A 57090-nucleotide genomic window follows, 5' to 3' on the forward strand; every position below is an offset into this window, starting at 1 on the left:
GAGAATATCCGCACGCGATAGTCGGCGGCCGGATCGGACGGTGGTAACAGGAAGGTGGTTTCGGCCAGGTTTGTCCACTTCGCAAAGCGCTGCATTTGATCGGTGTCCAGCGCCTGAGCGTCATGGACTACCGCGAGCGGATTACCGCGATACGGGGTTGGCGAGAAAACATCTACTTCACTGTAATTTCGTGCGATCACTCCTCTAACCTAGCAGTTTGCCAAGTCCGGCTCGGACCTGCGCTGCAGTTACGAGGCCGAATCTGGCTATGCCGCCGAGGTGCTTTCCGGGATTGGCTCGTTCCGGGTGCCAGGACTGGTATCGCGGGGGAGAACTTGGTCGGCGCCGGCCCGCTACGCAGCGGATCGACCTTCGGGGTGGAACCCATGAGGCGCATCTGGATGCTTTCAATGAATGGATCCAGATGTTGCGCAGTTGGCTGCGTTGAATCGCCTCCGCATAAGAACACCACGCATATGAGAGCATGAGCTCATGCCTAGCTCAGTGCAGTTGATCCGCGCCGCAGCATTATCCAATGTGGCTGAATACGCCTATGCGTCAACGGCGCCCAAGGACGCTCGGCTGATTTTCCTTGCCGGATCGTGTCCACTCGACGAAGCGGGTCGTGTCGTGGGGCGAGGTGATTATGCTGCCCAGGCGCTGGCCTGTGTTGAGAACCTGCGGCTTGCTCTCGCCGCAGCCGACGCGAAGCTAGAAGATGTGCTCAGTACGCGGGTACTGGTGGCGTCTGCGGACCGGGCCGATTTGGTGACGGCGTGGAACGTCGTGCGGGATACCTTCGGCGCACACGACGTGCCTAGTACGTTATTAGGCGTCACGGTGCTTGGCTACGAGCACCAGCTGGTAGAGATCGAAGCGGTCGCTGCCGTCATTGACTGAAGGTTCGCGAGCATTCCGGCTTGCAGCGGCCGGATCCTGTCTGCCGCGGTGGGACTCGGTGACATTGCCGTAGTGCACTGAGCGGAGTGCCCACGCACGGGCAGGCCCGAGGAATGCCGGGACCCGCCCGTTGCGTGAGCGGATAACACCTACAGTTTCTCGGTGAAGAACGGCACGACCCGCTGCAGAGCCTGACCGGCCCCGTTCTCCTGGTCGTACAGCTCGTAGTGTGACACGCCTTCTAAGACGATGAGTTCCTTATCCTGTGAGGCGGCCTTCTCGTAAATGGTGTGACCATCCTTGTAGGCGCCAAACGCTCCTTGCTTGTCACCGACGATCACCAAAAGTGGCTGGTCGAGTAATTCATCGGCGAGGTGGAAGGCGTCCCAACCCATAGCGGAGGAGGCGTGGCTGAGCAGCATGGTCGTGCAACCGTGTGCACTTTGTCCGCGCTCGGTGCGGTAGTAATCGTAGGCCTCAACAATGTCGATGTCTCCGATGGTTGCTGCCGCCTCGGCGGTGTCGGGCAGGAAGTTGGTGACCGGTGCTTCGGTACCGCGAACGCTGGCGGTGCGGAGTTCAGCGAAACCGGTCAGTGCCTGCAGAACGCCGCCATTGAAGGCCGCGGTTTCGCGTTGCATCCGACCGAAATTCACTCCGGTGATCGACACGACCGCCTTGAACCGCTTTTCTGTGAGCGCTGCGTTGAGCGTATAACCGCCACCACCGCAAATGCCCAGCACGCCGATGCGCTCAACGTCGACATAGGGCAGGGTAACTAGGTAGTCAACGACGCGGCGGAAGTCTTCGACGCGCTGTGCTGGGTCTTCAAGGAAGCGAGGGGTTCCGCCGCTGGCGCCTTGGAAGCTGGCGTCGAAGGCGATCGCAACGAACCCCGCATCGGCCAACGCTTGGGCGTAGATGTTCCCGGAGGTCTGTTCTTTGCAACTACCGATGGGGTGCGCAACGACGATGCTTGGGTAGCTGTTATCGGTCGTAAAATCTGCTGGGAGGTAGATATCTGCGGCGATATCCCAGTACATGTCCGCATTGCGGAAGGTAACGTGCTCGATGGTTGTGGTAGCCATGATGCTCCTTGTGGCAGTCGGTGTTTTTTTCCTCTACCAGTCTGTTCAGTCAGGCCGTGTTCAAACAGATCAAGCTTCAACCTAGGAACGATTTGTCCTAGGTTAGAGTCCTTACTCGAGCCCTAGGATGAGAACTATGGCCACCAATTCACAGCTCAAGGTACTCGGCGATTTTCTCAAAGCCCGGCGCAGTGAAGTGCCTCCGGAGAACATCCCAGAACAGTTGGTCAGCTATGCGACGCGTCGACGCGTTAAAGGACTACGACGGGAGGAAGTCGCCCAATTAGTTGCGGTAAGCCCCGATTACTATGCCCGCGTGGAGCAGGGAAGGCTTGCACCCTCGGAGCAGGTCCTGCAGGCACTGGGCCGAGTCTTTTCCCTCAGCGCAGAACAGCGAGCCTACGCCGAGGATCTGCTCTACCGTGCCCGCGGCTACGTAGAACCGGCTCCGGGCGTTGAACGGACAAACCAGCGGCTGCAACTGCTACTGGAGCAGCTCAATGATCTACCTGCATTGGTGCTCGGCCCGCGACTGGAGGTCTTGGCCTGGAATGATTTGGCGTCGGCGTTGATTATCGATTTCTCCTCGTTGCCGGCCAGCGACCGGAATTACGCGGTCATCACGTTGACCTATTCACATATGCGGGACTTCTACGAAGATTGGGATTCGGTGGCGCGAACATGTGTAGGTTTACTGCGTCGTGAGGCGGCCAGTAACCCGGATGATCCGCAACTAGCGGTGCTTGTAGGGCGGCTCTCGATTGCCAGCGAGGACTTTCGCCGTTGGTGGGCTGAACACCGCGTGTCCGATCAAGACTTCGGAGCCAAATACATAAATCATCCGCAACTCGGACGGATCTTGTTGAACTGGGACGCCTTTAGTTACTCGGGATCGGGTCGTCAACAACTCATTCTTTGGTCGGCGGACAAGGGGTCGGCCGACGCCGAGGCATTGAAAGAACTAGCAAGAGGCGTGAGTTCGTGAATGACTATCGCGCGGATAGACGCCAGCGCGGTTAGTGACGGGTGAGGTAATCTACGAGCAAATCTATGCCAATGTTTTGCACACGACATTCAAGAACAATGGGCTTGCGGAGAGATTCGCTTAGCCGATACGAGGACTGGCCGAAAACTGTGTACATACTGCAAATCTTGTGTGTCTGCGCATGCGAAGGCGATTTGGTGCCAGGCTAGTCCTCAGACTTCGGCCCTTTGAGATGTTCTCAGCGGCGAATTAAGTGTGCGGTACGGCAGCGGAGCTGAGTATGGCCTTCTAGACAAATCTAACGAACAAACCAATCGCGCCGAGTGCCCAAAAAGCAAGCCAAACGTATCCAATGATCAGTCCTGCTAGGGCCATTCCGTACCCAAGTTCGCCGGTGCGTTTAATTTGGTTCAGGGCAATGTGGCCAAAAATGATTCCGAATAAACCGGTGAGGATTCCTAAGACGAGCGCTAGAACCGCGAATACGTTAGTACTTGGCGGGGCGCTCTGTTGATACAAGGGTTGCCCGTTCATGGTGTACCCAACTTGCGTGCCCGGACCCTGAGTTCCGTTGGGCACGACGGATGAAGCGTTCTGCTGCGTGGCCTTTGAACTGCTGGATAGCGCCACCACAATCACGACCACCACTGCAACTACGGCTACAACTGTCAGTAGCATGACTATGTGCCATCCCTGTAGTCCACCCATAGTTGAACCTCAATTTCTTTTTGACCGTTGGTGCCGGAAAATTGCGTTGAATATCGCCTTGGGCATGAGTGTACCGGTAAGTCCAGATGATGGGAATTCTGGTTAGGACTCATGTGATTTGCACTCTTCGACCGATCACGCCAAGCCTTAGTGCCAGATACTCTCGTCCGGGCGGACCAGGGTTTTTTCTGGAGTTGGGTTGGTTTTGCGCTTCAGGCGAGCTCTTACCCGGCGCCGACGAGTCTGCCGAGCTATCCTCTGCCCTGAGGGGCCTTGTTCATATGGTTATGCAGTCCGCCGGTGCGCGCCTAGCCAGTGCTTCCGGGCTCACCGGCTCACAGTATTGAGGTGAGGGTGCCTCCATCGGCTCGGAGGGTTGCACCGTTGGTCGCCGAAGCTCGCGGACTGCATATGAAGGTCACTAGATCTGCGATTTCCTGTGGTTCGATGAATCGCTCAAGAAGCGTGGTGGTGTTTTGCGCAATGACGGACTGTTTGATCTCTTCGGTGGGTACTTGCTGTGCCGTAGCCATCGCGGAGACTGCCGAGGCGACGCCCTCGGAATAGGTTGGTCCACCAAGAACCGTATTGACGGTCACCTCGGTGCCGCGGGTGAGTTTGGCTAGCCCATTACTCAGGGCCAGCATGGCGGATTTGGTCGTTCCGTAATGGATCATGTCGGCCGGAATGTTGACCGCGGACTCGCTGCTAATGAAAATTACGCGCCCCCATCCGCGAGTCACCATGCCGGGTAGCAGGTGCCGTGCGAGTCGGACGCCGCTCATGAGATTGATGTCGAAATACTGTTGCCACTGTGTATCGTTGAGCGTCGTGAAGTCGGCAAGGCCGAACACGCCGACGTTATTGATCAAAATATCGACCTCACCCAGCTCTTCCAAGAGCTTGCTAACCTGCTCGGGCTCCGAAAAATCGGCGGTGATCCCGGAAACTTGGGCACCGGGGCAGTCCTCGCGTAGCTGGTTCACGGCTTCGACGAGTCGTTGTGAGTTGCGACCGTTGAGCACTACGTGAGCTCCCTCGGAAGCCAGAGTGGCCGCGACAGCGTATCCAATGCCCTGGGTCGAGCCGCTGATGAATGCTCGTTTGCCCTCAAGTTGAAGATCCAATTTTGTTTCCCTCCGGCGGGGTCCCCCGTAAGACCTTGTTCGTGTGGATGAGTACCGATCCTAGGTCCCATTCACTTGCTTAAGCAAGTCATATACCTTGCTTAGGAAAGTTAAAAAACCGATCTTTCCAGCTGAATTGATAGTATGGACGCATGAGAACTTCCGCTGACGAAGCTGAATTGAGTGGAGAGAGCCTCGAGATCTGGTCGTCCCTTGCGACCCTCTTGGAGCGGCTACCCGCCGCACTGGACGCCCAATTGCAGGCGGACAGCGGTCTTACGCATTTCGAGTACGGCCTGATGTATGCGCTCCGTGAAGCGCCCGAGTATGCCTTGCGGATGAGTGTGCTGGCGGGTTTTGCCAATTCGACCTTGTCGCGGCTTTCACGGGGGATCGGCCGGTTGGAAAAGAACCAGTGGGTCTACCGGCATCCCGATCCGAGCGATGGGCGCTACACCTTGGCGATCTTGACCGAGGAGGGCGCTGCAAAGGTAGATCAGGCGCGACCCGGGCACGAAGCACTGGTGCAGCGGGTGGTCTTTGGGGCGTTGACCAAGGCGCAAGCGCGACAACTGTCGATTATCAGCGAGCGCATTTGCGCCTCGATCAGCGCTGTTCCGGCGTGGAAACCGTCCGCACGCAGGTCATCGTCGAGCGATAAGTAGGCGTTAGCGCGAGGCAGCGTGAGTAGGTGTTGAAGCCGGCCTGCGCGCTAAAACGTGAAGACTTTGATCTTCTTAGTGGGTGTCCAAGCTAGCGTGTACTCTTGCTCGGCCCCCGGTTCTCGAGAAGCGATCATGGTGCGCTGAGTTAGATCGTGTTCTTTGCCGAAGGCACGGAGCGCCCTCACTCCGAGCTTGCAGTCCACCACGCGGCAAAAAAGATTGATGCGAGTACCTTCGAGCCCTGTTTCTGCCGGAGGGGTCCCACCGATGTCGTAGCCGTCGTAATGACCTAGCCCTAGGCGCCCCACCAGTTCGTTGAGGTGATCGGCGCCGTCGCTGAGCACCCAGTCTTCGAGTGGATCGTTCGGTTCGGTCCAGAGATGAAGGGCCACCCAGCCCAGCTCGTCGTCGGCCAGCTCGCGGTACCCATCGGCTGTGGCCTGCTCGAGGAAGGCGCTCATTTGTTCGGTGGCCGTGGGATTGTTGGGCCACGTCGGGCCCTTGACGCCTCGAACCTTCTCGCGCCCCTTAGCGCCGACCTTACCTTCATGGGTGATGAACAGGGTTTTATGGCGCCACGCCTCGCGGTAGTGCAGAGCGCCTTGCTCATCTCGACGATAGGTTTTGCGCATTTGCATGCCGTGATCCTTCCGTATCGCTTGGCCTACGTTAGGCTCTGGGCTGAGACTAGCAGGAAGACGATATCAATTCTGTACTGTGGCTTTGCGAGGGTGCCATTGATCCCTGAGGCCCACATAAATCCAAAGTAGTTCCCGGTAACAAGGAGCTAGCAAAGGACTGAAGCTGTCGTTCGTCGAATTGGGCAGCATCAAAACGACACACGACGAGTAAGTTACTCACGAGGAGCTCACTTGAAATTACAGTATTCTGGAAAAGCATAATATTGCCATAATGTTTAGCAGGCGCATTTGGTAGCGCGTGTGCGCGTATCGGGTAGGGCAAATGTACAGACTAGATAGCACACTATCCAAGCTTTGAGGGGAAGATAGTCCTGACGCCCACGACACTAAAGTCGTGGCTGTCGAAAAGAATCGTCCGCCATCGCTGGCAACCAAAAAATCACGCTCCTGCTTTTGCAGGGGCGTTCCTGCCGGCAGGTGCAAGCGCTGCTGAACAGTTCACCACGGACCATTCATCATGCCCGCCAAATTATTGACGAGCAAGTACTGACCACACCAACTTAGGTCATAAGCCCTCAGCCGACAAAGACCTGAAACAGTGCTCCCCTGATGGACTCAGGGGTGTGTCCGCGAATTTAGTCCCAATCGATATCCATGCGGTGATCAATTCCCCGTTCGGGTAGTAGAAGTCACCACTGAACCTGGTTTGGGCTAAAACCCGTGTACCGCAGCCACCGGCAGCCCTGATCACTGCCTCGGATGGGTGTTATTCGGTCCGCACGAATGCTACCCTTTCGTTACACAGGTGCTTCCAAATACGACAGCAAAGAAATTATGAGTGTGCCTCAAGATACTCAACAATAAATCATGGCCTTACTTAATGGTGACTATGAAAACAGCAGATTCAAGGTAGAGGTTCAATTAGAATGCGGTAGCCGATTTTCTTATCTGCATCATTTAAGTTTCTAATAATATCTATTATTCTGTTTCTAGTTATAGGTTCACCGTTAAGTTGGATCCAGTGCATGCGGATTCTCCGAAGGGACGCTTCTAGCACCTCACCGACATCGCATGACGAATCAAGGGCTATTCGAACCCCATCCAGTGCTGAAGATAAAAGGTCCAGGCGTGGCCTTAGTTCAGTTAAAAGCCAACAAATCAATATTTGCAGCAAAGCAATCAGTTTTTCCCGTGACTGACCGGAAAATTCCATGATTCCGCGTGCGGCATGAGCTAACACTGTTGAGAAATCATTTTCTAACCCGATATTAATATTATTGGCAAATTCTTTGATGAATAGAAAGACGACTTCGGGCCGAGTCCATGTTGATGCAAGCGACAAATACGAGACTGAGCCGACTGGCTTCCAAGAATCGGCCGCAGCAGCCTTTAACCAGGTTTCTAACGGCGGCTCTAAATCTACATGGTAATTTGAGATCAACAACGCTTCGGCGAATTCAAGTTCGTCAAGCGTAAGTTCCGAAGTGCTATACAAATGACGTAGCAAGTCGACTGTTCCAAAAGTAGGTACATCGAAGTGAGCGGCAAGAGATCTCAACGAAGAGTCGTCGCACCAAAATGCATTATTGTTCGCGATGGCAAAGTCCAATGCACTAAGCCAAGTAAAGGGTGGTAGATCTTTCTCAATTGAGCTAATCTTCGTCCACGATTTTCGGTGCAATCTTTCAAGGATTTTAATTGTTTTGGAGCAGTGATGTATGTATTCTTCCGCTTTTTCATCCGGAATCGAGTGAATGAATATATCGTCTCTCTCTTGATCCCATCCTAGGGACATGGTGGAACGTCGATTGAAAGAAACTTGCGCGTCGACAGCATCCTTGTAGATCGCGGTAGTGGTTTTTAGTACGGAAAACTTACCAAAAAGCTTATCTTGCAAGTCTCCCGGGAGTAGCGCAAGAGTGACCGCGCTAGTCGCATCGAGTACGACATGCTTGTTGAGTGTAGCGGAGGCTTGAGCGGATGCATCAACTGTTTGAGAGGAGCGGAAACTAAAGACGCGTCCTGCTCCTCTGACAATGCAAGCTTCCACGTAACTTTTACCATACATCAGAGTCAAAAAGCCTAACGGAAGTTCCCCCTTAGAAACGAGATCTTCTTTTTCGAGAGACTCTTTATGAGGGCGAGTGGAGCGAACGAGGTCTCTAACGTCTTTCAGGAACTCTTCTGATGAATCAAAAGTAAAAGACTTAATTACTCCATTATTGGGAAAGCTCTTGGTGTATGAAGCAAAGGTTGACTGTAATCGATCAATGTCTTCTTTGGGTGCTTTATGTGCAGATAGCACTGTGTTAGCAAGAAGTATTCCAACTAGCTCTGAATCATATTCACGTTCCTCGATCAATCTCAGAACACTACTTACGAGAGTTGGTCGCTGATCAAAGCGCGTTGATAGAATTATCCAAAGTTTGGCATCGTAGTGACTGCGCGGGTCCGTTGGAGTTCCGTCAGCATTCAGAATATTCCAAGCTTGTTGATAGAGACCTTCGCGCGCTAATCTATGCACCAATGTCCAGCGCGCGTCAAGGTCGCTAGGGTTGTTAGTGACCATGCGGCGTGCGACCCCGAGAGACTCCTCCGGGAGGTCCAAATGTTCCAGCGACTCAAATTGGATAAACATGGCCTGCTGTTCGCCCGATGAGTTTGGAACACTCATGTTTACCGCCTCCCGAGCAAGCGCTTCGGATTGCTTGTAGTCGCCTAGGCGCAGGAATAATTTGGCCGATTTAATCATTAGTTGAGGCGACTGCCATTTAGCGGCGGCAGCTTCAAGTAGTTGCGCAGCTTGAAGAGGTTCATCATGCTTTTCAATCTGTTCTGCTAGGTGAAAGTCCAAAAATTCGGATTTTCCTAAATTTGCGCGTAGTTCAGCAACTTCCACGACTGGACTCGACATTATATTCTGCAATTCTCGGAATTGCCGGATAGCCTCTGGAAATTTTTTACCCAGATCACCAAGGTCTGGGAGGTTCGCTCCTGTCGAGCTGAGGGCACTTATTGCTCTCAGACCGTCGAAGTCAGTTTTTGCGGATTTGAAGGCTTCGTACCACTGCTCATTCGCTGTTTCGATTTGGTCGTCAGAGAATCGCTTCCAGCCTTCGATGTAATGAACTGCAAAGTTATTATTTGCTTGTAGGGCAATAGTTTTTGCTTCTTTCCAGTCGCCCTTACTTGCCGATATTAACGAAGCCTCAAGTTGAATACGAAGGTCTTTCGACTCTCTGTAACTAGCGTCACCATCGGGAGCTACGTTGGCAATGCGCCACGCCCTGTCGCTGTCATTGCACAGCATGTACGCATGAATGGCTTCAAGTGAACTTTCGGCACTATCTCCTAGCCAAGACCTTCTGCGGTTCCTTGACAAAATTGCTAATTCGCCTGCTTGCAGAAGATCGTTGGAACGATTCTCGGACTTCGTTTGCATGCTTCGCCAGATCAACGTCCTAACTGCGGTTAGGATCAATGAATCAGCGTCCATGTCCTGCGAAATCGCCTCGTTAAGCAGCGACACAGATGAGTTTACGTCTCCCATGGAGGTGAGGCACTTGGCTATGAGTACGGTCTTTAGGGCGTAATCATTCGCCGATTCAGTCTCCCATTTATCGAGAATACCTTTCGCTTGAGTCACATCGTCTTCAATAATCTTCAACAGAGCGATGGGAAGCGCATGCTTCACCTGAATATTTGGAAATCTATCTTTCAGGGTCACATATGAATCGATGCTGAGAGGCTCTAAAAGGAGCATGGCGCGGCCGAGCCAGTAGTCCGATTTCACCACTCCTGAGTTAGCTGCTTGAGTGAGAAAGTTTATGGCGGCCCCGGGAGCGCCGTAGTCCTCGGCTAGAAGTGCAAACCATGTCCAAGCAACAGCAGGCCCATCGGTCAGTTGTTTCGGAGGGTTCAGCCCCCAGTCTTCGAGAACGCTGCGTCGATCGGTTTGCTCGGTTAAAGCCAAAACCAGTTCGCCTAGTTTCGGCCACTGCGATAGTAGATTCTTTCCATCTTCTCTACGCCATGGATGCAAGCTTTGTAGAGCTTTGTCGATGTGGGTAGTCGATTGAATTTCCTTGAGAATCTCTACTTTGGAATTTGTGATTTCGTTGCGTGTTTCCTGAGATTCATTGGAATAAGTATTTTTCAGCCATTCGTTCCCTACAAGGATCCCTTCCTTTAGTGGCAGTTCGCGTTGGTAGGCCTGGAAAGTGTAGAAGAGAACAGACTTCGCGCTCTCTTTTCTGTTACTCGGGGTCTGTTTCTCTACAATGACCGCAAGGCTTTCGATGGCAGACTCAATTGCAACGCTCGCGCCAGCGAACAGTTGATCCTGAACGTCGTCCCTTCGTAGCCATTTACGTAGAGCGCGCGCGCTTATCTTTATGCCGGCATCATTGCTCGCTTCACTAACAGACTTGGCTATTCGAGCGACGCTTCTTTTGCTGGCTAGTTTGTCTTTTGCTGCATTCGATAGTCTGCCGAGTATTTGCTCAGAGATGATCGAAAGTGCGGCCGAACTTATTGGATCCATTGGTTCCTCATGGCGCAGAGAGAATTTTTAAAATTTACGCTGAGTGAAAGGTGCTTTTATTCTGCGCTGTATAGCCTTTGTGATACAGACTGTTGAAGTGCCACTCTTCGAAGTCGTGTGCTTTAGCCATCGCCAGCATGGTTACTACTTTGCCGAATTGCGCGCAGTTTTGGTTGCATTGGGGTAATCGCGTGTTCATTTATTGCAGCCCTAACGCTACCGTTAGCTGGCGAGGAACTCGCTGGCACGCAGCTTAAAGTCGCGGCTGGTGATGGCGTTGGCGTGATTGCGTCCGGCCAACCAGGCCACGGCCGACTCGGTGCCCGCGGTGGTCAGAAGTCGACGCAATTGCGGCATGGTGGTGGCCAGGTCGTCCTGATCGCCGGCCACGAGCAGGGTCGGGGCGGTCGGCACCTTGGCTGCGGGGTTGTAGGGTTCGGTCTTGATGGCCTCGATGAGGCGGAAGAGTGCGGCAAAATCGGTGTCGGGTTCGGCCTGAGCAATCTGCATCACCTTGGCCGTATAGTCATCGGCGATCGCCTCGCCGTTCTCGAGGAAGGCCCGTGCCTGATCTAGTGCAAAAGCGGCCAAGGGGTCGATGCTGGACGGGCCGCCCATGATTAGTCGGCGAACCAGCTGCGGGTGGTAGGCGGCGAATTCCCAGCCCAGGCGCGAACCCAAGGAGTAGCCCAAAACGTCGACGCTGCCGCAGTCGAGCGACTCAACGGCTGCAGTTAACGCGGCGCGAATGGCGCTCGGCGCCCAGCTTCCGGGGTTGGTGCGCGGTTCGCTGCCATGGCCAGGCAGGTCGACCAGGGCGACATTGCGCCCCTCGCCGGTGAGGTGCTTGATCCAGCCGGAGCGCTCCCAGTTCAGTTCCGCCGATGACGCGAAACCGTGAATGAGCAATGTGGTCGGGGCGTGAGAGCCGTTGTTTGCGGAGATCACCCGAAGATTCAGATCCAAACTCATGAACACGATCATAGGCCAGATGCGTCACATTTATCGGGTCGGGTGGCCCCAAGGGGTAGTTAATGTCAAAATGACTTTAACGCCGGGTGGTGGCCGCCACCCGTGCACGTTATCGACGAACGGCAGCAAAGATGTCAACGAGTCCCGGATGGGCCAACGTGAACGAGCGGCGTAACATGCCGCCCGCACTGGCCGTATCCACCGTCATCCTGGGAATCCGCACGGACCCCGAACGCGGCGGAACCCGGCTGTGGATGCCGCTGGTCAAGCGCATTCGCCAGCCCTATCGTGACCAATGGGCTTTGCCCGGAGGACCGGTCGGTGCCCGCGAATCCCTCGGCGAGGCGGCCGGACGCACCTTGGCCGAAACAACCGGACTGCGCCCGAGCTATCTCGAACAGCTCTACACCTTCGGCGACCCGGACCGTTCACCGACCCAACGACTGGTGACCATCGCTTACTTCGCACTACTGACCGAAGCCCAGGTTGGGGCCACGGTTAGTGACCCGAATGTGGCGTGGTACCCGGCCGACGGAGAGCACAGCCCGCAACTGGCCTTCGATCACCGCAAGATCGTGGACTATGCGCTCTGGCGACTGCGCAACAAAACCGAGTACGGGCAGGTTGCCCACCGGCTACTCGGTGATCGCTTCACCCTGGCGCAGCTGCGGGAAGTCTACGAGGCGGTGCTGGGCCGGAGCCTAGATCCGGCGAACTTCCGCCGCCAATTGAAGAACACCAGTTCCATCGAGGCCACCGACGAATTCCTCGCCGGAGGCAAACACCGACCCCCACGGCTGTACCGCTACATCGGCCACGGCCCCGACCCTCTAGAAGTGGACCGAACCTCATGAGCACCACGAATCTTTCCACCACCATCACCCGGCTGACCCTCACCGCACCGGGATCCACCTGTTCCTCCTCGCTGTCCAAGAACCCGTGGGACGCCACCGCCGGCTACGGTCCGGGAGCCTCGCAACAGGATGTGGTGCCCGCCGACTTCCCGGTCCAGGGCCGACTGCCCGAGCAGTACCTACAGGCCACCGAGGAGGAGCTGGACCAGCGCATCCGCGCAGCCCGCGAAACGCTCGGGGAACGTGCGGTCATCCTCGGCCACTTCTACCAGCGTGACGAGGTGGTGAAGTACGCCGACTTCGTGGGCGACAGCTTCCAGCTGGCCAACGCCGCGCTGACCCGCGACAAGGCCGAACACATCGTCTTCTGCGGCGTACACTTCATGGCCGAAACCGCCGACATCCTCTCCACCGACGAACAGTCGGTGATCCTGCCGAACCTCGCCGCGGGATGCTCCATGGCCGATATGGCCGATGAAGCCAGCGTGCAACGCTGCTGGGATGAGCTCATGGATCTGTACAAAGATGAAGAAGACGACGGCCGCGCCCCGGTAATCCCGGTGACCTACATGAACTGCTCGGCCGCGCTCAAGGCGTTCGTGGGTCGTAACGGTGGTCTGGTCTGCACCTCCTCCAACGCCAAAACCGTGCTCGAATGGGCCTTCCAGCGAGGCCGCCGGGTCTTGTTCTTCCCGGACCAGCACCTGGGACGTAACACGGCCAAGGCCATGGGTGTTCCGCTGGAGCAGATGCCCATGTGGACTCCGCGCAAGGCGCTGGGCGGCAACGACGAAGCCACCTTGCGTCAGGCCCAGGTCATTCTGTGGCACGGCTTCTGCTCCGTGCACAAGCGCTTCACCGTGAACCAGATCGAGCAGGCCCGCGCCGAATACCCCGGCGTGCGCGTGATCGTGCACCCCGAATGCCCCATGGAGGTTGTGGACGCCGCCGATGAGGCCGGGTCCACCGACTACATCCGCAAGGCCATCGAGGGGGCCACCGAACCCACCGTGTTCGCCATCGGCACCGAGATCAACATGGTGAACAGGCTCGCCGCCGAGCACCCGCAGCACACCATTTTCTGCCTGGACCCGGTGATCTGCCCCTGCTCGACGATGTACCGCATCCACCCGGGCTACCTCGCCTGGGTGCTTGAAGAACTGGTCGCCGGTCGTGTGGTCAACCAGATCACCGTCGATGCCACCACGGCCGCCGATGCGAAGGTGGCTCTCGAGCGCATGCTGGCCGCCAAGCCATGAGCACCCAACCCATCGGGCGGCGTCTGCTGATCGTTGGCTCCGGGGTGAGCGGCCTCTTTGCCGCACTGCAGGCCGTGGCGCTGGGCACCGAGGTCACCCTCGTGACCAAGGATGCGCTGGGCACCTCCAATTCGGCGCTGGCCCAGGGTGGCCTGAGCGCTGTCACCGCCCAAGGCAAGGCCGCCGGTGACAGCGTGCAGGAGCATGTGCACGACACCCTGAGCGCCGGAGCCGGGCACTGTGCCCCCGCGCCGGTGCAGCTGATGTGCGAGTTGGGGGACGAGATTGTCGCCCGGCTCGAAGCCTACGGGGTGCGTTTCGACCGGAACGCCGATGCAACCTTGCAGTTGGGTCTGGAAGCGGCGCACAGCCGAGCGCGAATCGTGCACGTGGGTGGAGATGCCACCGGCGCCGGGCTGGTCCGTGCGCTCGCCGACGCCTGCCGGGCACTGTCGGTCGCCGGGCGGTTGCGGTTGCTTGAACACACCCTGGCTACCGATGTGTTGCTGGATCAGGGGCGTGTGCATGCGGTGCGCGTCCATAACGCCGGGCGGGAGAACACGCTCACCTGTGATGCCGTGTTGCTGGCCACCGGGGGACTGGGGCAGCTCTACGCGGCCACGACCAATCCCTCCGGGGCCACCGCCGATGGCATCGGCCTAGCGGCCGCCGCCGGTGCGGTGCTCACCGATATGGAGTTCATCCAATTCCACCCCACCCTCGTGGATCCGCAGTACCATCCCGAGGCCGGGATGATCAGTGAGGCCGTGCGCGGTGAGGGAGCGATCTTGCTCAACGACGCCGGGCAACGGTTCATGGCCGAACACCCGCAGGCGGAACTAGCTCCGCGCGACGTGGTCGCCCGCGCCATCCACGCCGAATACGCCGACGGGCGGCGGGTATTTCTCGATGCCCGCAGCATCGAACGGGAACGCGGGACGGGCTTCCTGGCCCGGCGCTTCCCAACGATCAGCGCGCGGCTGGCGGCCAGCTCACTCGATATGGCCCGAGACCTTATCCCGGTGCGTCCGGCCCAGCACTACGCCATGGGTGGGATCGCCACCGACCGGCAGGGACGTACCACCGTCGCCGGTCTCTACGCCGCCGGGGAATGCGCCAATACCGGCGTGCACGGGGCGAACCGGCTGGCTAGCAACTCGCTGCTCGAGGCACTGGTCTTCGCCGATCGTGCCGTGCGGGCCATGGCCCGGGACAGCGCCGGAACGAGGGCGGACTTCCCAGAACTTGCCGTGACCGAGCTTCCACTGCCCAACGCGCAAGGGCCGCTGACCCTTCCGGACCTGCAGGCTCTGGCCAGCGCCAGATTGGCCGTACGCCGCGACGGACCGGGCTTAACCGCGGCCATCGGGCAACTGCAGGCCGGCAGCCCACTGGCCGGTGACCTGCGCTCGCACTTCGAACTTCGCAACCTGTGGCTCACCGCCCGGATCATCGCCCACGCAGCCGCGCAGCGCACCGGTAACCTCGGCGCGCACTACCGCACCGACGCGGTCGGTGACGGAGGTGCCGGACGGCGAACCGGCTGGATGCTCGCCGGCGCCGAGCGCGCCCAACTACAAAACGACCCGAAAGGAACCTTGGTGTGAGCCCCGCGATCCGCCCCGTCCCCGCTCGAGCCATCGATGCCATCCTCACCCTGGCTTTCGCAGAAGACTGCCCGCGCGGCGACGTGACCGCCGATAGCCTGCTCGATCCCACGGTGCAGGCCACCGCCGAGGTGGTTGCCCGAGAACCAGGCGTGCTCTCCGGAACAACCGTCTTCGCGCGGGCCATGTCGATGATCAACCCGGACATCGACACCACCGTGCTGCTCGAGGACGGCCAATCCTTTGCGGCCGGGCAAAGCGTGCTGCGGGTCAGTGGCCCGGCGGCTGCCATTCTCACGGCCGAACGGGTGGCGCTGAACCTGCTACAGCGCATGAGCGCCATTGCCACCGCCACCGCGCAGCTCGTGCAGGCGGTCGCCCATACGCGGGCGAAGATTGCCGACACCCGGAAAACGACTCCGGGACTACGTGTGCTTGAACGCTACGCGGTGCGCTGCGGTGGGGGAGTCAACCACCGCGACAATCTCTCCGAAGCTTTCATGGCCAAGGACAACCACCTGGCCGTGCTCGGCGGCGGAGAACAGCTCACCGCTGGTCTGCGCCGGGTTCGCGCGAGTATGGGGCACACCACCGCCATGGAAGTGGAGGTCGATCACATCGACCAGATCCCCGCGGTGCTCGAGGCCGGAGTCGATGTGATCATGCTCGATAACTTCACCCCCGAGCAGATCCCCGCCGCCCTCGAATTGATCGATTCACGTGCCGTGGTGGAAGCCAGCGGAAACGTGAATCTGCAAACCGTGGCGGCGCTGGCCGAAACCGGAGTGGATGTCATTTCCTCGGGCGCGATCACCCACTCGGTTCAGGCCATCGACTTCGGGCTGGATATGGTGATCTCATGATCTACATGGATGCGGCCGCCACCGCCCCGCCGCGACAAGAGGTGCTAGACACCATCACCCCGCTGTTGACCGGCGAATTTGGCAACCCGGCCTCGCATCACGAACTAGGGCACTCCGCACGCCGCGCCGTGGACTGGGCCACCGGACAGGTCGCCGGCCTGCTCGGCGTCGCACCCGACGAAGTGCTTTTTACCTCCGGGGGCACCGAATCCGATAACACCGCAATCATTGGTACCGCTCTGGCCAATCCGCGCGGTCGGGTCGTGGTTTCCTCGGCGGTGGAGCATCCGGCGGTTCTCGAATCCTGTAGCTATCTTGTGCGAAACCATGGATTCACCCACCGGGTTATCCCGGTGGACCACCACGGCACGGTTGACCTCGCCGCGGCCGCTGAGCTGATCGATGAAGACGTCGCAGTCGTCTCGGTGATGGCCGTAAACAACGAGGTCGGTACCGTGCAGCCGGTCGCCGAGATTGCCGCCCTGGCACGCGCAGCCGGCGCCGTGATGCACTGCGATGCCGTGCAGGCAGCGGGCTGGATGGATTTGGCCGAACTCTGCGCGCAGGTCGACGCGCTAAGTATCTCCGGGCACAAGATCGGGGCGTTGAAGGGCAGCGGCGTGCTGTACCTGTCGCAGAAAGTCGCCCTCGAACCGTTGCTCCATGGTGGCGGGCAACAACGCGGGTTGCGCTCTGGGACCGAGAATCCCGCGGCCGCGGTAGGCATCGCCCGCGCCTTGGCGCTCTGCGCCGAACAGGGCGGGCAAGGCCGAGGCGACAGCTACGGTCGCTACCTCATCGAGCGAATCTGCACCGAACTTGAGCGTAGCCACCCGGGTTCCGTGCAACTCACCGGGTCTCCCGAACAACGCGTTGGCGGCATCGTCTCGTTCGTTTTCCCGCGTACCGCCGGCGAAACCGTGCTCATCGAACTTGAGCGGCGCGGCGTCCTGTGTTCCTCGGGATCGGCCTGCGCGGCCGGTAGTACCGAGCCTTCGGCCGTGCTCACGGCCATGGGCTACCCTGCAGAACTCGCACACACCGCCGTACGGCTTTCCTTTACCCGTGCGGCCAAGGAAAACGAGATCAGCCAGGTGGCCAGCGCGGTGGTAGCCACCGTGCGCTCGCTGCTGGGCTAAGAATCGCTACCAAGACGCATAAACGACAGAATGCCGCCCAACGCTCACGGCGTTGGGCGGCATTCTGTCTCGTCAGTTACTCAGAAGACCTGGGCTAGCGCGTCTAGCATTTTGGCTTCATCCGGTTGGTCACATCGGTCCAGACCCACCGTCCGTCGTGCCAGATTTCGTCGCGGCGATTCTTGGCATCCCAGCGGGAATACACCAGATGCTCACCGCACTTGATGGTGCCCACGCGCTTATCGCCCGAGGTGCTTGCCCGGTCGAAGGTGGCGCCGGTCTTCTGTGCGTAGCGGTATTGGGTTTTGGGCTTCTTGCGGTTAGTGTCACCGGACCAAACCCAGCGTCCCTGGTACCAGATTTCATCGCGGCGGTTCTTCGCGTCCCAGGTCGCATAGGTGACCTTGTTGCCCACGCGCAGGGTGCCGATACGCTTTGCGCTCGACTTATCGGCGCGGTCGAAGATGGGCGCGGTACGTTGTGCGTAACGGTACTCGGTCTTTGGCTTATTGCGGTTGGTCGCAGAGGTCCACACCCACTTGCCGTTGAGCTTAACCTCATCGCGGCGGTACTTCCCATTCCACCTGCGGTACTCCACCTTGGTGTACTTGCGGATTGTGCCAACACGCTTGTCACCCGAGGTGCTCGCACGGTCATAGACCGCCGCCGTGTACTGCGCATAGCGGTACTGTTTGGCCTTGGACGAGCCGAGCTTCAGGTAACTACCCGAGACCCAACCGCTGCGGTTCCTGTATTCCACGGGATACCAGCCGCTCTTCCGGGCACCCAGCACCTTGACCGTGGATCCCTTGGGAATGGTGAGAATGACGCCATGGGAGGTGCCGATGCCCTTGCGAAGATTCAGGTTGGCGGTGGTGATGGCCGAACCCTTGGGGATCGAGGGGGAATTGGAATTTCCGGATCCCACTCCGTAATAGCTTTCCAGGGACTTGGCCCCGGATGCCTTGTAGCTTTTGGCCATTGAGGTGCCCACGTAGCGGAAATGCCACGGCTCGTAGGCGTAACCCGTCACCTTTTCCTGCCCCTTGCCGTAGCGCAGGATAAATCCGTACTTGTGGGCGTTCTTGGCGACCCAGCGGCCGACCGGAGTGTTTTCAAAACAGCTCTGCAGGCCACAGGCACCATTGTGGTTGCCGACGTCAATCGCCAAACCGGTTTGGTGTTCGCTGGTTCCTGGGCGCGCCGAAATACGTTCGGCATATTTCTGTCCGTAGATTCGGGTGTAGTAATTGAACAGCTCCGCCTGCCGGTTGTAGGACCGGTACCCGGAGACGAGGCGGATCTTCACGCCTGACTTAGCGGCCGCGGACACCATTTTCTTGTAGGCCGTTGCTGCTTCGGGGCGCAGACTGATGTTGGTGCCGCTGACGCGGGTGGTTTTAGGAACGTACCGTTTGGGTGAGAGCGGGTATTGCTTGTTGACGAACACGGTCAGTGAACTGGCCGTGCGGTCAATCTTCCGGGTCGGAACGGCCACGGAATTTGTCGGTTGAACCGACTGGGGCGCTGTGAGGAACCCAGGTACCGAGGTACCTGGCGTCGTTGATATGGCGTTGGCTGGTCCGAGGGGAGCGACGATCAACGTAGTGACCATCGCTGTCCCGGCGGCAACCTTAGCAAGCTTCGGAAGGCGTTTCTCGGGCATGATGACTCCATGGTGGCGAATGTGTGAGCAAATCTATCAGATCGAGCGGATCGTCACATTGCTGTACTCCATACCTCGGAGTAATATCCGCCAAATGGGCTAGCGGCCGCGGGAAATTACGCGGTAACAGTTGACTACCACTGGGTAGCTGTCAGTTGTCATGCCCTAAGGGTTCTTTGATAAGTTAGCGTCCATGCAGATCCGCGACGAAGTCTTTGATGATCGGGCGGCAGTTTTTGCCCTGACCCACGCGGCCTTCGCTGGTACCGACCCGGTGGCCGAGCCGGCCGAGGTGGATCTGTTGCGGAACCTGTTTACCGACCCGGGCTACGATCCGCACTATTCCTTGGTTGCCGTTGACACGCCGGTTGTTATCGGGCACGTGATCGCCACCTGGGGTTCGATCGACGACTCCAAGCCAATCCTCGGGGTCGGGCCAGTGGCGGTCTCGCCGGAGTATCAGCGCAACGGTGTCGGGTCCATGCTGATGCAGACGCTTCACGACCGTGTGCAAGCACAAGGCTTGCCCGGAATCGTGCTCTTGGGCGACCCGAAATATTACGGACGTTTCGGGTATGAGCCGGCCGCAAAGTATGGCATCGTCCCCAGTGATCCGTCGTGGGGCGACTACTTCATGGTGCGGGTCTTTGACGAAGCCACGCTGCCAGCCGGCAACTTCCGTTATGCCGCACCCTTTGCCTGCTAGTACTCCGAAAAATCGCGCCGCTTGAGCTATTTGCCGGGTGAGTAGTTCGGTTCTTCCCAGCCGTTCCGTGCGCACCACGAACCAGATGGTCCCGTGCCCGGCCGTAGGCAGCAATACCGCTGACTCTGCGCACGTATTTACTGGTTCTTCACGGTTGAATTTCTCTCTCGCGCAGACGAGGATCGGGATATGACTTCTTCCGAGCTTCCCGGTGACGGGCAATTGACCGATCTATCGTTCACCGTCAATGGTTTTATCTCGCGCCCACCATCTGAGGTGTTTGAAGCGGTCGCCGACCCGCAGCAACTTTCGGCGTATTTCACCACGGGCGAGGCACACGGCCGCCTTGAAACGGGTGCCGAGGTCAGTTGGGACTTTCACGACTTTCCGGGGCGTTTCGAGGTCCGCGTCGGTGAGGTGGTGGCCGAGCAGAGCATTGAACTGTTCTGGGCTTCCAGTGCGCCATTGGGCGAGGAAGCCGATACTCGAGTGCTGTTCGAGTTTGTGCCGGTCGACGGTGGTGCGCGTACCGAGGTGCGGATCACCGAATCCGCGTGGCCACTGAGCGTCGAAGGATCACGTGCGGCCTTTGGTAATTGCATGGGGTGGACCGGCATGCTGGCCGCAATGAAAATGTGGCTGGAATATGGAATCAACCTGCGCGAAGGGTTCTACAAGTAAGCTCGTTGTCCCGGACCGTATCATCGGGACAACGAGCTTACTTTGACCGCCTAATCTGCGAGCAGGTTACCGCGCAATTTCTGGCAAAGACGCTGCAGTTCGAGGAACTCCGACTCCTCCAGCGCCCGTCCCATGAGTTGGTGCAGGTGTTGCATATGCGACCGACCAATCTTCGCTTGAAGCTCCCGCCCGGCGTCGGTCAGCGATAGCGACTGTGCTCGGTGATCTCCCTCGTCCACCTCGCGTTGCACGAGGCCGCGAGACTCGAGGCGATTGATCATGCGGCTGAGGCTCGGTTGAGAGATCAGCAGGTGCTTATTCAGGTCCACCATGCGGCTGCGGTCTTGCGGGCAGTTGCGCAGATTAAACAGCACGTCATACTCGCGGATGGACAGTTCACCGAACTCTTCCATGGTGCTGATTCGGCGCATTACTTCCACCTGGGCACGGAAGAGAGCCTCCCAGCTTTCGGCCACGGTGCGAATGCCGGCTTGATTCTTAGAGCTTTCGGTCATCGCCTTCGCTCCGTTCTGCGCCCTGAGCGGCGAGCTTGGCGTCCCGCGCCGCGACGAGACCGGCATGAGTCGGAGCCGGGGTTAGGTCTTGCGGGGCGCGTGCTTCCATTTCCTTGCGCAAGGTCGGCAGTACGTGCTCACCAAACATGTCGAGCTGATTCAGGACGGTCTTGAGAGGCAACCCAGCGTGGTCAACCAGGAAGAGCTGTCGCTGGTAGTCACCGAAGTACTCCTGGAACGTCAGGGTCTTCTCGATGACTTCCTGTGGTGAGCCGACGGTGAGCGGAGTCTGGGACGTGAAATCTTCCAGCGACGGGCCGTGCCCATAGACCGGGGCGTTATCGAAGTACGGGCGGAACTCGCGCACCGCGTCTTGAGAATTTTTGGCCATGTAGAACTGGCCTCCCAGACCAACCACTGCCTGGTCGGCTCGACCGTGGCCATAGTGTTCGTAGCGCTCGCGGTAGAGCCCGATGAGCTGCTGATAGTGCTCCTTCGGCCAGAAGATGTTGTTGGCGAAGAATCCGTCGCCGTAGTAGGCGGCGATTTCGGCTACCTGTGGGGTGCGAATTGACCCATGCCATACAAAGGGAGCTACACCATCCAGCGGACGCGGGGTAGAGGTGAAGTTCTGTAGCGGCGTGCGGTAGCGGCCCTCCCAGTTCACAACGTCCTCGTCCCAGAGCTTGCGAAGCAGGCTGTAGTTTTCCACGGTGAGGTTCACCGAATCCTGAATGTTCTTCCCGAACCATGGGTAAACCGGACCGGTGTTGCCACGTCCGAGCACCAAATCCACGCGTCCGTTCGACAGATGCTGGAGCATGGCGAAGTCTTCTGCAATCTTCACCGGATCGTTTGTGGTGATCAGCGTGGTCGCGGTGGACAGGATAATGCGTTCGGTCTGAGCCGCGATAAAGGCCAAGGTGGTGGTTGGCGAGGAAGAGAAAAACGGGCGGTTGTGGTGCTCACCGAGGGCGAAGACGTCCATGCCGATCTCTTCGACCTTCTTGGCGATGGCCACGATTGCGTCGATGCGCTCCTTCTCGGTGGGCACCTTGCCGGTGGTGGGGTCGCGCGTAATATCACTGACGGAAAAGACGCCGAACTGCATGGTGGGCTCCTTCGGGTTGCTGAGGTAGGTGTACCTGCCACCGACCAATTTATATGCGTATGCATGTAATAACAAGCTGAAGCGTCAATTATTCCCGTGATTCATCCGGCGAGTTCCTCGCACCTAGTGATGTCCGCGACGGTATCTCAGCGCTCTGCGGTAAAGCGCTTGGTCACGGACAGGTCCCTGTCGCCAAGCCCTGCGTTGATTACTTCAAGTACTGCCTGTTGCAGGGTCGGCAATAGGGTCGCATTCACCGCGGTGTCCCGGGCGATCTCCTGGGCGGATTGCAGGTCTTTGAGTAAATACTTGATGGCACCGGATGGTGAGTCGTCATTCGTCACCAAGCGCTCCTTGCGGCTATCAAGCAATCTCGACGAGGCGTATCCACCACCCAGCAGATCCCACATGGCAGCTAGGTCAAGGCCAGAGCGCTCGGCCAGGACCGAGGCCTCGCCAAGGGCAAATATGGTTGCGCCAACCACCAACTGGTTGCATGCCTTGGCGACTTGTCCGGATCCTACGCCCCCTAGCCTGACCGGCGTGCCGCATGGTGCTAGAACTTCTGCGGCTCGCGCGCACGAGGGGGCGGTGCCCCCGAGCATGATCGACAGTGCGCCTGCCTCGGCGCCGTCTTCGCCGCCGGATACGGGGGCATCGACAACGTCGACTCGTTCGCCATACCGCTCGTGAAGATCCGCCGCCAGCTGTCGCATGCCAACGGCCGAGCACGTGGATCCTATGATCAGCAGAAGGGCGGGGGACTGGCCTGGGCGATGAGTAAGGCCTGCCAGGAGCCCGTCTGGGCCTTCGAGGTACTCTCGGATCTGCGGCAGGTCGGGCAGCATGAGTAGGATTGCGTCGCAATCCGTTGCCATGTCGTTGGCGTTGCTGTTCCATCTGAATGCCGACGCGGGAGTGTTTGTCCCAGCATTGAGGTCTGCTATGACCTCATGTTTGGGGCGACGAGAGGTGATAGCGACCGAGCCATGGGCTGTTGCCAGGTGTCGCGCCATGGGGCGGCCCATGGCGCCGAGTCCGATGATGCCTACCCGTTGCTCGGGATGGTTCGAGGTGCTGGTCATTGCACTTGCCTCCGGGGCGGTGGTTTCGGGATAAAGCGCAGGACAATATGAAGAACTCTGTTCAATATACTGGCCAAGCCGTTATGCTGTCACTAAACGAAAGGACGTGAGACCAAATGACCTCCACACCACAGCGCCTTCGCGTGGGAATCGCCGTCGACCTGCCGCTGGCCGACGTTCAGCTCCTGCGCGAACTCGAGCCGCGCCTAGAGCTCGTGCACGACCCAGAACTCAATCGACCACAGCGTTGGGATGGTGACTGGGAGGGGGATCCTCGCTTCACTCGAACCTCCGAGCAGAACGCGAAGTTCACGCAGATGCTGCATTCGGTGGACGCCCTGTTCGGTATTCCTGACGTCAATCCGGCACTACTGACCCAAAGCGTGCATGCCAATCAGGATCTGCGCTGGGTGCACACCACGGCGGCTGGCGGCGGCGCCCAGGTCAAGGCGGCGGGACTTTCGGCGACGGAGCTTGAACGAGTGGCCTTTACGACCAGCGCTGGAGTCCATGGTTCGACACTGGCGGAATTTGCTCTCTTTGGGGTGCTGGCCGGAGCGAAAAACTTGCGCAAACTCGAAGCCGACCAGGCTAGGAAAAACTGGCCCAGCGAACGCTGGCGGATGCGTCATCTCGATGAGATGACGGTCTTGGTCGTGGGGCTCGGGGGAATCGGAAGCGCCGTTGTCGAGCGCTTCAAGGCCTGCGGATCCACCGTGTGGGGCACCTCGCGCAGTGGGCGCCCTGTCCCCGGGGTGGATCGGCTGATCGATCCAGAGCACTTGGCGCAAGCAGCTTCGCAGGTTGATGCCATCGTTGCGACGCTGCCAGGAACGGCGAGCACCGAAGGGCTTATCGGAGCGGAGGTCTTCGCATCGGTGCGCCCGGATACCATTCTGGTCAATGTGGGTCGGGGCGCGGTGGTGGATGAGTCGGCGCTACTACCGGCACTTAATGACGGGCGTATTGGATTCGCGGCTCTCGACGTCGTGGCTCAGGAGCCATTGCCTGAGGATAGTCCGTTGTGGCAGCACCCGAACGTGTTAATTAGCCCGCATACGGCCGCGCTCAGTGCGCAAGAAACTAGCCGAATTGCCAGACTGTTCGCTTCGAACGCCACGCGATTGCTTGACGGGAAGCCGTTGCGAAACCGGGTGGATACCGTAGAGTTTTACTGATGAGAAGCGACAATGAAGGCCCAGCTGACGCCGATAATGCTGCCGGTGATCGTGTAACGCGCGATCCCGCGCCTGCGGTTACCCGTGCCATAGCGATCATGGGTCTTTTAGCCGAATCGGAGGGCCGAGCTATTTCATTGAGCGAAATGGCCCGCACCCTTGGCATTGCCAAGTCCTCATGCGCCAATCTCTGCCAAGCCCTCGAAGACGGGGAGATGATCCGGCGTACCAGTGACGGTTTTTCCCTCGGGCGTCGCACGGCAGAGCTTGGCGGGGCCTATGCGCTTCAGTTCAACCAGGTACGCGAATTCTTCGGCCTGATCTCATCATCACCGACCTTACGGGGCGAAGTAGTGCAGATCGCCATGCTCGACCAGACGGACGCCTTGTATCTCGCCCGGCACGAAGGTCGAGCTCCCTATCGGTTCGGAACCCCGTTGGGTTCACGGCTGCCTGCGGTGTTCAGCGCCGCCGGCAATGCGCTGCTGATGTCTCTGTCGGATGACGAGGTGGAGAGCCTGCTTGGTCCGATCCTGCCCTTGCGTAGCGGGGTCGATGGCCTTGAGCTCACCCTGGAGGAAGTTCAGCGCGAATTGCTCCAGGCCCGAGAGCGCGGTTATGCCCTCGATGAGGGGCATTCGACCGTAGGCGTGATCGGCGTCGCCGTGCCCCTGCCGGCATGGTCGCCAGGTGATCCACCGTTGGCGCTAGGAACAGCAATTCCCGCAGATCAAGCCGACCCGGTGCGCATTGCCGCCATTGGCACGGCACTGCGCGAGGTCGCGGCGCGACTTGAAAACCCTTGGCGTGCCCGCACCGCCCGAGATTAGACCGTCCACCCATTCATCCGAAGCTTCTAAGAGCCCGTACCCACTGGGGTACGGGCTCTTCTTGTTGTGCGGTCGGGCGGACGGCGTTGAAAGTTAATCGTTCAGTAGGTTGTACGACGTTCGCTATGCTGGTACATTCGATGCACAGCTAGAAGTGATCTCACTCACTTACTCGTCGAAGGAGACTCGCATGAACGTCATCGCATCCTCATCCCCGGGGTCGGGTGGTTCCGCCACGGACGCGAACTACGCCAAGAACCTACAGCGCGCCACTCTGGCTGCCAGCATCGGCAGCGCATTGGAGTATTTCGACTTTGCGCTCTATGGGCTGGCCACCGCCCTGATCTTCAACGTCCTGTTCTTCCCGCAGGGTGACCCGGCCATGGCCACGGTCGCGGCCTTCGCGACCTTCGGCGTGGGCTTTGTGGCACGTCCCTTTGGTGGATTGTTCTTCGGCATGCTCGGTGACCGGCTCGGGCGCAAGCTCGTGCTGATCGTGACCATCATGCTTATGGGCGGTGCCTCAACGTTGATCGGGGTTCTGCCGACCTACGAGATGGCGGGCATGTGGGCCCCAGTTCTGTTGGTTCTGCTCAGGCTCCTGCAAGGCTTTGGCGCCGGAGCCGAACAGGCCGGAGCCACGGTGCTGATGGCCGAGTACGCACCGCCAGCGCGCCGTGGATTCTTCTCCGCACTTCCGTTTATCGGCATCCAAGCCGGCACCCTGCTGGCCGCCGTGGTCTTCTCGCTCCTGACGCTGCTACCCGAAGAGGCACTCATGTCGTGGGGCTGGCGCGTACCCTTCCTAGCGTCCTTCGCGCTCATCCTCTTGGCAGTATTTATCCGAGCCAAACTCGAAGAAACCCCGACCTTCGTGGAAATGGAAAAACACGAGCAGGTCTCGGAACACCCCATGCGCGAGTTGTTCCGCACCGGATTCCCCGGCGTCCTGGTAGGTATCGGGTTGCGCATGGCCGAAAACGGCGGATCCTACATGTTCCAAGGACTGGCGTTGAGCTTCTTCGTTGCGGTGGTCGGACCAGAAGCGGATAAGGGCCTACTCACCTGGGGTGTGACCATCGGCTCGCTGATCGGTGTCTTCTCGGTACCATTCGCCGGGGCCTTGTCGGACCGTTTCGGTCGTCGCGTGATCTACCGAGTAGGTGCCCTGTTTATGCTGTGCTATTCCGTGCCGGCGTGGTGGGCGCTGACCTTGGGCAGCCACGTGTTGGCCATCGCGGTGATCGCCGTCGGCATCGGCGTGGCCGTGTGCACCATGCTTGGCCCGCAGTGCGCCATGCTGCCCGAGCTGTTCGGTAGTCGACACCGCTACCTCGGTGTGGCCATGGCGCGCGAGATCTCCGCGGTGCTGGCCGGAGGCCTGGCAGGCGTCCTCGGTGCCTATCTGATTGCCGTGACCGATGCGAATTGGCTAGTGCTCGGGCTCTACATGGCTTCCCTGGCCGCCATCACCGTGGCCTCGACATACCTGGTGCCCGAAACCTTGCGTCGGGACCTGACGCGCACCGACGACGCAGTCAAGATTTCAGCGGTGGAAGCCGGGGACGATGTGTGGCTGGCCGGTAGCGTGGGAGCCGGAGCCTCGGCGGTGTCGGCCCGCACCTCCTTTGCGGCCGATGAGTCCGTCACGATTGGAGATCAACATTGAGCACAGCACAAACTAATGCATTCGACCTGACCGGCCAACTGGCTCTGGTGACCGGAAGCTCCCGCGGCATCGGACGGGCCCTAGCCGCCGGGCTTGCGCAGGCCGGAGCCACCGTGGTCGTCCACGGACGGAACCTTGAAGCCGTGAACGCCACGGCCCGGCAGATCGCCGAAGGAAGCGGAGGCGCGGTGCACGCCAGTTCCTTCGACGTAACCGACGAGGCCGCCGTCGATGCGGCCCTTGGGGAAATCGAATCGAGTCTTGGGGTGCCGGACATCCTGGTCAACAATGCGGGAATGCAGTTGCGGGCGCCGCTGGTCGATTTTTCCCTAGCGGACTGGCACACGCTGGTGGACACCAACCTGACCAGCGCCTTCTTGATGGCGCGTCGCGTGGCCCGCGGGATGATCGACCGGGGCAGTGGGCGGATCATCAATATCGGCTCGGTCCAATCCAGCCTGGCGCGGCCCAACATTACCCCGTACGCGGCCACCAAGGGCGGGATCGCAATGCTGACCCGAGGGCTCTGCGCCGAACTGGCACCGCACGGGATCACCGCCAATACGCTGGCGCCCGGGTACTTCAGTACCGAACTCACCGCCGCCCTCGTGGCCGATGAGGAGTTCTCCCAGTGGGTTGCGCAACGCACCCCGGCCGGCCGCTGGGGCCAGGTCGAGGACCTGGTGGGGCCGCTGGTATTCCTCGCCTCGGATGCGGCACGCTTCGTCAATGGCCAGACCCTCTACGTCGATGGCGGGATGACCTCCGTTGTCTGAGCATCCATTAGTCAGCGCCGAGGCCGGCGCCAATCTTGCCGTCGTGGCGCACGCGGCCCGTGACGTTCGCGTCGACGTCCTTCCCGAACCAGATCCCGCGCCCGACGAAGCCGTTATCGAGATTGCCTATGGTGGCATCTGCGGTTCCGACCTGCACTACTGGTTGGAGGGTGCCGCCGGCGCCTCGATCTTGCGTGAACCAATGGTCCTAGGCCATGAGGTCGTGGGCACGGTGCGCACCGCGGCGGCCGACGGTAGTTCGCCCCCGGTGGGCACCGCCGTGGCGGTGCATCCAAATACGCCACACCCGCTCGGCGATATCCGCTGGCCCGCCGACAAACCACATCTGGCTCCCGGCGCCTGTTACCTAGGCTCGGCGGCGCACATGCCGCATACCCAGGGTGCATTTGCCCGCCGTATCGCACTTCCTGCTCGCATGCTCCGAGCCTTGCCTCCGGGGCTGGACCTGCAGACCGCGGCCCTTGCCGAACCGGCCGCCGTGGCCTGGCACGCGCTCGAGCGTGCCGGATCCGTCGAAGGACGCAGTGTCTTGGTGGTTGGCGGGGGACCGATCGGGTTGCTGTGCGTGGCCGTTGCCAAACATCATGGCGCCTCGCGGGTCATCCTCAGTGATCTAGCCGAGGCACCGCGCCGGCGGGCCCAGAAGCTCGGTGCCGACCAGGTGATCGACGCGGCCGATCGAGCGGCACTAGATGCCCTCGATGTCGACGTGGTTCTCGAGGCCTCGGGGACCGTACCGGGTCTGGCATCGGCGATTAACGCAGCCGTGCGCGGTGGCGTGGTGGTGATGGTGGGACTACAGCGGCAAGGTGAAGTCATGGTGCCCATGGCCACGGCGATCAGCCGCGAACTGGATCTGCGAGGCGCACTACGTTTCAACCAGGAGATCGACCAAGTACTACTCGCGCTGGCCGACGGGTCCTTGGATGTGCGGGGGATCGTGACGCACACCGTTGCGGTTACGAACGTACTGCAAGGGTTACGCACCGCTCGCGATAGCGAAGAATCCGGCAAGGTGTTAATCGACTTCCGCACCGGCTAAGCCTGCAGCAGCTAACAACGAACAGTGCCCTCACGATTGTTATCGTGAGGGCACTGTTCGTTGAAGGCGCCAGGGACTACAGGTCCTCGTGCTCCGTGTTCAACGACTTTTCAATTTCCTTGCGCTGACGACGGGTCAACGGAATCTGCCCGGTCATCGGGTCCACGATCACCGGATGCCCATCGACCGTATGGGTGCTTGTCGCGGCAGGCGTCGCCTGGGCGGTGGGCGCGGTGGACTCGGTTGCGGGCGTTGCCTTGGTCGCCGGCGTTCCGGCCGAGTCGGTGATCGCCGTCCCGGTCTCTGCCGCGGACTGCGCCGAGGTCGCCGAATGGTGCGCATTTGCCTCGCGTTTGGCTGCCCGCTTGGTAGCGGTGCGTTCCTTACGCCCCTCGATCAACCGATACAGCACGGGAACGAGAATCAACGTCAGCAGGGTCGACGAGAACAGGCCGCCAATCACCACGATGGCCAGCGGCTGCGAAATAAAGCCACTTTGACCGGTGATCCCCAGACCCATGGGAATGAGCGCGAAAATCGTTGCCGCCGCGGTCATGAGAATTGGCCGCAGACGTTGACGGGCGCCATGCATGATGGCGTCATTCAGGCTCAGGGCCGGCCGTTCGGCGGAGGGCAGCCGGTACTGGTTGATCAGGTCAATCAGCACGATCGCGTTGGTGACCACAATGCCCACCAACATCAGCATGCCGATCAGCGAGGGCAAGCCCAGCGGAGTGCCGGTCAATAGCAATAATCCGATGGCGCCGGTGGCGGCGAAGGGGATCGAGACCAGCAGAATCAGCGGCTGGATCAGCGACTTGAAGGTGGCCACCATGATCACATACACGATGGCAATCGCGGCGAGAAGCGCAAGGAACAGCTGACCGAATGACTCGGCCTGTTCGGTGGCCGCCCCGCCGAGTTCGGCGCTGGCACCCTGCGGCAACTCTAGATCGGCCAGACGCTTGGTGACCTCGGTGGACACCGCGCGTAGCTGGTTCTCCGCCGGAGTCAGCGAGACCGTGGCGATGCGTTCACCATTGGAGGTGCTCACCTGTTGCACCGTGGACTCGCGCTTGATTTCGGCGAGCTCCTTGAGCTTGACCACGCCGGTCGCGGTGGGGATGGACAGTTCGCGCAGGTCCTTCTCGTTGCGCAGCTCCTCGCCTTCGCCTATCTTGACCTGCAAGTCGGTGAAGCCGACCCGCAGCGAACCGGCCGGGATGGGGGAGACCTGCGCGGCGATGATCCCGGAAAGCTGAGATTCGGTCAGCCCGGCCTCGGCGGCCTTCTGCGCATCAATGTCGATGGTGACCTGTTCGCGCTTCGCGCTGAGATTATCCTCCACCTCGGTGACCTGCGGGACGTCACGGAGCTGCTCCCGCACACGCTTTGTGGCATCTGCCAAAACATCCTCGTCCGGGGCGCTGACCTCCACGGTCACGTCATCACCCACCATGGAGTTCGAGGCGCCGACGGTTACCTGCTGATCGGAGGGCAGGCCGAGATCATCGATCGCGGTACGGACGCGGTTTTGCAAGACCACCTGATCCGCCTCCGGATCGGTGATCACGGTGAAGCTGGCCTGATCCGCGCCCGAGGCAAACCTCGAGGATAGCGAGCCGCCGGGTTGACCGACGGTGAGCTGCACATCCTGAACGCCCTCGGTGTCCATGAGCGCTTTTTCAACCTTCTCGGCCTGTTCGACCGTGGTGTTCAGCGAGGTGCCCGAGGGCATGCTCTGTGTGACCCTCATGGAATTCTCGCCGCTATTGCCCAAAAGGTTGGCGTCAAGCAGCGGAGTCATGGCCACGGTCCCGCCTAGGATCAGAACCGAGGCGATTAGCGTGATCACCGGGTGCCGCTGAGTGGAGCGCAATACGGGGGTGTATCCGCGCTGCAGCAAACCGCGTTCCTCGGCGATATGCGCGGTGTGGGTCGTGGCCGATTGTGGGCGGTGCGGGAGGAACCAGTACGCCAGAACCGGCACGATGGACAGCGACACCACCAGTGAGGCCAGCAACGCAATGGTCATGGTCAGCGCGAACGGGCGGAAGAGTTCCCCGGCCAGACCGGAAACCAGAGCCACCGGAAGGAAGACCGCCACGGTGGTCAACGTGGCCGCGGTAATGGCACCGGCAACCTCGCGCACGGCCAGCAAAATGGCCTGCTTCTTGGACTCTCCATAGGACAGGTGACGCTTGATATTTTCAATGACCACAATCGAGTCATCGACCACGCGGCCGATCGAAATGGTCAGCGCCCCCAAGGTGAGCATGTTCAGCGTGTACCCGGAAACGTTCATGCCGATGAAGGTCACCAGCAAGGACAGCGGGATGGAAATGGCGGTGACCAGGGTGGAGCGCAGCGAGAACAAGAAGATCAGGATGACCACGATGGCAAAGCCCAGACCGAGCATGCCTTCCACGGTCAACTGCTCGATGGACTGCTCGATGAAGGGCGCCTGATCGAAAACCGTGGTGATCTTCGCGTTGGAACCGAGCTCCTGCTGCCATTGCCCGATCTGCTCGGCAACCGCGTGCGAGATGCCCACGGTATCGCCATCGGGGGTTTTGGTAACCGACAGCGCCAACGTTTCCACCCCATTGGTTCGGGTGATGCTGGTGGCGGTATCGGCCTTGATGTCGACCTTGGCTAGATCCTTGAGTAACTTCGGGGCCTTGCCCTCGATGGTGACCGGGATCTGCCGGATCTTCTCCAACGAGTCGGGGGCCGAACCGGAGATGACTGGCAGGGAGAGTTTGTCGGCCTCGACGGTGCCCACCGGCAATTGGGCACCGGAGTTTTCGATGGCATCTTTCAGGTCGGCCGCGGTGAGCTGTGCGGCGGCGAGCTTCTGTTGGTCGGGAAGCACGGAGATGAACTGGCTGGTGCCACCGGAGACGTCGGCCTCGCGAACCCCATCGATCTTGTTCAGCTTCGGTACGACGATGCGTTCGACATCGTCGCGCAGCTCCTCCAATTTCTTATCGGAAGACACGGCAAGATACACGATGGGAATATCGGCCACCGAACCGGTGAATGAACTGGGCTCCACGTCCTCGGGCAGTGCGTTCTTGGCATTGGACAGTGCCTTGTCCACCTGGGAGCGTGCCCGGTCCATGTCGGTGCCATAAGCCAAGGTGAGCGAGATCGAGGTGAACCCGGTGCTCGATACCGCGTTGGACGATTCCAACCCCTCCACGGCCTGCAAGGCGCTTTCGAGCGGCTGGGCGACCTGTTGGTCAATCACCTCGGGGCTTGCCCCGGGCTGCGAGGCGACCACGGCGATTTGCGGAAACTCGAGGCTGGGAATGAGTTCCTGTTTGAGTGAACCCATGGATATCACGCCGAAGATTCCGACGAAAACGGTGACTAGGGCGATCAACGCCCTGTTTTTCAGGGACAATACAGCCAAACGTTGCATGTGCAAGAACGTCCTAGATCTCAGGGAAAATAACACAGCTCGTTACCATGCTAGATGTATCTGTCGATGGATATTGCATCGTAAGGATGATCTCAGGAGCATTTGTGGCCACCCGAGCGGGCGTATAAGGATCTCGGCGGCACACGCCGGTCGAGAAACTAAGGATTTTCACAAAGACCGTCGATAACGTAGCTGCGATGAAAAGCACAGCCAGCAACCAGCGCACGGGGAACCCCGCGGCCTCATGGCGCCGCGCCCTGGCACTGTGTTTGCTGAGCCTGTCAGTCATTCTTGGCCTGATGTCCATGCACAGTTTCGCCTCGGCCGAGCCGTTCGGAGAGTCTGCGGCGGCCCACATCAGCCAGCACGAGCAGGGCGCGCATGGAGCGCACGCCTCAGCTCCCGCGCCGGACGCCCCGGCTCCGCAAGCTCCAGAACATTGTTGGGCACAGATCGCCGGCTGTGTACTGCTGCTTGTGGTGGCACTGGTGTTGCTCCGTGGCCCCACGCTGCTCGTGAGGCTACGCCGTCGACTCGTGGCCACGCGGCTACACCGGTTATTGCATACGGCTCGTTTGGCGCTCGAGCCACCCGACCTGAACCGCTTGTGCATTAGCCGAACGTAAACCCCCATCCATTCACCGAAGCTCACGATCTAAGAACACTTATGTCGGCTCCGTGCCGTCGGTGCGGAGCCCGAACGAATGGATGCACAGTTGAAGAACCACAAATTTACCTACCCTGTTCTCGTAGCCGTTGCGGCATTGGCCCTCGCCGGATGCAGCACCGCCGGACCGGGCGGCGCAGAGTCGAACCCTCCCACCGCCTCGGCGAGCACCTCGGCTACGCAGGCTAATGCCGCAGATGCGATGTTTGCCGCTGGGATGGCCGAACACCACCAGCAGGCGCTGGACATGTCGCAGATCGTGTTGCAGGCCGATGGAACCGACGAAAGGGTGCGTGCGCTGGCGGAAAAGATTGCCGCGGCGCAGGGCCCGGAGATCGCTCAGATGAAGCAGTGGATGCAGGACTGGGATCAGGCCATGGAATCCATGGATCATTCGGAGATGGGTCACTCCGGGATGATTCCCGAGCAAGAGATCCAGCGCCTCGCCAAGGCGCAGGGCGATGAGCTCAATAGGCTCTTCCTCGAACAAATGATCCGCCACCATGAAGGGGCGGTGAAGATGGCCCAGAAGGAGCTCGACGAGGGGCAACATGCCGATGCTTTGGCCTTGGCGCAGAAGATCATCGACAGCCAGCAGGGCGAAATCGATGAGATGAAGCAGTTGCTCGAGAGTCTCTAAACAGCCCGCGAGCATAGAGCAAGGCCCCAGGCCAGCTACCCGCTGTGCGGATAGCTGGCCTGGGGCCTTGCTTCTGCCGGGACCTAGCCCAGCTTGAGGCTCTTATTAGTGGCCGCGGTGACCTCGGCCAACAAGGCAGCGTTCTCGTTGAGCTTCACGCCGTAGGACGGGATGATTTCCTTCAGCTTGGCCTCCCAGCCGCCGAACTGCTTGGGGAAGCAACGCGAAAGCAAACCGATCATGATCGGGGTTGCGGTCGACGCGCCGGGGGAGGCACCGAGCAGACCGGAGATGGTGCCATCCGAGGAGGTGATGACCTCCGTACCGAACTGCAGCACGCCGCCCTTTTTCTTGTCCTTCTTGATGACCTGAACGCGCTGGCCCGCGGTGATCAGTTCCCACTTCGAGCCATCGGCGAGCGGGTAGTACTCGGTCAAGGCCTCATCCTTCTTGGCCCGCGACTTGAGCACTTCCTTGATCAGGTAGGTGGTCAGCGACATGTTGTCCTTAGCCACTGCCAGCATCGGGATGATGTTGTGTGGGCGCAGGGACAGCGGCAGATCCAGCTGTCCGGTGGACTTCAGGAAGTTCATCGAGAAGCCGGCGTATGGGCCGAAGAGCAGCGAACGCTTGCCGTCCACAAAACGGGTGTCCAGGTGCGGTACCGACATCGGTGGGGCACCGACCGAGGCCTGACCATAGACCTTGGCGTGGTGCTGGGCGTTGACGCTTTCGTCGGTGCAACGCAAGAACTGGCCGGAGACGGGGAAGCCGCCGAAGCCCTTGATTTCGTCGATGCCGGACTGCTGCAGCAGGGGCAGGGCGCCGCCGCCGGCGCCGACGAAGACAAACTTCGCCTTGATGGTGCGCTTGGCCTTGGTGGCGTTATCGCGCACGGTGACCAGCCAGCCCGCACCTTCGCGCTTGAGTCCCACGACCTTGTGACCGAAGTTCACCGAGGCGCCCTTGGCGGCCAACGAAGCGGTCAGATCCTTGGTCAACCGACCGAAATCGACGTCGGTACCCGAGACCACACGGGAAGCGGCGACCTTCTGCGACTCGTCGCGGCCGGCAGCAACCAGCGGGGTCCACTCGTTGATGGTGGCCAGATCCTCTGTGATCTCCAGTTCCTGGAACAGGGCGTTGGGCTTCAACGCCTCGTAACGGGTCTTGAGGTACTTCGAGTGGTCCTCGCCGATCACGAAGGACATGTGGGGCAGGGAGTGAATGAACGTCTCCGGGGCCCCGGCGCGCTTGTTCTCTACGGCCCAGGAGAAGAACTGGCGGGAGATCTGGTACTGCTCGTTAATGCCCACGGCCTTGGCGGGATCGACGCTTCCGTCGGCCTTGGCCGGGGTGTAGTTCAATTCGCACAGCGCCGAGTGACCGGTGCCCGCGTTATTCCACGGGGAGGAGGACTCCTCGCCGGCCGATCCAAGGTTCTCAAAGAGACCAATGGACCAGCTTGGTTCCAGCTCATTAATGAGGGTGCCCAAGGTGGCACTCATGATGCCGGCACCAATGAGGACTACGTCAAGGGATTCGGTTGACGTTTCAGAAGGCACGAGGAACTCCATCGACAGTGATACTTTGCTCTAACTCAGGGTATCCCCACTACGTGAGAGGGTGAAAATCGTCAACCATTACTTGGTGCCGCCACCTGCACCTGCGTATCAACGAACACTTCGTTCAACACGGGGGAGGACGGGTAGTAGCTCACCGATGGGTTGAAGGCCAAGGCAGAGATGGGGTAGACCAGCGGAATCAGCGGTAGGTCTTGGTTCAGCGTGTTGACGATCTGCTGGTACGCAGTGGTGCGTTCTTCGCCCTGTGGTAGCGATCGAGCGAGCAGAATCTGCGCGTCTAGCAGTGCGGAGGTGTAACCGAACTCATACTTTTTCTGCGCCAGAATGCTCGAGATGAAATCATCCGGGGAGCGATAGCCGCCGGAGAAGCCCAGCAGGTGCAGGCCGGTGAATTTCTCCGAGCGCACGGTGCCCAGGTAGTCATCGGACCACGCGATGGGGCGCGGTTTAATGACGATGCCGACCTTGGCCAGGTCTTCGGCGATGTAGGCAAAGGTGCGTTCGGGCAGCGGCAGCGAGGTGCGGGCCACGCGTAGCGGGTAGGCGAATTCGATGGGCTCGCCATCGTATTTCAGCTCGCTAAGCAGTTCTTTGGCCTTTGCCTCGTCATGGCCGAGTACTTCATCCGGGTCGGGAATGGAGAGCGTGGGCGGCAGGATCGTGTGGGCCTGCTTGGTGCCGCTGATGAACAGCTTCTCGGCGAGTTGTCCCTTGTTCAATGCATGCGCGATGGCGTGGCGGAAGGCTGGTTTACCTAGCCACTTGTGCTTGTGATTCATCCCCAGATAGAGCACCGAGAACGGGTCGCGTTGCACCACGACCTTGGCCTGGCGCACCAGGGTGCGCAAAACATCGACGGAGACCATATCGAAGCCGTCAACTTCTTCGGCCAGTAGCGCGTTAAGTCGATTATGCGGCGAGGGGATGGAAACCACTTCGACGCGTTCGGGATGCTGGGGATTGGCGCCGACGCGTGCGGTATTCCAATAGTCCTTGTTGAGCTCAAGGCTCACCACTCCCTCGGAGAAGGAGCTCAAGCGGTAGGGGCCGGTACCTACCGGTACGGCCGACAGTGTCTTGGTGCCGGTACTCTTCAGGGCTTTGGGCGAGGCGATGGCCATGCCCGGCAGGGTGAGGGCCTCAATCAGGCTCGGCAGTCGCCGACGCAGCGTGAGGGTGACTTCGCGATCGCCGGTGGCATTGACCGACTCAAAATAGCTGGCGGATTTCTTGTCGCCCGAGCCGGTAAACAAATTGTGCTTAAAGGCGGACTCGATGCTTTTGAGCTGGTCGAGCCGCTGCTGCAGCTGGGCCTTCTCGGCTTCAGTGAGGTCTTCGGATTTGCCGAAGTCTGCCTCGATGTCCTTGGCCGAGGGCAGCGACGGTAGCTTGGCCGAGACGTGGAAGACGTCATCGAAGCCCTGTACGGACCCGGCACGCTGCTCGGCATTCATCTTTTGCCAGCGCTCGAAGTTCGCGACCACCGCCTTCGCGGTCAGTGGTTCACCGTCATGAAACTGCACTCCTTCGCGCAGGGTGAAGGTGTAACGGAGCCCGTCTTCGCTCTCGGTCCAGCTTTCGGCCAGCCCGGCCACGGGGCCACCGGTGCTCGTGTCGATGGAGATTAGTGTCTCGTAGACCTGCCGAGTAATGCGGAAGGAATCGGTGTCGCCAACCAGGGCCGGGTCGAAGCCGAGCGGGTCGGCCGCCGATGCGAGGCGCAGCACCCGGGGAGGGGTGGCGCTCGGGGAAGTGCTTGGCGTGGGGCTCGGGCCGACGGGCTGCTTAGCGGTGCAACCGGTCGCGGTCAGGGCCAGCGCGGAGAGAGTTCCGGTGATCAGCGCGCGACGCGAGACATGGGGCCAGGGTTGGTGCTGCACCGTAGTGTTCTTCTCCTTGGATGCGGGCTGCGTAAGCAGGCGTCAACGGGTGACCGCCTGTGCCGCCGCCTCTGGGCCTGCATGAGCCAATGGCTCACACGCGGTCAAGATGTCAAGGATACCAACGCCCTTAGCCGCTTGCGGGTTCCAACGCCGGGTAAGTGGCGCAATTACCGGCCTGTCAGTGGGGTTGTCTCACAATACTCTTCCCGATGTGTCCGATCGATCATTCCGGTAGTTACCTTGTGCGCAGGCCTACCCGGCGAGGCAGGAAAGCCTCGCTGTTGCCACCGCTGTGCGGGGAGGGGCAGTGCCTGGCGTTGTTGCCAGCTCGCTGCACACCATCGAGCTCTGCTGGATTGGCCCAGTACGAGAACGCGCAAATCTCGTCATCCTCCAGCGAGGCGTCGATCGGTTCGCGCTGCGGTTCTAGGCAGCCCCGGTGAGGAGATTGGGTAGTGGGCCTATCGCCTCGAGAACTATTGATTGAGGCGGAAATCGTGGTCACGACGCGCCTAGCTGCACCATACGTCCATCGAGTGATCGGTCAAGAGAAGTCACTAGTCACACACTGTAATGCAGTTCACCAGAAAAACCTTGCGGTCGAATTTGCATCGCCGAAAATTGCTGGTAGAGTTTTATCTCGTTGCGAAAGCGCGAAGGAAACTTCTAGAACATCGCAGCGGGCGCCTCTAGCTCAATTGGCAGAGCAAATGACTCTTAATCATTAGGTTCCGGGTTCAAGTCCCGGGGGGCGCACCACAAACTAAGGCTCGAGTCATGATTCAACAGTGGATCGGATTCGGGCCTTTCGCATATCCGGCGGCAGGCCCTGCGTCGGAAAGGCCATTCACCCGAAGCTCGCCTATTGCTCAAAGTCCCGACTCCGACGGTGGGGAGGGGATGATCATGCACCGACCAACGAATCGAGCAGTCCTCTTGGTGCGTAAGGCGCCATCTTCGGCGTCCCTCATAAGTCTGCATCGACTACTCAAGATCGGGTTGAGCGAGATCGCCGGCCATATTGACCGTAATGATCCACTGCTTGACGTCGAGCTGTTCGGCAACGACCACATCGAAGTGAGTCGGCAGGCGCGAGCCGTACTGGCGGAATTTGACGGTGCGGAGGTGGCGGTTCACCTGAGCCTCGAGAACGAGAGCCCGTCGCCGCATAACGAGTGGACCGTCGAGGTGTTACTGAATACTCTCCAGGCAAGCGACGACCTACACGAGTAGTGGCGTCAGCCTATTGTTGTCCTAGCGCGCGGATGAGTGCTTCCCGAAGCTGGCTGGCTGTGTACCGCTCGGCAAAAATCTCACTGCCCGGCTCAAAGGCGGCACCGGAAGCCAGCGGGCCGCTGAATACCGGATCGAACCCGATCTGATCAACGAGGAGCATCACTTGCCGCGCTGCGTCCTGATCATCACTGGCCACACCCACTCCGCGACGTCCCGGGTCGCCGGGTGGTAATTGTCGGTTGTCGAGGTCGTACTGGCTCAAGTGATTGAGGCTTTTAACGACGCGGGCTGCAGCAAAGTGCTGTGCGACGATTTCGCTACTACTGATGGTGTGCTCCTCAAGCGAGTGGAGTTGGCCATCGATCGGTGCCCAGTAGTTCATCACGTCAATGAGGATCTTGCCGGCCAGTGGCTCGGGGTCAATACCGCGATGCCGCTGCCACGGAACGGCGAGGAGCACCATCTCAGAGCGCGCGATCCCTGTCGCAGCGCTGGCGGGAACGGCTCCGGATTCAACAACTACTGGGTCGTGAAGAATCACCTCGGCATCTCCCGAGCCGCAGATATAGGTGGTGTAGCCGGCATCGACAGCCGCACCGGCGATCACGGTGCCCACCTGGCCGGCACCCAATATCGTAAGAGTCTCGAGCGCTGTGGGTGTCGTCTTCGCCATGCTGTCCATGAAACCCAGCCTACGCGTGGGCCCTGCTCGGCGTGAGCGGCGGCTCAAGCACTGTATGTGATTACCCCTGGGTGAACGCTGCTAGGTGCACGACCGAGTCCACACGGAATCCTTATCCCGGAACAGCCACGGGGGAGTATGTGACCCAATGCACCCAAGAAATTTTGCACGAGTTCCCGTGGGTGCAGCGTCTCGGACTGGCGGAATATGCTATTTGACTAGGTTGTTTACAGAAAATTTAGCAACACTTGGTCGGGCGTTGCCCGATTTTTGTTTTTCCTCGGTTTCTGTCTATGATTATCTACGTCGCAACGACGAGTTCGAAAAAGGACTAGTCAAGCGGTAAATGCGCCTCTAGCTCAATTGGCAGAGCAAATGACTCTTAATCATTAGGTTCCGGGTTCAAGTCCCGGGGGGCGCACCAAGGGACCGATCTGATTTATCAGGTCGGTTTTTGCGTATCTAGCATCGGGAAAGGTAAGAACATGACTGCAACGACCACCGATCGACTGGCGGCCGGCGATAAGGCCCCAGAGTTCACCCTCAATGACGCCGAGGGTAACGCTGTTTCGCTCAGCGATTACCGGGGGAAGAAGGTCATTGTGTACTTCTACCCGGCAGCTTCCACCCCAGGGTGCACCAAGCAGGCCTGTGATTTCCGCGACTCCATTGAATCCCTGCAGTCCCTGGGCTACCAGGTGCTGGGTATCTCGCCGGACCCGCAGAAGAAACTTGAGAAGTTCACCGCCACCGAGTCGTTGAACTTCCCACTTCTCTCCGATGAAGACCACCGCGTTGCCGAGGCCTACGCCGCCTGGGGCGAAAAGAAGAACTATGGTCGCACCTACGAGGGATTGATCCGCTCCACCATCGTCGTAGATGAAGAGGGGAACGTCGCGCTGGCGCAGTACAACGTGCGCGCCACCGGTCACGTCGCGAAACTGCGTCGTGACCTAGGAATTGACCCGAAGTAACCCGGTGAATGCCGGATTTCGGTAATCACCCATCCTTCCGCTACACTGGTTGAGGTCTTGATCGCTCCCGGTGAGTGGTTGGCAAGCGAGTATGGCGGAATTGGTAGACGCGCTGGATTTAGGTTCCAGTGTCTTCGGACGTGAGAGTTCAAGTCTCTCTACTCGCACCGCAAGATAAAGAAATGAGCCTCATCCTAACTCTGGGATGAGGCTCATTTCTTTATACCGCCCGGCGGTTAGATGAAGTTTTCGGTCCCCTCGACCGTGTTCATGAAGTGATCCATGAAGTCGGCGAAATCCGCGGCGTCATCGGCCTGCTCGATTTCCACTGCGACGACAACTGCGTCATCGAGGTGCAAATCGACGCTCGGGCTTTTGGGAATACTGAATCGGAAGGTGCGGCCCGTAGAGGTGGCGATCTCATAGGCGCCGTCATTCACGATGGCCAGCTGATTAACATTGGTGTTGTTAATGGTGATGGCTGCTTCGGAGGCGCTCAGGTCGGTAGTTTTGACCGGAGCGAGAACCAGTTCCGCAGGCTGTCGACGATAACCGACAACCTTCAGTCCGCCACTTCCGGCAATGCCGATCGCCGCCACGAGATTGTAGCTAGCAAAGTTGGGGATCTGCTGGTCAAAGGCTTCGTGAAGCTTACTCTTCACCAGCGCGGCCTGATTTTGATCTGGGCTAGTGTCCATGAATCCCACTGTACCGGCTGGGGTAGACAAAATGACCAATGGGTTCAACGCGAGAAATATGTCGATGTCGCGTCATGGGTTCAAAGATTGGTCATATTGACTCCTAGAATCGATTTCATGAGTCAGGACAACACCCCAGATATCAAACCACGCTCCCGCGTGGTCACCGACGGGATCCATGCAGCACCTGCTCGCGGCATGTTGCGCGCCGTGGGTATGGGCGATGAGGATTTCGCCAAACCACAGATTGGTATCGCCAGCTCGTGGAATGAAATCACCCCTTGTAACCTTTCGCTGAACCGCCTGGCGCAGGGCGCCAAGGAAGGCGTGCACTCCGGTGGCGGCTTCCCGATGCAGTTCGGCACCATTTCCGTTTCCGACGGTATCTCCATGGGCCATGAAGGCATGCACTTCTCGCTGGTCTCCCGCGAGGTTATCGCCGACTCGGTCGAAACCGTCATGATGGCCGAGCGCCTCGACGGATCGGTCCTGCTGGCCGGCTGTGACAAGTCGCTTCCCGGTATGCTCATGGCAGCAGCGCGACTGAACCTTTCCTCGGTCTTCCTTTACGCCGGATCGATCATGCCCGGCTGGGTCAAGCTCGAAGATGGCACGGAGAAGGACGTCACCCTGATCGACGCCTTCGAGGCTGTCGGCGCTTGCGCCGCGGGCAAGATGAGCGAGAAGGACCTCGACGCCATCGAGCGCGCCATCTGCCCGGGCGAAGGTGCCTGCGGTGGTATGTACACCGCGAACACCATGGCCTCCATCGGTGAAGCGTTGGGCATGAGCCTGCCCGGTTCGGCCGCTCCACCATCGGCCGACCGCCGCCGCGATATGTTCGCACACCGTTCCGGTGAGGCCGTGGTCAACATGCTGCGCAAGGGCATCCGTGCCCGCGACATCATGACCAAGAAGGCCTTCGAGAACGCCATCGCCGTCACCATGGCCTTCGGAGGTTCCACCAACGCCGTGCTGCACCTGCTGGCCATTGCCCGCGAGGCCGAGGTCGATTTGACCCTCGATGACTTCAACCGCATCGGCGATAAGGTTCCGCACCTGGCCGACCTGAAGCCGTTTGGTCGCTACGTGATGAACGATCTGGACCGTATCGGCGGTGTGCCGGTGGTCATGAAGGCGCTGCTCGACGCTGGCCTGCTGCATGGCGACTGCTTGACCGTCACCGGTCAGACCGTGGCCGAGAACTTGGCCGACATTGCTCCGCCGGACCCGGATGGCAAGATCCTGCGCGCGATGGACGACCCGATCCACAAGACCGGTGGTGTGACCATCCTGCATGGTTCGCTGGCTCCGGAGGGCGCGGTCGTGAAGTCCGCCGGCTTCGACGCCGATGTCTTTGAGGGCACCGCTCGCGTCTTCGAACGCGAACAGGGTGCCCTGGACGCACTGGACAACGGTGAGCTGAAGGCCGGCGACGTCGTGGTCATCCGCTACGAAGGCCCCAAGGGTGGTCCGGGTATGCGCGAAATGCTTGCCATCACCGGTGCGATCAAGGGTGCCGGTCTGGGCAAGGATGTCCTGCTACTCACCGACGGTCGCTTCTCCGGCGGAACCACCGGCCTGTGCATTGGCCACGTTGCCCCCGAAGCCGTCGATGGCGGTCCGATCGCCTTCGTCAAGGACGGCGATAAGATCCGCGTGGACATTCAGGCCCGTAGCTTCGATCTGCTCGTGGATCCCGAGGAGCTCGAAGCCCGCAAGGTCGGCTGGGAGCCGTTGCCGGCGAAGTTCACTTCCGGTGTACTTTCGAAGTACGCCAAGCTGGTGAACTCGGCCTCTACCGGCGCATACTGCGGCTAAATGAGCCCGAATCCCAATGGGTGGACGCCGCGCGGCGTCCACCCATTGGACTCGAGTCTCATATAATGAGACAAGGTCCGTGTTGTGTTGATCTTTCAGCCGAGCTGAACAAGACTGGGACTATGCAAACAGTTACGGATGTACTACTAGTTATCGGGCGCGGAGCCTGAGACAGCTGCCTTACGGCAGAACATCGGTAACGCGCCTAGCCCCCTTCCGTCAATGCGTTGACGGCCGTGGGGCGTTTTTTATGCGCATATGAAGAGATACAGAAGGAAAGGGATCCCGATGAGCAACGGAACACCTGCCAGTCCGGCGTCGGTTGCCAAGAACATCAATCGAAGCAAGGGTACTACTGCTGTCTCTTCCGTCGTGGAAGCCTCGAACCCCGTCCAGGGTCCGAATAATATCGTTGCTCCCACCAGGATGACCGGCTCACAAGCCATCGTCCGCTCATTGGAAGAATTGGGCGTCAAGGACGTCTTTGGGTTACCGGGTGGGGCTATCCTTCCCACCTACGACCCACTTATGGATTCCACCAAGCTCAACCACGTCTTGGTGCGCCATGAACAGGGTGCCGGCCACGCCGCACAGGGTTACGCAATGGTTAGTGGGGAAGTAGGCGTCTGCATCGCTACCTCCGGCCCGGGCGCAACGAACCTGGTCACCGCCATTGCCGATGCCCATATGGACTCGGTACCGATGGTGGCCATCACCGGACAGGTCAACAGCGCCTTCATTGGCACTGACGCCTTCCAAGAAGCGGACATCGTGGGCATCACGATGCCGATCACCAAGCACGCTTTCCTGGTCACCAACCCGCAGGACATCCCGCGAGTGTTGGCCAGCGCCTTCTACCTGGCCCAGACCGGTCGTCCCGGTCCGGTCCTGGTGGATATCACCAAGGACGCCCAGGTTTCCGAGATGGAATTCTCCTGGCCGCCCAAGGTGGAACTGCCCGGTTACCGCGTGGTGACCAAGGGCCACAACAAGCAGTTGCGCGAAGCCGCCAAGCTGATCGCCGGCGCAACCCGCCCGGTACTCTACGTGGGCGGCGGCGTCATCAAGGCCGACGCGCATGAGCAGCTCAAGGAATTCGCCGAGTTCATCAACGCACCGGTGGTCACCACGCTGACCGCCCGCGGCGCATTCCCGGACTCGCACCCCCAGCACATGGGCATGCCCGGTATGCACGGTGCCGTTTCGGCGGTGACCGCGCTGCAGCAGGCCGACCTGCTGATCACCCTGGGAGCTCGTTTCGATGACCGAGTCACCGGTGTACTCTCCTCCTTCGCCCCCAACGCGAAGGTGATCCACGCCGATATCGACCCGGCCGAAATCTCCAAGAACCGCACCGCCGATGTGCCGATCGTGGGCTCGCTGGACGAGATCATCCCGCAGCTGCAGGAAGCCTGCGCTTCCCGCTTTGCCGCCGAGGCACCGCAGGACCTGTCCAGCTGGTGGGACTTGCTGAACCGACTGCGCGAAACCTACCCGATCGGCTACACCGAAACCCAAGACGGCCTCTCGGCTCCGCAGAACGTGATTCAGCGGATCGGTGAACTCACCGGCCCCGAGGGCGTTTACGTGGCCGGCGTGGGCCAACACCAGATGTGGGCGGCACAGTTCGTGAAGTACGAACGCCCCCGCTCCTGGCTCAACTCGGCCGGTCTGGGAACCATGGGCTACTCGGTACCCGCCGCCATGGGTGCCAAGGTCGCCCAGCCAGACCGCGTGGTCTGGGCCATTGACGGGGACGGCTGCTTCCAGATGACCAATCAGGAACTGGCCACCTGTGTGATCAACCAGATCCCGATCAAGGTCGCGGTGATCAACAACTCGTCGCTGGGTATGGTGCGCCAGTGGCAGACCCTGTTCTACGACGCACGCTACTCGAACACCGATTTGAACACCGGTCACGGCACCGCCCGGGTTCCGGACTTCGTGAAGCTCGCCGACGCCTACGGCTGTGTGGGCCTGCGTTGCGAACGCGACGAAGATATCGACGCCACCATCCAGAAGGCCCTGGAGATCAACGACCGCCCGGTCGTCATCGACTTCGTGGTCTCCGCGGACTCCATGGTGTGGCCGATGGTTCCGGCCGGCGTCAGCAACGACCAGATTCAGATTGCCCGGGGGATGACCCCGGAATGGGAAGAGGAGGACTAAAACATGGCTAAGCACACCCTTTCCGTGCTGGTGGAAGACGTGCCGGGTGTATTGACCCGCGTGGCCAGTCTGTTCGCCCGCCGTGCCTTCAACATCCATTCCCTAGCCGTGGGACCCACCGAAATCGAGGGCATCTCCCGGATGACCGTCGTGGTCGATGCCGAGGGCGACTCGCTGGAGCAGGTCACCAAGCAGCTGAACAAGCTGATCAACGTCATCAAGATCGTGGAGCTTGCCCCGGAAGCCTCGGTGCAACGCGATCACATCATGATCAAGGTGCGCGCCGATGCAAGCACCCGCTTGCAGGTCACCCAGGCCGCAGAGCTGTTCCGCGCTTCGGTGATCGACGTGTCCCAGGATTCGCTGGTCATCGAGGCCACCGGTAACGCCGGTAAGATCGAGGCACTGCTTGCGGTGCTTGAACCCTTCGGGATACGCGAGATCGTCCAGGCCGGCATGCTGGCCATCGGCCGTGGCTCCAAGTCCATGTCCGACCGGGCCCTGAAAACCATTTCCGCCTGATCTTCAGGCACCATCAACACAAAGACTTCTACACAAGAAGAAACCATTAGAGGAGAAATACAGTGGCTGATCTGTACTACGAAGACGACGCCGACCTTTCGATCATCCAGGGCCGCAAGGTTGCCATCATTGGCTACGGCTCGCAGGGCCACGCCCACGCGCTGAACCTGCGCGATTCCGGCGTCGACGTCACCGTCGGCCTGGCCGAGGGTTCGAAGTCCCGCGCTAAGGCTGAGGCCGAGGGCCTGAAGGTCGCTACCGTCGCCGAGGCCGCCAAGGCCGCCGACGTGATCATGATCCTAACCCCGGATCAGGTTCAGGCTAAGGTCTTCGCAGAGTCGATCGCCGAGAACCTGGAAGAGGGCAACGCCCTGTTCTTCGGCCACGGCTTCAACATCCGCTTCGGCTTCATCCAGCCTCCGGCAAACGTCGACGTTGCCCTCGTGGCACCGAAGGCACCGGGCCACACCGTGCGCCGCGAATTCGAGGCCGGCCGTGGTATTCCGGACTTGATCGCCGTGGAGCAGGACTTCACCGGTGGCGCCAAGGATCTGGCACTGTCCTACGCCAAGGGCATCGGCGGCACCCGTGCCGGCGTTATCGAGACCACCTTCACCGAGGAGACCGAAACCGACCTGTTCGGTGAGCAAGCAGTGCTCTGCGGCGGCGCCTCGCAGCTGATCCAGTACGGTTTCGAAACCCTGACCGAGGCCGGCTACAAGCCAGAGATCGCTTACTTCGAGGTGCTTCACGAGCTGAAGCTCATCGTGGACCTGATGTGGGAAGGCGGCATTGCCAAGCAGCGCTGGAGTGTTTCCGACACCGCAGAGTACGGCGACTACGTCTCCGGCCCGCGCGTGATCACCCCAGAGGTGAAGGAAAACATGAAGAGCGTGCTCGCCGACATCCAGTCCGGTGCCTTCGCCAAGCGCTTCATGGACGACCAGGCCAACGGAGGCAAGGAGTTCCTGGAACTGCGCGCCAAGGGTGAAGCACACCCGATCGAGGAGACCGGCCGCGAACTGCGCAAGCTGTTCAGCTGGGCTGCCAACAGCGATGACTACGTTGAGGGCTCGGTAGCCCGCTAGGGTTAATCTCGTCTCGTAGCATTTTCATAACAAGGAAACCCACTCGGATAAATTCCGGGTGGGTTTCCTTGTATGTTAAGCATGCTGTATTAGTGTTGAACTGCTAACTAAAACGGCGTGTGCAAACGACATTCCTCGGAACGTTTGTTTTTCGCCTATATGACGGAGAATGAGAATGTCCGGAAACGTCGTAGAAATTGTTTGTGACGGTGACGGGTTCGCCGTAATTGGCACTCCAGCTGCTGTCGATGCGGTCATGGAGTCGGCAGGATTGCCAGCGGTCGACCTGAAACTTCCGAACACGGCCCAAACTTTGAATCAGCTTGGAACCGCAGCGAATGTTACCTCTGAGCTCATATCGAATAGCGGGCGATGGGTGAAGCTTACTAAAGAGTCTGCGAAGGCCTTCCACGCCGAGAAGCTGATGACAGGATCGTCTGTAGGTGTTTCGCGGGCAGTCACGATGAAAGATGGAAAGATCTCTGGCATTCTCGAGATCGCTTCGGGGTCAGGTTCGGCGTTGCTTGGGCCAGCTGGTCTGCCCATCATTGCCGGAATCATGGCGCAACAAGCGATGCAGCAGTCCTTCGATGAAATTTTGGACTATCTTGCCGTTATCGACGAGAAGGTCGATGACATCATTAGAGCACAGCACGATGCCGTACTGTCTGAGTTGATTGCCGTCGGTCGCACTATTGAGGAATCGATGCTGATTCGCGAAGAAGTTGGCCGTATGTCTGATATCACCTGGTCGAAGATCCAGGCAAACTCGAAGAGCATCGCAAACACCCAAGATGCAGCGCTAAGGGCATTGAATGCGCTAGCCGACAAGCTCGATCGGAAAGCTAAAGTGTCCGATCTGGCTGATGCAGCGGCTCAAGTGGAAGCCAAAGCTGGGGAATGGCTTCTGGTGCTTGCCCGTACGATCCAGCTAGACGAAGCGATGTCTATTCTTGAGCTTGATAGGGTCCTGGCCAGTGCGCCTGAGGATCTAGACGCTCACCGGCGGGGTCTGCAGGTGGCGCGTACTCGACGTATGGAGATGATTGTAGAGGCAACGGATCATTTGCTTGATCGCGTTCACGGAATCAGCGATCGCGCTAACCAGCATGTGTTGTTACATCCGAAGTTAGCGGCTCAGGTGAACAGATCGGTGAGCCGAATCGTCAATGATCTCAGCGTATTTCGAAGCCGAGTAGGTACAGAGCTGGTAGCACAGCCGCTGGAATCGAAGGCGTGGCGTCAGGCCGTTGGCGAAGTCCGCGACAGAGTGATGGATGTAGGTGTCAGTGGCGTTAGTGCCGTGAAGCAGTTTGGGGAAGGTACTCTAGATCGGGCCTTAGTACGGACCGAATCACTCGCGGAAGGGTTAGCGGAGAATATTCGTTCCCGACGAGAGAACAAGAAAATCGATCGAGACGAACCAGAATCTCAAGATTAGATTTGGATTTGCTCTTAGGCAGAAGCATGCGTGGCTCGGGTCCTAGGCGCAACTACGTTATAGATAACACTTGTCTCCGAATCGCGGGATTGCCTGTTCGTCCCTGGCGCTTGAAGAATGCTTTTGCCTTGTCGATCGGAACTTACGAACGGATACTACTCGCGAAGGGGAACTTTTGAATTGGACCAATAACGACAGACCAAAATGGTGACCACGGCGCCGGCATAGGGCAAGGCCAGGATGAGGATGCCGAGTGCAACTCGAATACCGAGTGGTCTGTGCCGGTGGGCGAGAAGCATGGCGAAGGCCACGATGACTAGTCCAAGTAGGATCGCGCTCAAGATGTAGCCAGGTATTTGGGTCTGCCATGGAACAACTGGATTCGCGCTCATGGGGCTCCTTGAAGCTGGAAAATCGAGCATCGTGACAGCCAGTATAACTAACTTGCCCTTAGAAAAACCGCTCGCCGAGCCCCAAGAATGTGCCGATACGTCAGGTCTCTGTGTATTGGGCTCGGCACGGGTTCTGGTAGCCGTGATTCAGCACACTGAATGTTGTCTGGTGAGTCATCGCGTTCGATCGGCGGCGGGAGTAGCGTCGGCATTACAAGGCCAACGGGTACTCCGTGACCATTCTCGAACAGAAAGTGAGACCAGCATGGCTCAGTATGATGTGGCAGATCGTTCGGCAATTGTCACCGGCGCGGGATCCGGAATCGGCGAGGCGATTGCCTTGCTGTTGGCAGAGAACGGCACGAAGGTCGTGGTCCAAGACCTCAATGGTGAGGCAGCACAAGCCACCGTTGAGCAAATTGAAGCTGCCGGCGGGCAGGCGGTTGCCGTGGTTGGTGATGCCAGTTCTACCGAGGTGGTTGATCGGACCATTGCAGCGGCTACAGAAATGGCGCCCCTGAAGATCGGGGTGAATAATGCCGGGATCGGCGGGCGCTCTGCCAAGGTCGGAGAGTTGACCGACGAAGACTGGGACAAGGTTGTTTCCGTGAATCTCAATGCAGTTTTCAAGGGAACTCGCGCACAGGCTAAAGAAATGAGCAAGGCAGGCGGAGGATCTATCGTAAACATGGCCTCTATCCTTGGCTCGGTTGGCTTCGCCGGTAGTTCGGCCTACGTTTCTACCAAGCATGCGGTGGTGGGCTTGAGTAAGACCGCCGCTGTGGAATACGCCACCGATGGTGTTCGTGTGAACAGCGTGGCGCCGGGGTTCATTGACACCCCGCTTCTGCAGAAAATGGATGAGACCGCCTATGATGCGCTGGTGGGAAAGCACCCGATTGGTCGATTGGGTCGCCCAGAAGAGGTTGCCGCGTTGGTGGCTTTCCTCGCTAGCGACGCCGCGTCCTTCATTACGGGCAGCTATCACCTGGTCGACGGTGGTTACACCGCAGTTTAGGAGCTTCCTCGGCCGATGAGGGCCGTTTAGGACGGTTTCGTTGTAGCCCGGCCGGTTGCGGTAACTCGACGCATGGCAGAAGCATCGTCCGTCGCGCATCCGGCCGGTGCAACGTTCTGCAACGGTTCACGCGGGACGTATTCACCGGTAGTTTGACCTGCACGAGCGAAAAATGAGCGGTTCAGACGGAGGCTTCGTACCGCATCTACGAAGGGGCAAAGCCATGAGAGCAGCGCGATACTACGATCGGAAAGATATTCGGATCGAGAACGTTGACGAGCCAGAACTGAAACCCGGAACGGTCGCCATCGACGTGGCGTGGTGCGGCATTTGCGGCACGGACCTACACGAGTATTTGGAGGGCCCGATCTTCATACCTCCGGCCGGGCATCCACATCCGATCTCGGGTGAATGCGCGCCAATCATCATGGGGCATGAGTTCTCCGGGACCATTACCGCGCTGGGCGAAGGCGTAAATGACCTGAAAGTCGGCGAGAACGTGGTGGTTGAGCCGTATATCGTTCGTGAGGATGTGGATACCGGCAAGGGCCAGCCGTATCAACTTTCCAAGGACATGAACTTTATCGGTCTCGGCGGACGCGGCGGAGGTCTGTCCGAGAAGATTGTCGTCGAACGTCGCTGGGTGCACCGGATTGGCAACATACCGCTTGACGAGGCCGCACTTATCGAGCCGTTATCTGTCGCTCACCACGCCTTTGTGCGTTCTGGGGCGCAGGCGGGACAAGTGGCGGTTGTCGGTGGCGCTGGCCCCATTGGGCTATTGACCGCAGCTGTGCTGAAAGCCAAGGGTTTGACCGTGTATATCTCGGAACTGTCGGAGGCGCGTAAAGCCAAAGCGAGAGAAACCGGTGTGGCCGATGGAGTTTTTGATCCGCGCGAGGGAGATGTGGCGCAGCGGGTGCGCGAAGCTACTGGCGGACGGGGTGCCGACGTCGGTTTCGAATGCTCTTCCGTGCCTGCCGTGTTGGACATGCTACTCGACGCGGTGACGGCCGGGGGAGTGATTGTGAATGTTTCAATCTGGGGCCATAAGCCGGCGGTTGATATGCCGAAGCTGGTGCTCAAGGAGATCGATCTTCGAGGCACCATCGGTTACGCCTCGGACCATCCGGACACCATCGCCCTAGTACAGAGCGGCAACTTGGATTTGGGGCCATTTATCACCGGTCGCATAGGGCTCGATGAGCTGCTCACCGAAGGCTTCGATCAACTCATCAACAACAATGAGGCACACGTGAAAATCATCGTGGACCCGCGTGCTTAGCTTGGCTGGTCCATGTGCGCCCCGTATTTCTTGATCTCTTTGAGAAGTTTACGAAACTCGGTAAGACCCTTTTCGGACGCGGCAACTTCGGTCTGGGCGTAGCGCCCATTTCGAATCTTGCGCACGTGAACTAACCCATGCTCGTCCAGAAAGCCAACTGCTCGTGACACCTCGGGTAGGGAAAGGCCCGTGAATTCCTGGATGGATGGATAATCGGACATTTCTACCTGTGTAAGAAAGCCCAAGGTCTTGAAACGTGGCGGTGAGAAAAGGGCTCGTTGTAAATCCACGGCAATCACCGGCGACGCGGCCACAGCATGGAGAGCATCAGAGCGAAGTAGAGTGCCACCGGGACGAGTGGCAGAATGAACTGCTCCAAGTTGCCAAGTGACGAAGTGTGCAACAGGTTCCAAGCCCACACGAGGCCAAAAGTGGATATAGCGATCGCGCCGGGACCAGTCCAGCGGGCTATGCGGGGTTCGTTGATTTTTCCAAGTCGGAGGGTTCTAAACGTAACGACTATCAATCCTGCGAAGGCAGCCAAAACTAGCCCGTTGAAATTCTTGAAGGCTGCTCCTAGCCCGCCAAGGTACAAGATGCAGGGCGCCGCAATAATGAGCATCCAATCAAACCCGGTGAAAACCCGTCGGGGAGCGGGCGGTAGTCCAAGGCGCGTTTCGCGATTCGTCGGTTGCATCGGTACCTCCTGAACACTTGCTAGTTCAATTTCTCAGACTACTTGCATATCTGCAAGTAGTCGAGGTGCTGACCAAATAGTACTCGAGACATACGAATTATGAAATGGCTGGCAATTGCTTTCCGTGCTCCCATTGATGCATCCGCCAATATCTAGAAACGGGAGAGTCCAACTGCGCCCTGGCTCTTAGGATATGCACGGTACTGGGTTGCGAGGAACTAAGTTTGGTACGCCTTGGAATTGCAGATTCCTCAATAGGCAGACCGGAGTCTAGCTAGGCAACGAAGTGTTGGATTCGGTAGTGCTGTGAAGCATTGCTTGGGCGGAGGCCACGACGGCTGAGCATAAGCGGTTCGTGGCTGAAGCCGAGGAAACTGGCTGAATCGTTCTCGTGTCTTCAGACGATCAGAGCCATGCGGGAAGTCTGCGCTACGACGGCATTCTAGGGCTTCTTGGTGCCCGGGCACTCGTTGACGATTGCCAGTATGGCCGCGGGCGAGCCATGCCCATGTTTATCGCTTCGGGGGCTCGCAATGGCAATAGCCGGGGTCTTCTTTAGCGTGAAGACCCCGGCTATTGCTCGATAGTGAAAGTTGCCGGAAGCAGGTCGGCGGCACGTGAGTTGTTCACTGGAAAAGCTGCCTTGTCGAGCAACCTTTGCGACGCATTAACTCCGTTATTTTCCTAGTACAGGTCATCGTTCCGTGCGACATGCCCCTGTATGAGACCCAGCACCGTGATGCTCAGTAAATTAGCGCTTCGAAGCGCGGTAGCCCGCTTTCTGGGCATCCCGTTCGGTTTTAAAGCACTCTTCCGGCTTGGTGCGGCTGTAGTATTGGCCGCCCGGAACGTGGTACTTCCACTCCTTGTTACTGCCGGTGCGGTTACCCTTGACCGGATAGCCCTTTGGGCAGGAGTATCCCTGACCGTTCATTTTCACCGAACGCTTTTTCGAGGACGATTTCGCCTTGACGACCTTCAGTGTCTGCTTTTTGCTTACCGTGCTTTTCTTGCCCTTGACGGTGTACTTGACTGTCGTGGTGACCGTGTAGGTGCCAGCGCCGAGCTTGACCGACTTCTTGTTTTTCGCGACGGTCTTCTTGCCCTTTTTGACGGTCAGTACTGCGGACTTAACCTTGGCGTTCTTAGCTTTGGAATAACTGGGCTTGATGGTTGCCTTGGCCGAACCCTTAACGGTTTTCTTGCCAATGGTCTTGATGGTGACCGGAGCCTGCTTCTTTGCGGCGACTACTGCGGTCGATACGGTGGCTGCGGCCGCCGGGGTGGTGGGGGCGATATTTGCCCCACCGAATGCAATGGCAGCCGCTGCGCCGAGCGCAAGGGCCTTACCAAGGAATTTCTTCACTGATTCTCCAGCAATAAGTGGATGGAATGTCTCCCGATTGGGATTATTCGTATTATCACCCAAATCTCGACCTTGTGCTAGTTCACGGATAAATTGCATACCAGTCGGCTAGCGGGCTTTGGCTGATCGGGCAGAGGCTAGTGCCAAGGATCGGCAAAGGAATGGTCGAGCAAATTCAGCAAATAGTCACCGTACCCGCTCTTGCCGAGGCTGTGGGCCCGCGACCGCAGTTCGGAATCGTCGATAAATCCTCGGCGCCACGCGACTTCCTCAGGCACTCCAATTTTCAGTCCTTGCCGCGCTTCGATGGTGCGGACGAAGTTTGAGGCATCATTTAACGAGTCGAAGGTGCCGGTATCCAGCCACGCGGTGCCACGGGCCAATACGTTGACGTTGAGTGTTCCTTCATGCAGATAGAGCCGATTGATATCTGTAATTTCCAACTCACCACGTTCCGAAGGAGTTAGGGATTCGGCCTTGTCGATCACGGAGTTGTCATAAAAATAGAGCCCCGGTACCGCGTAGTGGCTACGTGGTGCCTGGGGCTTTTCCTCTAGGGAGATGGCGTGGCCGTCCGTGTCGAACTCCACCACACCGTAGGCGCTGGGATCTTTGACCCAGTAGCCAAAGATCGTGGCCCCTTCTCGTGTCGAGTAATGCTGCAATTGCGTGCCGAAGCCGGGACCGTGGAAGATATTATCGCCGAGCACCAAGGCTACGGAGTCTGCGCCGATATGCTCTCGGCCGATGAGGAACGCTTGGGCTAGGCCATCGGGCGAAGGCTGTTCCGCGTAGTCTAAGTTCGCCCCGAAATGGGTTCCGTCCCCGAGCAGCTCGCGGAACTGCGGGGCATCGCGTGGGGTAGTGATGATTAGAATGTCCCGAATTCCCGCCAAGAGAAGCGTGGAAAGCGGGTAGTAGATCATGGGCTTATCGAACACGGGCACGAGTTGTTTAGAAATGCCCTGTGTGATCGGATGAAGCCGCGAACCAGTTCCCCCAGCAAGTATGATTCCCCTCATGGACGAATGGTAGCAACGCTAGCTCTTCTGTCAATGGACAATGAGCGTTACCCTTGGCCCATGAATAGAATCCTGGTAACTGGGGGTGCCGGATTCATCGGGGCAAATTTTGTGCGCCATCTGCTCGGGCACTCCGACGCGATGATCACTGTACTGGACAAGCTCACCTACGCGGGGAATAGGGGATCCCTGCACGGATTAGATGAGCAACGAGTACGGCTGGTAGTGGGGGATATCGCCGACGCTAATCTTGTCGACGAACTGGTCTCCTCTCATGATGCGGTGGTGCACTTCGCCGCAGAATCTCATAACGATAATTCCTTACTCGATCCGGGCCGCTTCGTGCAGACCAATGTGCTTGGGAGTTTCACCCTGCTGGAGGCGGTACGGCGTCACGATGCGCGATTTCATCATGTGTCCACCGACGAAGTGTACGGGGACCTAGCACTTGATGACGCGGATCGTTTCACCGAGAACAGTGCCTATAATCCTTCCAGCCCGTATTCCTCGACCAAGGCCGCCAGCGATATGTTGGTGCGGGCATGGATACGGTCCTATGGGATCAGGGCGACCATTTCGAACTGCTCCAATAACTACGGTCCCTTCCAACACGTGGAAAAGTTCATTCCTCGGCAAATCACCAATGTGCTAATCGGTCAACGCCCACGACTTTATGGGCACGGCAACAATGTGCGCGACTGGATTCACGTGGAGGATCACTGCCGTGCGGTGGCGCTGATTCTCGAACGCGGCACGATTGGAAAGACCTACCTTGTGGGGGCCGACGGTGAACGCGATAACTTGTCGGTATTGAAACTAATCCTGGCGCATATGGGAAGCGATCCGAGCGACTTTGACCAAGTGATCGACCGCCCGGGACACGACCTGCGCTACGCGCTCGACGCCTCGCTTCTTCGCGAAGAACTGGGCTGGGTACCACTTCATCAAGACTTTGCCAGCGGTTTGGACCAGACCATTGACTGGTACCGGGAACACCGGGCATGGTGGGAACCGTTGAAGGCGGAGACCGAACGTCGCTATGCGTTGCGGGAGGCGATCTCATGAGTTCGGTACAGTCCCTACAGGTACGCGATTTGGAGCTGGATGGCGTGAAGGTCATCGAGCTGCCGGTGCACCGCGATGACCGCGGCTGGTTCAAGGAAGCATGGAACCGCGAGCGTCTGACCGAGGCCGGATTGCCGGGCTTTCTGCCCGTGCAGCAGAACTTGTCATTCAATACCGCCGTGGGCACCACGCGCGGATTTCATGCCGAACCGTGGGACAAGTTGATCACCGTGGCGTCCGGCAAGGTCTTTGCCGCGTGGGTGGATCTGCGACCCGGCCCGGGCTTCGGTCAGCTGGCCACCCTACAGCTCGGTCCCGAACGGGCCGTGTTCGTGCCGCGCGGCGTGGCCAATGCCTTCCAGACCTTGGAACCGGGAACCACATACAGCTATCTAGTCACCCGGCATTGGCGCGCCGATGACCGTGACGGGTATAGCTATGTGAATCTGGACGATGACCAGTTGGGGGTCCCATGGCCCATCCCATTGAACCGGGCGGTCATCTCCGCCGAAGACCGGGAACATCCCTCACTGAAGCGGGCGCGTCCGGTGCATGCGCTACCCATCCTGGTGTTGGGCGCCGGCGGACAGCTGGGTCGCGCCTTGGCCTCCCGAAGCGGCATGGACCCTCGGCTTCAGGTGATGGATCGCGAGGCGCTGGACGTCTCCGACCCGGCACAGATCGACGCGCTGGACCTGAGCTCGTATGGGGCGGTCATCAACGCGACGGCCTACACCAAGGTGGATCTGGCCGAACTGCCCTCGGGACGCCGTGAAGCGTGGACAGTCAACGCCCAGGCGGTATCTCGGTTGGTGGCGCGGTGTGCCCGCTTTGGTACCACCTTGGTGCATATCTCCACGGATTACGTCTTTGACGGGAGCCGTGCCGTGGCCACCGAGGAGGACCAGCCGGCGCCGCTGGGCGTGTACGGGCAGTCCAAGGCAGCCGGCGAGGCGGCGGTACGCACACTGGAACGCTTCTATCTGGTGCGTACCAGTTGGGTCATCGGCGAGGGGATGAACTTCGTGGAAACCATGAAGCGGCTGGCCCACAGCGACATCGATCCCGTGGTGGTCGATGATCAGATCGGACGGTTAACATTCGCCGAGGATCTCGCCGCCGGGCTATTGCATCTGATCGATCACCGTGCCGCCTACGGGATTTACAACTTCCAGTGTTCCGGGGCCCCACAAAGTTGGTATCAGCTGGCCCGCCGGGTCTTCGAATACTGTGGTAAGGATCCAAGGCGTGTGGGTGCCACGAGCACCAGCGAATACGGCAAATCACGGGCGAGCTTCGCGCCGCGACCAGCGATGAGCGTGCTGGATACCACCAAGCTGCGGGCCACGGGGTATCACCCGTGGGATCAGCAACGTGCCTTGGCCCGGTACCTGGGCGTCAAACCTTAGACGCGGGAAGCGTCTGACCAGCGAGTTACCCGGCAACCATCTGCCGGGTAACTCGCTGTGTCATCTCGGGTGTCCCGACCTTTGCCGATCTAGGTAATTCCTTGACCCATTGAGTAGCCGCTACTGGTGCCCGCCTTCAACCAACGGCTTAACGTGCGAGGTGGGAACGCGATATTCATTGGGGGCAGTCGAATATGTCGCACACATGGTCGCGCCATGGGCGTCGCAGCACATCGAGTCAACCGACTCGAAGCCGACCCGCCGCGCGCCGTGCGTCCTCCCGGTCCATCGGCTTGGCCGGTTCGCCAGCAGGCGCCGGTGTGGATCGGGTCCCACAGACGGAGCCGGCGGCAAGCCAGTCGCGCACCAGTACGGCTAGCCCCCCAGCTGTCGTCGGCTCCTTCACCTCCGGCACCGGCCGACTGAGCCGAGGCCTGGCCGCGGTCAGTTCGGCCGCCGGAGCTCAAGCCACGCAATCGGCGGCCGGATTCGCGGTGGCGTTGCTGGCGGCACATACTCTGGGGATCGAAGCGTTGGGACTGTTCTCGATCCTGTACGGTGCACTCATTCTGGCCGCCGGGATCACCAGCGGTTTTGTGGGTGATTCGCTGCTCGTGCTCGATCGACATGCGGCCGAGATTCGCGCCGGCTTGGCAGCGTGGTTTGCGGTGCTGGCCACCGCAATCGCCGTAGCGGCGTTCATCACCGGCTGGCTTAGTGGGGTGCTGAGCGTCAGTGGTGCGCTCGTCTTTGCCGCAGCGGCCGCCGCGTACATTGCCGAGGATCTCATCCGACGCAATTTGATGGCCGTTCTTGCCTTCCATCGAATCATTTGGATGGATCTGTTGGTCCTCGCGGTCACGGTAGTGGTGGCCCTAGGGTTCCTTACCGTGGGCTACCGCGGGCTGATCTTCGTACTGGGCGCCGTCACGGTGGGGCAGCTTGCCGGCATGCTCTTTGGGTGGTACCTGTTACCGCGCAGCGAGCGGCGCGGGGTGCATCGGCCGATCGCTTGGGGGCCGGTGGCGCGCTACGGGATCTGGCGGGCGGCGCTCCAAGCATTGCGTCCCGGACAACTCACCGGGGCACGACTACTCGTTACCGGCGCGCTCACGTTGGCGGCCGCCGGTGCCTTGGAAGCCGCACGAATTTACGCGGCACCGGCCATGCTTCTGGTCAGCGGTGTCTGCTCCTATCTCTTCGCCAGCCTGGCCGTCCGCCAGGAGCAGTCGTTAGCAACGGCGTTGGCCTTCACCGATCGGGCGGTACGCTACCTGCTGCTCGCCGCCTTGGCGTGCGGAGTACTGGGGATGGTTCTACTACCGGTGGCTGGAGAATTGATTACCGGACGGCAACCGGTAGCGCTGACCG

Annotated in this window: 49 protein-coding genes and 3 tRNA genes (2 of these 52 running past the window's edge); 31 read left to right on the forward strand and 21 right to left on the reverse strand. The window is 59.5% G+C overall.

Going from position 1 to position 57090, the window contains the following annotated elements; genetic code table 11:
* Positions 1-200: the start of a PhzF family phenazine biosynthesis protein gene (locus ACYU0X_RS07245; protein WP_461902576.1), read on the reverse strand. 637 nt of this gene lie to the left of the window's left edge; 200 of the gene's 837 nt are visible here — the first part of the coding sequence; it begins with the start codon at positions 198-200; the stop codon falls past the left edge of the window.
* A gap of 292 nt (positions 201-492) precedes the next feature.
* Here ACYU0X_RS07245 and ACYU0X_RS07250 point away from each other — a divergent pair, with 292 nt between their 5' ends.
* Positions 493-900 carry a RidA family protein gene (locus tag ACYU0X_RS07250; RefSeq protein ID WP_461902577.1) on the forward strand — a complete coding sequence of 136 codons (408 nt, stop codon included), beginning with the start codon at positions 493-495 and terminating at the stop codon, positions 898-900.
* 149 nt (positions 901-1049) lie between these two features.
* On the opposite strand, the gene ACYU0X_RS07255 is transcribed toward ACYU0X_RS07250, so the two are convergent.
* Complete coding sequence (locus ACYU0X_RS07255) at positions 1050-1988, reverse strand: alpha/beta hydrolase (RefSeq protein WP_461902578.1); 939 nt, start codon at positions 1986-1988, stop codon at positions 1050-1052.
* 136 nt (positions 1989-2124) lie between these two features.
* Between ACYU0X_RS07255 and ACYU0X_RS07260 the strand changes: the two genes are divergently transcribed.
* Positions 2125-2973, forward strand: coding sequence for a helix-turn-helix domain-containing protein (locus tag ACYU0X_RS07260; RefSeq protein ID WP_461902579.1), 849 nt, complete (start codon positions 2125-2127; stop codon positions 2971-2973).
* A gap of 288 nt (positions 2974-3261) precedes the next feature.
* Here the strand turns inward: ACYU0X_RS07260 and ACYU0X_RS07265 are convergent, their stop codons facing one another.
* Complete coding sequence (locus ACYU0X_RS07265; protein WP_461902580.1) at positions 3262-3651, reverse strand: DUF4190 domain-containing protein; 390 nt, start codon at positions 3649-3651, stop codon at positions 3262-3264.
* A 365-nt stretch (positions 3652-4016) separates the two neighbouring features.
* Positions 4017-4808, reverse strand: a complete 792-nt coding sequence (locus tag ACYU0X_RS07270; protein ID WP_461902581.1) for an SDR family NAD(P)-dependent oxidoreductase — start codon at positions 4806-4808, stop codon at positions 4017-4019.
* Between the two features lie 152 nt (positions 4809-4960).
* Between ACYU0X_RS07270 and ACYU0X_RS07275 the strand changes: the two genes are divergently transcribed.
* Positions 4961-5473, forward strand: a complete 513-nt coding sequence (locus ACYU0X_RS07275) for a MarR family winged helix-turn-helix transcriptional regulator (protein WP_461902582.1) — start codon at positions 4961-4963, stop codon at positions 5471-5473.
* Positions 5474-5520: 47 nt separating this feature from the next.
* On the opposite strand, the gene ACYU0X_RS07280 is transcribed toward ACYU0X_RS07275, so the two are convergent.
* From ACYU0X_RS07280 to ACYU0X_RS07290, 3 genes are all read right to left on the reverse strand, one after another.
* Entirely contained in the window at positions 5521-6111 is a 591-nt protein-coding gene (locus tag ACYU0X_RS07280; RefSeq protein WP_461902583.1) for a hypothetical protein, read from the reverse strand.
* 907 nt (positions 6112-7018) lie between these two features.
* Positions 7019-10657 carry a tetratricopeptide repeat protein gene (locus tag ACYU0X_RS07285; RefSeq protein WP_461902584.1) on the reverse strand — a complete coding sequence of 1213 codons (3639 nt, stop codon included), beginning with the start codon at positions 10655-10657 and terminating at the stop codon, positions 7019-7021.
* A 222-nt stretch (positions 10658-10879) separates the two neighbouring features.
* Complete coding sequence (locus tag ACYU0X_RS07290; RefSeq protein WP_461902585.1) at positions 10880-11629, reverse strand: alpha/beta fold hydrolase; 750 nt, start codon at positions 11627-11629, stop codon at positions 10880-10882.
* Between the two features lie 131 nt (positions 11630-11760).
* Between ACYU0X_RS07290 and ACYU0X_RS07295 the strand changes: the two genes are divergently transcribed.
* From ACYU0X_RS07295 to ACYU0X_RS07315, 5 genes are read left to right on the forward strand one after another with little or no spacing between them, the layout of a single operon-like run.
* Complete coding sequence (locus ACYU0X_RS07295) at positions 11761-12483, forward strand: NUDIX hydrolase (protein WP_461902586.1); 723 nt, start codon at positions 11761-11763, stop codon at positions 12481-12483.
* Positions 12480-13742 carry a quinolinate synthase NadA gene (nadA, locus tag ACYU0X_RS07300; RefSeq protein ID WP_461902587.1) on the forward strand — a complete coding sequence of 421 codons (1263 nt, stop codon included), beginning with the start codon at positions 12480-12482 and terminating at the stop codon, positions 13740-13742. Before ACYU0X_RS07295 ends, nadA begins: the two co-directional genes overlap by 4 nt.
* Positions 13739-15349 (forward strand): L-aspartate oxidase, encoded by a 1611-nt coding sequence (locus ACYU0X_RS07305; protein WP_461902588.1) that lies wholly within the window; start codon positions 13739-13741, stop codon positions 15347-15349. The genes nadA and ACYU0X_RS07305 overlap by 4 nt, the downstream gene beginning before the upstream one ends.
* Positions 15346-16212 (forward strand): carboxylating nicotinate-nucleotide diphosphorylase, encoded by an 867-nt coding sequence (nadC, locus tag ACYU0X_RS07310; protein ID WP_461902589.1) that lies wholly within the window; start codon positions 15346-15348, stop codon positions 16210-16212. Before ACYU0X_RS07305 ends, nadC begins: the two co-directional genes overlap by 4 nt.
* Positions 16209-17351 carry a cysteine desulfurase family protein gene (locus ACYU0X_RS07315; protein ID WP_461902590.1) on the forward strand — a complete coding sequence of 381 codons (1143 nt, stop codon included), beginning with the start codon at positions 16209-16211 and terminating at the stop codon, positions 17349-17351. Before nadC ends, ACYU0X_RS07315 begins: the two co-directional genes overlap by 4 nt.
* 103 nt (positions 17352-17454) lie before the next feature.
* Here ACYU0X_RS07315 and ACYU0X_RS07320 read toward each other — a convergent pair whose 3' ends face one another.
* The gene (locus tag ACYU0X_RS07320) at positions 17455-19017 is read right to left on the reverse strand and encodes a D-alanyl-D-alanine carboxypeptidase family protein (RefSeq protein ID WP_461902591.1); all 1563 of its coding nucleotides are present in this window, start codon (positions 19015-19017) and stop codon (positions 17455-17457) included.
* A gap of 193 nt (positions 19018-19210) precedes the next feature.
* On the opposite strand from ACYU0X_RS07320, the gene ACYU0X_RS07325 reads away from it, so the two are divergent.
* Together ACYU0X_RS07325 and ACYU0X_RS07330 are read left to right on the forward strand one after the other, a co-directional pair.
* Positions 19211-19723, forward strand: coding sequence for a GNAT family N-acetyltransferase (locus ACYU0X_RS07325; RefSeq protein ID WP_418909050.1), 513 nt, complete (start codon positions 19211-19213; stop codon positions 19721-19723).
* A gap of 189 nt (positions 19724-19912) precedes the next feature.
* Entirely contained in the window at positions 19913-20404 is a 492-nt protein-coding gene (locus ACYU0X_RS07330; RefSeq protein WP_461902592.1) for an SRPBCC domain-containing protein, read from the forward strand.
* A 50-nt stretch (positions 20405-20454) separates the two neighbouring features.
* Here the strand turns inward: ACYU0X_RS07330 and ACYU0X_RS07335 are convergent, their stop codons facing one another.
* The 3 genes from ACYU0X_RS07335 to ACYU0X_RS07345 form a co-directional block, all read right to left on the reverse strand.
* Positions 20455-20919 (reverse strand): MarR family winged helix-turn-helix transcriptional regulator, encoded by a 465-nt coding sequence (locus tag ACYU0X_RS07335; RefSeq protein WP_461902593.1) that lies wholly within the window; start codon positions 20917-20919, stop codon positions 20455-20457.
* Positions 20903-22030: an LLM class flavin-dependent oxidoreductase gene (locus ACYU0X_RS07340; protein WP_461902594.1), complete on the reverse strand. Its 1128-nt coding sequence runs from the start codon at positions 22028-22030 to the stop codon at positions 20903-20905. The genes ACYU0X_RS07335 and ACYU0X_RS07340 overlap by 17 nt, the downstream gene beginning before the upstream one ends.
* A gap of 146 nt (positions 22031-22176) precedes the next feature.
* Positions 22177-23115, reverse strand: coding sequence for an NAD(P)-dependent oxidoreductase (locus tag ACYU0X_RS07345; protein WP_461902595.1), 939 nt, complete (start codon positions 23113-23115; stop codon positions 22177-22179).
* Between the two features lie 116 nt (positions 23116-23231).
* Here ACYU0X_RS07345 and ACYU0X_RS07350 point away from each other — a divergent pair, with 116 nt between their 5' ends.
* The 5 genes from ACYU0X_RS07350 to ACYU0X_RS07370 all read left to right on the forward strand — a co-directional run bounded on the left by ACYU0X_RS07350 (position 23232) and on the right by ACYU0X_RS07370 (position 28631).
* A complete protein-coding gene (locus ACYU0X_RS07350; protein ID WP_461902596.1) occupies positions 23232-24293 on the forward strand; it encodes a D-2-hydroxyacid dehydrogenase in 1062 nt (353 codons plus the stop codon).
* Positions 24293-25123 (forward strand): IclR family transcriptional regulator, encoded by an 831-nt coding sequence (locus tag ACYU0X_RS07355; RefSeq protein ID WP_461902597.1) that lies wholly within the window; start codon positions 24293-24295, stop codon positions 25121-25123. The genes ACYU0X_RS07350 and ACYU0X_RS07355 overlap by 1 nt, the downstream gene beginning before the upstream one ends.
* A gap of 190 nt (positions 25124-25313) precedes the next feature.
* Positions 25314-26792: an MFS transporter gene (locus tag ACYU0X_RS07360; protein WP_461902598.1), complete on the forward strand. Its 1479-nt coding sequence runs from the start codon at positions 25314-25316 to the stop codon at positions 26790-26792.
* Complete coding sequence (locus ACYU0X_RS07365; protein WP_461902599.1) at positions 26789-27568, forward strand: SDR family oxidoreductase; 780 nt, start codon at positions 26789-26791, stop codon at positions 27566-27568. Before ACYU0X_RS07360 ends, ACYU0X_RS07365 begins: the two co-directional genes overlap by 4 nt.
* Complete coding sequence (locus ACYU0X_RS07370; protein ID WP_461902600.1) at positions 27561-28631, forward strand: zinc-binding dehydrogenase; 1071 nt, start codon at positions 27561-27563, stop codon at positions 28629-28631. The genes ACYU0X_RS07365 and ACYU0X_RS07370 overlap by 8 nt, the downstream gene beginning before the upstream one ends.
* Positions 28632-28707: 76 nt before the next feature.
* Here the strand turns inward: ACYU0X_RS07370 and ACYU0X_RS07375 are convergent, their stop codons facing one another.
* Positions 28708-32058 carry an efflux RND transporter permease subunit gene (locus tag ACYU0X_RS07375; protein WP_461902601.1) on the reverse strand — a complete coding sequence of 1117 codons (3351 nt, stop codon included), beginning with the start codon at positions 32056-32058 and terminating at the stop codon, positions 28708-28710.
* Between the two features lie 197 nt (positions 32059-32255).
* Between ACYU0X_RS07375 and ACYU0X_RS07380 the strand changes: the two genes are divergently transcribed.
* Positions 32256-32684, forward strand: a complete 429-nt coding sequence (locus tag ACYU0X_RS07380; protein ID WP_461902602.1) for a hypothetical protein — start codon at positions 32256-32258, stop codon at positions 32682-32684.
* 90 nt (positions 32685-32774) lie between these two features.
* Positions 32775-33365, forward strand: coding sequence for a DUF305 domain-containing protein (locus ACYU0X_RS07385; protein ID WP_461902603.1), 591 nt, complete (start codon positions 32775-32777; stop codon positions 33363-33365).
* A gap of 83 nt (positions 33366-33448) precedes the next feature.
* Here the strand turns inward: ACYU0X_RS07385 and ACYU0X_RS07390 are convergent, their stop codons facing one another.
* Both ACYU0X_RS07390 and ACYU0X_RS07395 read right to left on the reverse strand, forming a co-directional pair.
* Entirely contained in the window at positions 33449-34942 is a 1494-nt protein-coding gene (locus ACYU0X_RS07390) for a malate:quinone oxidoreductase (RefSeq protein ID WP_461902604.1), read from the reverse strand.
* 59 nt (positions 34943-35001) lie between these two features.
* The gene (locus tag ACYU0X_RS07395; protein WP_461902605.1) at positions 35002-36831 is read right to left on the reverse strand and encodes an ABC transporter substrate-binding protein; all 1830 of its coding nucleotides are present in this window, start codon (positions 36829-36831) and stop codon (positions 35002-35004) included.
* A 686-nt stretch (positions 36832-37517) separates the two neighbouring features.
* On the opposite strand from ACYU0X_RS07395, the gene ACYU0X_RS07400 reads away from it, so the two are divergent.
* Positions 37518-37593: transfer RNA gene (locus tag ACYU0X_RS07400), tRNA-Lys, on the forward strand.
* Between the two features lie 225 nt (positions 37594-37818).
* On the opposite strand, the gene ACYU0X_RS07405 is transcribed toward ACYU0X_RS07400, so the two are convergent.
* Both ACYU0X_RS07405 and ACYU0X_RS07410 read right to left on the reverse strand, forming a co-directional pair.
* On the reverse strand, positions 37819-37971 hold the full coding sequence (locus ACYU0X_RS07405) for a hypothetical protein (protein WP_418909064.1): 153 nt from the start codon (positions 37969-37971) through the stop codon (positions 37819-37821).
* Positions 37972-38077: 106 nt separating this feature from the next.
* Positions 38078-38752 (reverse strand): NADPH-dependent F420 reductase, encoded by a 675-nt coding sequence (locus tag ACYU0X_RS07410; protein ID WP_461902606.1) that lies wholly within the window; start codon positions 38750-38752, stop codon positions 38078-38080.
* 348 nt (positions 38753-39100) lie between these two features.
* On the opposite strand from ACYU0X_RS07410, the gene ACYU0X_RS07415 reads away from it, so the two are divergent.
* The 3 genes from ACYU0X_RS07415 (at position 39101) to ACYU0X_RS07425 (ending at position 39893) form a co-directional block, all read left to right on the forward strand.
* A tRNA-Lys gene (locus ACYU0X_RS07415) sits at positions 39101-39176 on the forward strand.
* A 61-nt stretch (positions 39177-39237) separates the two neighbouring features.
* Positions 39238-39726 carry a thioredoxin-dependent thiol peroxidase gene (gene bcp, locus ACYU0X_RS07420; protein WP_418909066.1) on the forward strand — a complete coding sequence of 163 codons (489 nt, stop codon included), beginning with the start codon at positions 39238-39240 and terminating at the stop codon, positions 39724-39726.
* Positions 39727-39811: 85 nt separating this feature from the next.
* Positions 39812-39893: transfer RNA gene (locus ACYU0X_RS07425), tRNA-Leu, on the forward strand.
* Positions 39894-39962: 69 nt separating this feature from the next.
* Here ACYU0X_RS07425 and ACYU0X_RS07430 read toward each other — a convergent pair.
* Positions 39963-40424 carry a hypothetical protein gene (locus ACYU0X_RS07430; RefSeq protein WP_309407580.1) on the reverse strand — a complete coding sequence of 154 codons (462 nt, stop codon included), beginning with the start codon at positions 40422-40424 and terminating at the stop codon, positions 39963-39965.
* A 117-nt stretch (positions 40425-40541) separates the two neighbouring features.
* Here ACYU0X_RS07430 and ilvD point away from each other — a divergent pair, with 117 nt between their 5' ends.
* From ilvD to ACYU0X_RS07455, 5 genes are all read left to right on the forward strand, one after another.
* Positions 40542-42245 (forward strand): dihydroxy-acid dehydratase, encoded by a 1704-nt coding sequence (ilvD, locus tag ACYU0X_RS07435; RefSeq protein WP_309407579.1) that lies wholly within the window; start codon positions 40542-40544, stop codon positions 42243-42245.
* A gap of 288 nt (positions 42246-42533) precedes the next feature.
* Complete coding sequence (locus ACYU0X_RS07440) at positions 42534-44414, forward strand: acetolactate synthase large subunit (protein WP_461902607.1); 1881 nt, start codon at positions 42534-42536, stop codon at positions 44412-44414.
* A 3-nt stretch (positions 44415-44417) separates the two neighbouring features.
* Positions 44418-44936, forward strand: a complete 519-nt coding sequence (gene ilvN / locus ACYU0X_RS07445; RefSeq protein ID WP_309407575.1) for an acetolactate synthase small subunit — start codon at positions 44418-44420, stop codon at positions 44934-44936.
* A 62-nt stretch (positions 44937-44998) separates the two neighbouring features.
* Positions 44999-46024, forward strand: coding sequence for a ketol-acid reductoisomerase (ilvC, locus tag ACYU0X_RS07450; RefSeq protein ID WP_461902608.1), 1026 nt, complete (start codon positions 44999-45001; stop codon positions 46022-46024).
* Between the two features lie 175 nt (positions 46025-46199).
* On the forward strand, positions 46200-47465 hold the full coding sequence (locus ACYU0X_RS07455) for a hypothetical protein (protein WP_461902609.1): 1266 nt from the start codon (positions 46200-46202) through the stop codon (positions 47463-47465).
* Positions 47466-47620: 155 nt separating this feature from the next.
* Here the strand turns inward: ACYU0X_RS07455 and ACYU0X_RS07460 are convergent, their stop codons facing one another.
* The gene (locus tag ACYU0X_RS07460) at positions 47621-47857 is read right to left on the reverse strand and encodes a hypothetical protein (RefSeq protein WP_461902610.1); all 237 of its coding nucleotides are present in this window, start codon (positions 47855-47857) and stop codon (positions 47621-47623) included.
* Between the two features lie 265 nt (positions 47858-48122).
* On the opposite strand from ACYU0X_RS07460, the gene ACYU0X_RS07465 reads away from it, so the two are divergent.
* Together ACYU0X_RS07465 and ACYU0X_RS07470 are read left to right on the forward strand one after the other, a co-directional pair.
* A complete protein-coding gene (locus ACYU0X_RS07465; RefSeq protein ID WP_461902787.1) occupies positions 48123-48875 on the forward strand; it encodes an SDR family NAD(P)-dependent oxidoreductase in 753 nt (250 codons plus the stop codon).
* A gap of 223 nt (positions 48876-49098) precedes the next feature.
* Positions 49099-50160 (forward strand): 2,3-butanediol dehydrogenase, encoded by a 1062-nt coding sequence (locus ACYU0X_RS07470; protein WP_461902611.1) that lies wholly within the window; start codon positions 49099-49101, stop codon positions 50158-50160.
* On the opposite strand, the gene ACYU0X_RS07475 is transcribed toward ACYU0X_RS07470, so the two are convergent.
* From ACYU0X_RS07475 to rfbA, 3 genes are all read right to left on the reverse strand, one after another.
* Positions 50157-50474 (reverse strand): transcriptional regulator, encoded by a 318-nt coding sequence (locus ACYU0X_RS07475; protein WP_461902612.1) that lies wholly within the window; start codon positions 50472-50474, stop codon positions 50157-50159. The genes ACYU0X_RS07470 and ACYU0X_RS07475 overlap by 4 nt on opposite strands.
* Positions 50475-51608: 1134 nt before the next feature.
* On the reverse strand, positions 51609-52322 hold the full coding sequence (locus tag ACYU0X_RS07480; protein ID WP_461902613.1) for a sunset domain-containing protein: 714 nt from the start codon (positions 52320-52322) through the stop codon (positions 51609-51611).
* Between the two features lie 38 nt (positions 52323-52360).
* A complete protein-coding gene (gene rfbA, locus ACYU0X_RS07485) occupies positions 52361-53245 on the reverse strand; it encodes a glucose-1-phosphate thymidylyltransferase RfbA (protein WP_461902614.1) in 885 nt (294 codons plus the stop codon).
* Positions 53246-53305: 60 nt separating this feature from the next.
* On the opposite strand from rfbA, the gene rfbB reads away from it, so the two are divergent.
* The 3 genes from rfbB to ACYU0X_RS07500 all read left to right on the forward strand — a co-directional run.
* A complete protein-coding gene (gene rfbB, locus ACYU0X_RS07490; RefSeq protein WP_461902615.1) occupies positions 53306-54310 on the forward strand; it encodes a dTDP-glucose 4,6-dehydratase in 1005 nt (334 codons plus the stop codon).
* The gene (locus ACYU0X_RS07495; RefSeq protein ID WP_461902616.1) at positions 54307-55719 is read left to right on the forward strand and encodes a sugar nucleotide-binding protein; all 1413 of its coding nucleotides are present in this window, start codon (positions 54307-54309) and stop codon (positions 55717-55719) included. The genes rfbB and ACYU0X_RS07495 overlap by 4 nt, the downstream gene beginning before the upstream one ends.
* 320 nt (positions 55720-56039) lie before the next feature.
* Positions 56040-57090, forward strand: partial view of a hypothetical protein gene (locus tag ACYU0X_RS07500; RefSeq protein WP_461902617.1) — the 5' portion only. 290 nt of this gene lie beyond the right edge of the window; 1051 of the gene's 1341 nt are visible here — the first part of the coding sequence; the start codon lies at positions 56040-56042; its stop codon lies off the right edge, out of view.

The sequence above is a fragment of the Glutamicibacter sp. X7 genome, from assembly GCF_054889245.1.

What these genes read in the sequence shown, in the direction of transcription:
- ACYU0X_RS07250 (WP_461902577.1), top strand. Translation starts at nt 493, where the DNA reads ATGCCTAGCTCAGTGCAGTTGATCCGCGCCGCAGCATTATCCAATGTG.
- ACYU0X_RS07255 (WP_461902578.1), bottom strand. Translation starts at nt 1,988, where the DNA reads ATGGCTACCACAACCATCGAGCACGTTACCTTCCGCAATGCGGACATG.
- ACYU0X_RS07260 (WP_461902579.1), top strand. Translation starts at nt 2,125, where the DNA reads ATGGCCACCAATTCACAGCTCAAGGTACTCGGCGATTTTCTCAAAGCC.
- ACYU0X_RS07265 (WP_461902580.1), bottom strand. Translation starts at nt 3,651, where the DNA reads ATGCTACTGACAGTTGTAGCCGTAGTTGCAGTGGTGGTCGTGATTGTG.
- ACYU0X_RS07275 (WP_461902582.1), top strand. Translation starts at nt 4,961, where the DNA reads ATGAGAACTTCCGCTGACGAAGCTGAATTGAGTGGAGAGAGCCTCGAG.
- ACYU0X_RS07280 (WP_461902583.1), bottom strand. Translation starts at nt 6,111, where the DNA reads ATGCAAATGCGCAAAACCTATCGTCGAGATGAGCAAGGCGCTCTGCAC.
- ACYU0X_RS07285 (WP_461902584.1), bottom strand. Translation starts at nt 10,657, where the DNA reads ATGGATCCAATAAGTTCGGCCGCACTTTCGATCATCTCTGAGCAAATA.
- ACYU0X_RS07290 (WP_461902585.1), bottom strand. Translation starts at nt 11,629, where the DNA reads ATGAGTTTGGATCTGAATCTTCGGGTGATCTCCGCAAACAACGGCTCT.
- ACYU0X_RS07295 (WP_461902586.1), top strand. Translation starts at nt 11,761, where the DNA reads ATGTCAACGAGTCCCGGATGGGCCAACGTGAACGAGCGGCGTAACATG.
- nadA (WP_461902587.1), top strand. Translation starts at nt 12,480, where the DNA reads ATGAGCACCACGAATCTTTCCACCACCATCACCCGGCTGACCCTCACC.
- ACYU0X_RS07305 (WP_461902588.1), top strand. Translation starts at nt 13,739, where the DNA reads ATGAGCACCCAACCCATCGGGCGGCGTCTGCTGATCGTTGGCTCCGGG.
- ACYU0X_RS07315 (WP_461902590.1), top strand. Translation starts at nt 16,209, where the DNA reads ATGATCTACATGGATGCGGCCGCCACCGCCCCGCCGCGACAAGAGGTG.
- ACYU0X_RS07320 (WP_461902591.1), bottom strand. Translation starts at nt 19,017, where the DNA reads ATGCCCGAGAAACGCCTTCCGAAGCTTGCTAAGGTTGCCGCCGGGACA.
- ACYU0X_RS07325 (WP_418909050.1), top strand. Translation starts at nt 19,211, where the DNA reads ATGCAGATCCGCGACGAAGTCTTTGATGATCGGGCGGCAGTTTTTGCC.
- ACYU0X_RS07330 (WP_461902592.1), top strand. Translation starts at nt 19,913, where the DNA reads ATGACTTCTTCCGAGCTTCCCGGTGACGGGCAATTGACCGATCTATCG.
- ACYU0X_RS07335 (WP_461902593.1), bottom strand. Translation starts at nt 20,919, where the DNA reads ATGACCGAAAGCTCTAAGAATCAAGCCGGCATTCGCACCGTGGCCGAA.
- ACYU0X_RS07340 (WP_461902594.1), bottom strand. Translation starts at nt 22,030, where the DNA reads ATGCAGTTCGGCGTCTTTTCCGTCAGTGATATTACGCGCGACCCCACC.
- ACYU0X_RS07345 (WP_461902595.1), bottom strand. Translation starts at nt 23,115, where the DNA reads ATGACCAGCACCTCGAACCATCCCGAGCAACGGGTAGGCATCATCGGA.
- ACYU0X_RS07350 (WP_461902596.1), top strand. Translation starts at nt 23,232, where the DNA reads ATGACCTCCACACCACAGCGCCTTCGCGTGGGAATCGCCGTCGACCTG.
- ACYU0X_RS07355 (WP_461902597.1), top strand. Translation starts at nt 24,293, where the DNA reads ATGAGAAGCGACAATGAAGGCCCAGCTGACGCCGATAATGCTGCCGGT.
- ACYU0X_RS07360 (WP_461902598.1), top strand. Translation starts at nt 25,314, where the DNA reads ATGAACGTCATCGCATCCTCATCCCCGGGGTCGGGTGGTTCCGCCACG.
- ACYU0X_RS07375 (WP_461902601.1), bottom strand. Translation starts at nt 32,058, where the DNA reads ATGCAACGTTTGGCTGTATTGTCCCTGAAAAACAGGGCGTTGATCGCC.
- ACYU0X_RS07380 (WP_461902602.1), top strand. Translation starts at nt 32,256, where the DNA reads ATGAAAAGCACAGCCAGCAACCAGCGCACGGGGAACCCCGCGGCCTCA.
- ACYU0X_RS07390 (WP_461902604.1), bottom strand. Translation starts at nt 34,942, where the DNA reads ATGGAGTTCCTCGTGCCTTCTGAAACGTCAACCGAATCCCTTGACGTA.
- ACYU0X_RS07410 (WP_461902606.1), bottom strand. Translation starts at nt 38,752, where the DNA reads ATGGACAGCATGGCGAAGACGACACCCACAGCGCTCGAGACTCTTACG.
- bcp (WP_418909066.1), top strand. Translation starts at nt 39,238, where the DNA reads ATGACTGCAACGACCACCGATCGACTGGCGGCCGGCGATAAGGCCCCA.
- ACYU0X_RS07430 (WP_309407580.1), bottom strand. Translation starts at nt 40,424, where the DNA reads ATGGACACTAGCCCAGATCAAAATCAGGCCGCGCTGGTGAAGAGTAAG.
- ilvD (WP_309407579.1), top strand. Translation starts at nt 40,542, where the DNA reads ATGAGTCAGGACAACACCCCAGATATCAAACCACGCTCCCGCGTGGTC.
- ACYU0X_RS07440 (WP_461902607.1), top strand. Translation starts at nt 42,534, where the DNA reads ATGAGCAACGGAACACCTGCCAGTCCGGCGTCGGTTGCCAAGAACATC.
- ilvN (WP_309407575.1), top strand. Translation starts at nt 44,418, where the DNA reads ATGGCTAAGCACACCCTTTCCGTGCTGGTGGAAGACGTGCCGGGTGTA.
- ACYU0X_RS07455 (WP_461902609.1), top strand. Translation starts at nt 46,200, where the DNA reads ATGTCCGGAAACGTCGTAGAAATTGTTTGTGACGGTGACGGGTTCGCC.
- ACYU0X_RS07460 (WP_461902610.1), bottom strand. Translation starts at nt 47,857, where the DNA reads ATGAGCGCGAATCCAGTTGTTCCATGGCAGACCCAAATACCTGGCTAC.
- ACYU0X_RS07465 (WP_461902787.1), top strand. Translation starts at nt 48,123, where the DNA reads ATGGCTCAGTATGATGTGGCAGATCGTTCGGCAATTGTCACCGGCGCG.
- ACYU0X_RS07470 (WP_461902611.1), top strand. Translation starts at nt 49,099, where the DNA reads ATGAGAGCAGCGCGATACTACGATCGGAAAGATATTCGGATCGAGAAC.
- ACYU0X_RS07480 (WP_461902613.1), bottom strand. Translation starts at nt 52,322, where the DNA reads ATGCAATTTATCCGTGAACTAGCACAAGGTCGAGATTTGGGTGATAAT.
- rfbA (WP_461902614.1), bottom strand. Translation starts at nt 53,245, where the DNA reads ATGAGGGGAATCATACTTGCTGGGGGAACTGGTTCGCGGCTTCATCCG.
- rfbB (WP_461902615.1), top strand. Translation starts at nt 53,306, where the DNA reads ATGAATAGAATCCTGGTAACTGGGGGTGCCGGATTCATCGGGGCAAAT.
- ACYU0X_RS07495 (WP_461902616.1), top strand. Translation starts at nt 54,307, where the DNA reads ATGAGTTCGGTACAGTCCCTACAGGTACGCGATTTGGAGCTGGATGGC.